The organism is Paenibacillus sp. FSL R5-0407 (assembly GCF_038009185.1).
Lineage (GTDB): Bacteria > Bacillota > Bacilli > Paenibacillales > Paenibacillaceae > Fontibacillus > Fontibacillus vini.
On the sequence record NZ_JBBPAX010000001.1, the window covers coordinates 1,817,018 to 1,874,688 of the forward strand.

The following is a 57,671-nucleotide window of genomic DNA, read 5'->3' on the forward strand; positions in this document are numbered from 1 at the left end:
CACCATCGACATTTTATTGGAACAGAGACGTTGCCAAGCATCGCGCCAAGCGGAAATACTTTCACGCTGAATGACTTCGGCTTCCTTTTCGTCTGTACCGATTTTCCGGAAATCTTCCGGTTTCAAATCTACCGGCGTCGGCATTACTTGAATTGGAGTTCGTTCCATCCTTACCCCTCCTTCCCTTTATTCACTTTAACTCTCGGATCTACCAGCATATAAGCAATATCCGTCAAGAAACGAGCAAGCATCAGCAAAATACCGTAGAAGATCGTAATCCCCATAATTACCGGGTAATCGCGAGTACTGATAGCTTCGACAAACTGCTTGCCGATCCCGCCGATCCCGAAAATTTGTTCGATAACGACCGAACCGGTTACGATGTTTGCCGTCATAGGGCCGATATAAGTGATGACCGGCATAATACCGTTACGAATCACATGGCGCCATAATATAGCCAACCAGGTCAAGCCTTTTGCCTTAGCTGTTTTGATGTAATCGGCATGCAGCACTTCCAGCATGCTAGAACGGGTCAAACGTGCGATAAACGCAATCGGTTGCGCCGTCAATGCGGCAACGGGAAGAATGTAGTACATCGGACCTTTAAAGCCCATCGTAGGCAGCCAATGAAGCTGCGAGGAGAATACATACTGAAGCAGGGATGCAACCACGAAGCTAGGAACCGCGATGCCCAGCACCGCTAACACCATCGCGACATTATCGATCAGCTTGCGATGATACAGCGCTGCCAGCATACCAAGCACCACCCCAACAATTACAGCCACAATGATAGCGACTAACCCGAGCTTCAAAGAAGCGGAAAACGTTTGTCCGATAATTCCAGAAACGTCCTGGTTAATCTTCTTCATTGAAATGCCCAGATCACCTTGCACTACGTCACCTAAATACTTGAAATACTGTTGGTAAACGGGCTTGTCCAATCCGAGTTGTTCCTTAAGACGTTCCTGTATCGCAGGCGGTACTTGCTTCTCTGAAGTAAGTGGGCTGCCCGGAATTGCTTTCATCAGAAAGAAGGTAGCAGAAATCAAAATGAACAACGAGATTAACATGTAAAATAACTTATTTGCAATGTAACGCACCATGCCCGTTTGCACCTCCTTTTGATAAAATTCGACATAAAACGATTTTAGGCCAATTTCACAGCTTTGTCTATTCAATATAATTCCCATAAATCAATTACAATTTGAATAAATTCGCCGCTCATAAAAAAAACGGGATATATATGGAATACCCACATATATATCCCGAGGAAACCATGTAATTCTTTAACGCGTTAAACTGTTAGATTAATGATCTTCCAGGTAAGCGCGTGTGTAATCAATAGCACCGCTAAAGTCAAGTACGATGCCTTTCAGCCAAGGCTTCTCTACCGAAACGTTAGTGTAGTAGTACACAGGCATCAGAACTTGATTTTCTTTGATCAAGATTTCTTCTGCTTTTTTGAAGTTTTCGTTACGTTTTGCGTTATCTTCCAAACTCTTAGCTTCGTTTACGAGCTTGTCGTATTCTTCGTTCTTGAACCCGGTATCGTTGTTACCGCTGTTGGATGTCCACATATCGATAAACGTCATCGGATCGTTGTAGTCTGCACTCCAAGCAGAACGAGCGATTTGGTAGTTCAAGCTTCTACGATTCTCAAGGAATACAGCCCATTCCTGGTTCTCGGTTTTCACGTCAACGCCCAGGTTTTTCTTCCACATATCAGCTGCAGCGAGAGCAATTTTCTTGTGCGCTTCACTGGAGTTGTAAATCAAAGTGATTTCAGGAAGTTTGGTGTAGCCTTCTTCTTGCATACCTTCTTCAAGCAATTTCTTCGCTTCTTCAACATTTTCTGTGAAGTAGTCGTCTTTATTTTCATTACGGTATTCGTCATTTACCCCTTTGATACCTGGAGGTACAAAACCGAAAGCCGGAAGCTGTCCGCCCAGCGTTACCTTGTCTACAATCGCTTGACGATCGATGGACATTGCGAATGCTTTACGGATTTTAGCATTATCGAACGGTTTAGCCGTTACGTTGAATTCATAGAAATACGTACTTGCAATACCTTTAACATGGAATTCGTCTTTCAATTCCTTTTGTACAATCGGAATTTGGTCGGTCGGAATTTCACCGTTAGGGTGTCCGGCGCGGTCCAATTCACCGTTTTTGTAACTTGTCAATTCAGTAGCGCCACTGTTAACCAGGGACATAGTGATTTTGTTCAATTTAATGCTGTCTTTATCCCAATAGTTTTCATTCTTGGTAACATCGATCGTTTGGCCCTTAGTCCAAGTCGTCAATGTAAAAGCACCGTTTACGATCATTTTGCTTGCGTCAACAGCCCACTTGTCATCGTTCTTCACGGATTGGTGAACCGGATAGAACGTGTAGAAAGAAGTCAGACCGAGGAAGTAAGGTGTTGGTCCAGTCAATTCCACTTCCAGTGTGTTGTCGTCTACAGCTTTCACGCCAACTTGGCTGAAATCCGTAATTTTTCCTTCATTATATTCTTGCGCATTTTTGAGGTAGTACAATTGATAAGCATAAGGAGGAGCCGGAGTTGTTTGCGGGCTCAGCACGCGCTCCCAAGCAAATACGAAATCATTTGCGGTTACAGGGTCGCCGTTGCTCCATTTGGCATCTTTACGAAGATGGAAAGTGTATTTGGTTCCGTCGATATCCCAAGATTCTGCTGCTGCAGGTTGGGCTTCGCCAGCTTCGTCCATGCGGGTCAAACCTTCATACATCATTTTCAGCACGGTGTTAGCTTGGCTGTCTTGTGCTTGAGCCGGGTCAAAAGTAGGCGGTTCCGCACTCAGGTTGATTCTAAGCGTTTGATCGGCGGCCAACTTTGCTTCGCCGCTGTTTGCAGCATTCTTGTCGCTGTTGGAAGTTCCGTTGTTGCCACTGTTTGCACTGTTCTTGTCATTAGAGCCGCACGCCGAGAGCAGCGTCCCTACTGCGAGAACAAGTGTCAAAAGGAGCAATAAACTCTTACTCTTCTTCATCTTGTTGAATCCCCCTTAAAATTTGTGGTATATGTTTTTAGATTATACAACCAGCGGTCAAAAAAATCCAACATAAATTTTCTGAAATTTAATCAGTGGTTAATAAAAAGGACTATTTCTTAACAAAATAGTCCTTTCTACAATATTGACTTTTTATTTTCTTAACAATTAACCTATGATGTCATTTATTTTATGTAATTCCAGATTTCTCTTTAGCAGAATCTAAGCTGCTGAAACATATGTAATGAAGCTAATGAGAAAAAGCAAAATATAGGCGATTCCGGTTCCGGCAAACGTCAGCCTCCAAACTGCCCTAAGCAGTCTTCGCATATCCACTTTGCCCTTCATCCGGTTTTGCGCTCCTCCGATCAGTCCGACGGCGATCAGCAAAACAAGCAAAATGAGATAGAATCCGAACTTTGAAGCGAAAACAATGTTAAACAAGGCGGAAACGGACAGGATCAGAAACAACGTTGTCACATCCATAGCAAGCTTTACGGCCGCTTTCTTGTCTTCTATAAAGCCCCCTAATCACCTTGGACACTTTCAGGCTAAACGATATACAATAAAAATTAGCTGGAGGTAGTTCGAATGAGAGTTCAGCACAGTAAGTTCGATGAGCTGCGAATACAGGTCGTCGAGGAAGCACTGGACCGGGGGAATGTGGCACTAACCGCTCGAAAACATGGTATCTCCCCCTACTCTTTATACAAATGGGTAAAACAATACCGAGATGAGGTGGAGATAACGATGGGTAAGAAGAAAGACCTGAATAACCTTAATCCACAGACTGCCCAGGAATGGGAACAGAAATATGAGCAGGCAGCTAAACTTCTTGGTGAGAAAGAACTTGAGATAGCGATCCTGCGAGAACTTGTAAAAAAAAAGTATCCACACATCCAATTCAAGTGGCCCGAAAATGGATCCTGAAAGGCTACAAGGTGCGTCCCGTGCTTAGGATCTGTGGTGTGCCGCATTCTACTTACTACTATTCTCTCAAGCATACGAGCCCTAAACAAGCACCTAAAGGTGGCCGTCCTGTATCGGGATATTCCTATACTTTTGAAGGGAAGAAAGTGACAGATACACGAATCAAACGCCTGATTATAAAGCTGTTGGAAGGCGAGGAACACACCTACGGATACCGAAAGCTGACCATCGCCTTACGCCGGCAACATAACCTTAAGATTAACAAAAAGAAGGTGTACAGGCTCTGCAAAGAACTTGGTATCCTAGGCAAGCCTGTAAAACCCAAACACTCCTATCCGCGCAGACTAGCGAACAACATGGAAGTAACAGGTCCAAACCAATTGTGGCAAATGGACATTAAGTATGGTTTCATCGCTGGCCTGGAGCGGTATTTTTACACTGCAAGCATTATAGATGTATACGATCGTAGCGTAGTTGGACAGTACCGTGGCAAGGAATCCAAGACAGAAGACTTGCTTACTACTCTGCACAAGGCTCTTTTAAAAAGAAGTGTGTACACGCAAGGAACGCCACTCGTAGTGCGTACCGACAATGGTCCGCAATTCAAGAGCCACAAGTTCAGAGCGTTTTTTGAAAACAACGAAATGCTGATCCATGAAAGAACACCGAATCGAACGCCAAACAAAAATGCGTATATTGAATCGTTTCACAGCATCTTGGAACGAGAGTGTTTCAGATGCCATATCTTTATGAGTTTTGAAGAAGCATTCGATGTTCTTGACCAATTCATGGACTTCTATAATAACCGCCGAATTCACATGAGTTTATACGGCTACTCCCCTGCTCAATTTATAGAAAAGTTAGAGAAAAACGAAGTAACTGCATTTAAAATTGCCGTATAACTGCGTGTAACCAGGGTTTGATCCTAAAGTGTCCAATATTCGGGGGCCCGGCCGTCTTTCTTTAAATAGTAGGTAATGAAATACACAATTATAAAAGGAATGATCGGCATCACGGAGAGAACGAAGATAGACGTGAGCAAAATACCCAAAGCTCCACCTCCTCAGAGAATTTAATTGCCTTTCGGGCTTTCAAAAATTGTTACGGGTAATTCATGCGGTTAGCGCCCTGATCAACCGCCAGAGGGTTTCATGTCCTGGAACTTGTAAATTTACCGAGCGGGCCATTTCCACAAGATGTCCATTAATGTAGTCGACTTCAGTAGGCAACCCTTCGAGAACATCCTTTAACATCGAAGAAGTATTGGTGGAAGTAGAACGGCAAACATCGGCGATAATGGCGTGCATATCGGAATCATATGGGATGCTGCAGGCTTGATAAACGCGAATGCCCTCTTCGCAAAGCTGGCGGATCAGCTCCACTCGATCCTCACCATCCAGCAATTCGCCGTTGGGGATTCGCAATAGGGCGGTCAGAGGATTTATAACAGCATTAATTAATAACTTCCTGTAAATCTCTTTATCGATGTCATTCGACAAAAATGATTCAAATCCTGCCTTTTGAAGCCGATTCACTAAACTTTCCCCTGCTTTTTTACTCGCTTCATTCTTTTCCACACCTGATTCTGCAAGGTTTGCAAACCTGGAATAACCGGGAATACCGATTCGGGTCGCGCCTTGCCCCGCACGGATTACTACGGATCCTTCCTCTCTTTTCGCCCCTTCGGTAGTGATTACCGCATAGACGGAATTTCCTCCAAAAGAGGTCTTAATCTTCTCTATATGTCCGACACCGTTTTGAAAGCAGGCGATTTTCGTATTGTTTCCCACCCTTGCCTTCATGCCGCTTAACAGACTCGCATCGATATGCCGCTGCTTCACGGTTAGCAAAATCCATTCCGGTGTATCCTGCCTTGTATTTTCACCCGCTTCTGCCATAGCGGTGGCTGTAAAAGTGTTCGGCGTTATATGCAATACCGAATCATCTTGCCCTTTGACTACAATTCCGCACTCACGAAGCGTCGCCGCTTGTTCAGTTGTTCTTGTCCAAAAAGCGACCTCCTCGCCGGATGCGGCCAGCATTCCTCCGAACAACATGCCCAGTGCGCCCGAACCGATAACCTCGATTTTCATCTTCTTCTTCCTTTCCGCCGAGCTATATTAGATGAACTAAATTGAATGATCTTGTATAGTTTCCTTCTTTCTTTATACCAGACCTTCTAATACAAAACAGCCCTGAAAATAATAAAATCCTGCCGTATCGGCAGGATTCGCTTTGTACTCTTGATTTCTTATTGCATTCTTTTCACTTCATTATTTACTATTCGATATTCACTATTCGATTCGTTCCAAATTTCCATTTGCATCCATCTTAAATCTCGTTTTCGCTTCCTCGTCTTCCTCATTTAGAAAGGCCAACCGGCGGGCGCGATCCATAATTTGGATTAATGCCTTATAATCGTCATTCACTACCCTGTAGTCGGTCTGCACTTCATTTACTTGGGCTGACAGATGCTGATTCTCCTCGCGGAGTCTGGCAAGCTGCTCTTCTTTATCCCTCAACTCTTTCTCAAGAGATTTCACGTGCCGGCTCGTATCCTGAATCGTACTTTTCCAGCCGCGTAAAAAGCGGATCACCGCATCGATAGAAATCGTCTCTTCCGTAACGCCCTCGCTTCTGTAGTTCACTTCGTCCAGCTCAACCGGGGCCAGCGATGAAATCGCCGGATTGCCCGCAAGGCTTCCCTGCTTCTTCATGTAACTCCGTTTTTGCCTTTGGGCCTTGGCAATGCCAATCGCCGCTTCATATTTTTTGCGAACGCAACTGTTCCACCGGAAACCGCAAGCTGCTGCCGTTCTTCCGATACGTTCCCCAACTTCCTCAAAGGCGGTTAATTGGGTACTGCCTTCCCGAATATGGCGCAGAGTCACTTCCGCCAAAATCAAATCATCTTCCGCACTCCACGCATCTTGTCTCACTGCTGTCATGCTATAAAAACCTCCTAACGACATCCTAATATAACCGTCTTCCGACCGGCTGTTCCGGCAGGCTCGCTGGTAAAAAGCTTCTTACTCCATTTCTATGCCTCTCATAGAGTTCATAGAATCTATTTGATACTAAAATGTATTTCCAATTTAAAGCGCCTCCATACCTGTTTCAAAAAAAACCGAATTCCCACTCATTAATCCGAAAAGACAGGCAATAATATATATCACAAACCGAGCTATAACTTGCTAAATATTATGACTTTTCGTTTACACATGTTGGGGTAACGGGTATAATGAGGTATAGAAATCGGTAGACGTGTATACATAGGAAAGGGGGATTTTCTCTTGGATCGCATGTTCCGCGTTCTTGGCTTCTTCACATTGGCCATCGGACTTATGGCTTTCGCCGGCAACCTGATTGAAATGGCTTTGCTGTTCTTCGTGCAAACCGCCTTTTTCGTACTGTTCGGTTATCTGAAATTTACGGAAAGAACGTACATTTTGCTCTTCTGGGGTTATATGATTGTCGCCTTTACAGGCTTCAGCTATTGGACAATCTTTCAGATGGGAATGCCACTGTAATCCCCTCTGTTCCAAACCGATTAAAGGCGATCCGGCCAACACCCGGACCGCCTTTTTTCATTTTTGGCGAGTTAGGAATTAAATGACATACTGATATTTGGTTTACTGGTATCATATATATGGATGGAATCCAATTGGGGGAGAGTGGATGAAATAATTAACAGAAGAATCTCTTCTTTGTTCCTCTCGATATCTCTTACCGTCACCCTCTTGCTGCCGATGCAAACTACGGCTGCCCCGATGTCGGACGAGGAGTTGAAGGTTCTGGAGAAAAGCTTGTCGATTGTGGAGATCGACCGGGAAATTGTCCGGATCGAGAAGCAGCAGAAGGAAACCGAGCAATCGATTCAGCAGCTTGAGCTGCAGCTTGCGGACAAGAACGAGCAAATCCGCGGAAGCCGGGATCAAGCCGGCAAGCGAATTGCCGCTTACTATATGGGGGAGCGGGAAACCCTGCTATCGGCACTGTTGTCCGCGGACAGCCTGAAGGACTTTTTTACGATGCTGGACTATTATCAATTGATCGTTGAGCGAGACCGATATATTATGGATGCCTACAAAAAGGAATATGCGGGTTTGGCAAAAACGAAACGCAAGCTGGATCAATTGTCGACCGACCTTGATCAAATGAAGACCGCCTTGCTCCAGCAGCGGGACCGCGTCGCCCTTTTGCAAGAAAGCTTGGACGGTTCGCTAAGCGCAAGTAGCGATCCCGAGAAAATGAAAGCAATGATCCAAGAGCTGACCACCTACTGGGAAAATGTCGGACTGTATGAAATCCGCCGCCATTTCCGGGCGCTGGCGACGGCGATGTCCGATTTTCCCGACTTTTTAAAAGACCATAAAGACAGTCTCTCTTCCGGTAAGAACGGCTATACGCTGACGGTCAAGGAAGCGGACTTGAACGATTTTCTCCGCTCCAAAAACGACCTGTTAAAGAACATGTCCTTTGTCTTTGAAGACGGGCGTATTATTGCACAAGGTCGGAGGGAAGGTCTGGATTTAGTGGTGGAGGGCCATTATACCGTTGAAAACGAACCGCAAAATTGTATCATTTTCCATGTGGACCGGCTGCTGTTTAACGGTCTGGAACTTCCGGATACAACAAGAGCAGAGCTTGAGGAAGATTTCGATCTCGGATTTTATCCCAAAAAAATAGTTCCCTTCGTCGAAGCCACCGAAGCGGACATCCGAGAGGGAACCCTGATCGTGAAACTAAAAATTATTTTATGAGAATAATGAACTTATAAGGACTCTAATTCACTTAAATAGGATTTATAACTGAGCTCCCCGTATAAAAAAGACGAGGACAATGCGCCATATTTCTCCATTAGTAAGGGAATTCCGGGCCCCACGGGCAGCGGAGTTCCTTTTCCATTTACAAATGAGGCCGGGATCCAAGTAGGAAGTCCATTACGGGACGCTTGGTAGTACAGCGTTTTTAACACTGGCAAATATCCCGTTAAGTCAAACCACTGACGCTGCTGAAGCTGGGTTGTCATTGCCGTGATCCACAGACCGGCCGCTTCTTTATTAGCCGATCGCGCCGAGACGGCGTAACTTCTTCCTCCTACCCATGCTCCACCTGCAGGTGATTCCTGATCCGGGTAGACGATTTTGAGATTTGGATGCTGGTGCCGCTTAGCATCGCTCCACCTTACCAAGGCAAAGGCCGCTTCTCCGTTGAACAGTTTATTCCACGTTTCTTCTTCCCCCGGTGCTCCTAGAGTTGTCATGAAAGGCTTCATCGTATCCAGTTGCTGAACTACCGCTTCCAACTCTTCGGTGGGCTTGAACAAGGACGTCTCATCCGTTGAACCGCGTTGTCCCGTCAGTTGCCACATGAACGACATAACAGCATAAGGGTCGTTAAAATCCAATGCGAACAAATAAGGGGATGAAGGATGTTTCTTATAAGCGTTTAGCAGCGCTCCCCAATCGCTCCCCGATGCGGGAAATTCCAGCCCGGCCTCTTTTAGCTTACCGGGATGATAAACCCATACATAAGGATCGGCATCCATCGGAACCGCCCACACATAGCCATTCCACTCATTTTGCGTTAAGGAAGCGCTTAACACTTCGCCGGTCAAAGAACCCGAATAATAACTTTCGGTCGGAAGCAAATAGCCGCCGGAAGCAAATCTCCGGATCCATGTATTGTTCAGCAGGAGAACATCCGGAGAATCCCCCAGTTCCAATTCCTGCCGAATAGCCGAATAATCCTTCCCGGCCGGAAGATTTCTCAGCTCAACTTCAATATGATATTCATCCACCACCTGCTGATTCAGCTGTTGTAGACGCAGAAAATCGGATTCATTTAATTGAACCGCAACCGAAATAGAGCCTGGGTCTTTCTCCGTTTCCAGGCTTTGCGGCGTTATCGGCTCCGTTTCTCCTTGGTCCTCGGATCTCATCAGGGTCGATGTTTCGCTTGGCGACAAATTGATCAAGGCGAGTAAAAGGATGGCAAAAAGCACCCAATGGTTTTTTCGCTTCACACCGGTTCTTCCTCTCCGCTTGTTACCCCCTATTGTAACAAATCTGCTCGGAGATTGTCCTTACAAATCATTACAAAAATGACGTCACGGCAAAAAATGCCGAAGCTTTAGCTTCGGCATTGTAACAACGGTCTCTTATATCCATGGGCTAGAGCAGGTCCGCAGCCAGTTGGGCCAGCTTGGAACGCTCCCCCTTTTCCAAAGTAATGTGGCCGCTGATTCCCTGTTCCTTAAACCTTTCCACCAGGTAGGTCAAGCCATTGCTGGCCGAGTCGAGATAAGGATGATCGATTTGCTCAGGGTCTCCCATTAAAATAATCTTACTTCCCTCACCAACCCGGGAGACGATCGTTTTCACTTCATGCCGGGTCAAATTTTGCGCTTCGTCCACAATAATGAACTGCCCTGGAATCGAGCGCCCGCGGATGTACGTCAGCGCCTCTACCTGTATGCTGCCCAGCCCCATCAAAATTTTCTCGATATCGCCGGACTTCTTCGTATCGAATAAATACTCGAGATTATCATAGATCGGCTGCATCCAGGGGCGGAGCTTTTCATCCTTCTCACCCGGCAAATAACCGATGTCCTTGCCCATCGGAACGACCGGGCGTGCGATCAGAAGCTTTTTATATTTATGGTCATCTTCCACTTTCAATAAACCGGCGGCCAGCGCCAACAATGTTTTCCCGGTCCCCGCTTTGCCTGTTATGGTTACGAGCGGAATCTCATCGTTCAACAGCAATTCCAGCGCCATCCTCTGCTGGGCATTGCGGGCGCTGATCCCCCAAACGGGATCATTGCTTAAATATAACGGCTCAAGTTTGGAAGCATCCCAATTAACACGCAGTAGCGCCGATTTTCCGGTGCCCATTTCATCTTTTAAAATAACAAACTCATGCGGATAGAGATTATAGGACAGTCCCAGCGGTTTGATTGGTAAATAACGGTATGAATAAAATTCATCGATAACGGAAGGATGCACTTTAAGGGTAGAGTATCCGGAGTATAAATCCGACGGGCCCGCTGTGCGGTCGGACAAATAATCCTGGGCGTTCAAACCCAGAACATCGGCTTTGATCCGGACAAGCACATCCTTGCTGACCAGAACGACAGAACGCGGCTCATTATTATCCTGCTGTTCCAGATGATAGTTGAGCGCCACGGCCAATATCCGGTTATCGTTCGTAATCTCGCCGAACATCTCCTGTACCTTGAGAAAACTGCGGTGGTTCAGCTCCACCTTCAGCCTCCCCCCGCTTTCCAGCAGAACTCCGTCATGCAAATGACCGATTTCACGAAGTCCATCCAGAAGCCGGGATACCCTGCGCGCATTGCGGCCAATTTCTTCCGCATTCCGCTTCTTGGAGTCGATTTCTTCCAGGACTACCGCCGGTATGACTACCTCATGCTCGTCAAAAGCAAATATTGCATTCGGATCATGCAGCAAAACATTGGTATCGAGCACAAAGATCTTTTTCACGAATATCCCCTCCACCGAACATCTTGCAGCCTCTAATTCGCATACATACTTTCTCCCGTCCGGGAAATGTTAAAAAGTATAGTTTACTACAAGATCCCTACTGAAAGGACGGTAGCAGTTCATGCGAATATGGCTGTGTTTGTTATTGACGATTTTTCTGCTTACAAGCTGCGGTACGGCAACTAAAAAGGCATCACCCTCTCCTCAGAATCAAACTAACAACGGTCCCCGTGCTCAAAGTACAAACGACGGGAACAGGAATATGACAGATGGTACAGGTACCAGAGCGTTGTCGGCGACAGAACGACAAAACCATTTGGAGGAACTGGTAAAAAGGGTACCTGGCGTAAAAGGCGCTCATTGCGTCGTCATGGGTAAAACTGCGGTGGTTGGCATCGATGTCGATTCAAAACTGGAACGGGCCCGGGTAGGAAACATCAAATATACGGTAGCCGAGGCGCTCCGCAAGGATCCCCAAGGCGCTGGCGCTATCGTGACCGCCGATATCGATCTAAACCAGCGGATCGCCGAAATCGGCGATAAAATTGCGAACGGAAATCCGATCGGCGGGTTTGCAACCGAGTTGGCCGACATTATCGGTCGAATCGTGCCGCAGATGCCGGGTGATACCACTCCGAGAGACAATGTACCTAAGGTTCAGAATAACGGGACCGGCAATGTCAACGACGGAATCCGCAGCAATGGAACCATCCATGATAGAACCGGCGGCAAGCAAGACGTCAACCGTACCAAAAACCACGGAACCAAAGAGATGCAAATGGCCCCAGGCAGATAACCGGAAATGGGATGTCCCAAAAGAAAAAGCCCAGCGAAAAATTCGCTAGGCTTTTTTCATGGCAGCAAACACTTGGTTGTCCAAGAGTTCCGCCGCACGGTGATCATACACTTTGGCATAGGACGGCGCGGAGGCAAGCTGCGCTCCATAGAACAGCGCATTGCGGACCGCGTCAATCTTCATGTCGAAGCAGCACATTTTGAATGGAACCCCATCAAGCGGGTCTTGGACAACCTCTGCTTTACCGTTAATCGCATAAATCGTCTCATCGCCAAACACGGTAACCGTAATTCTCGGATGGGCCTTGATGTTTCGGACCAATCTTGACCGGTGATCCAGCGTAAAACGCAGCGTGGAATGATCCAGGGCGTAAATCCATGAAATTGCACTGGAAGTCGGTCCCCCGGATTCTTCGTCAACCGTACTCAGCAAAACAAAAGTTTCGGACTGGAATGCAGCGTATAACGGTTCAGACAATTGGGTTACGAGTTCGGACATATGCCAGCCCTCCTGTAGTACAAATCGTCATTGGATTCTTCATCATTAAAACCGTATAACTAATTGTATTATACCATGGCCAAAAACTTGCATTCAATCGTCAATTGCCTGCTTGTTCGTCGGATTCCCCGGACGACGGCGGCGTTTTCGTCCCGGCAAGCTCATTCTTCAGCGCCTGCTTGGCCTGTTCAAGCTCGTCGTCATTCACATAAACATAAGGGCTCTTCCATTGTCCGGTTACCGGCACGAAATCGACATTTTCCTTGGAAATGTTCCAATAAGTAGAGATCATATTTTTCATCTGCTTGGATTCCAGATCGGTCTCCATATTTTTGCCGACCGATTCGATGACCTTGCCTGCGCCAAGTACCCCGTTTAAGGATTTCGCCTGATCGATCAGAGCGTGCAGTACTTCGTTCTGCCGGCGGTTACGGTCAAAGTCGTCCGATGCCTTTGTCTTGGGACTGCAATTCGACTTCCGGTAACGGACAAATCCGAGCGCATCCTCGCCGTTCAGATGCTGCGGCCCCGCCTTCAAGTTAATATCGGTTCCATCAGCGCTGTCCCGGTAGCACATGTTAGCATCTACGTTCACGTCGACGCCGCCAAGCGAGTCAACGATGTCGCGGAAACCCTGAAAATTCAGAACCGTTACATAATCGATGGTCAAGCCGAAATATTTGCCCATCATCGTTTTCATTTCCTGTTCGGCGGAGATGCCCGATTTCTTCTCGGCTGCCAGGAAATTCGGATAAAAGGCATTCAGCTTGTTCGTCTTGTAGCCGTCCATTTCAAATCGGGTATCCCGAGGTAAGGAAACGACGGTAGCCGATTTTGTATCAGGATTCATGGAGATTACCATCATCACGTCGCTCAGATGGGTTCCTGTTTTCGGCCGATAATCCGTTCCAAGCAGCAGCATGGTGAGCGGCTTTACCTTAGCCGATTTCTCGGGAGCCACATTAGCTGAAGTCCCGGTATCGTCAATTACCTTATCGACTGTCAGCCAAAGGAAACCTATATAGGCACCAACGCCGACAACCGCTAAAATCATAATGCTCAACAGAACCTTCAGAAAGGTTTTTCCGCCGGATTTTTTTCTTTTCTTCGGACTCTTGCCTTTGGAAGTTACTCTTTGGTTCTGCCCCCGAGGAGGCAAACCGCTGCGATTAGAACTCATGAAATCTAACACCTAATTTCGTCTGTATTAAGCCGCATGAATAATAACGAATAGAGACCGCGATTAGTTACAGCCTCCATGGACAGCAGAACTAGTCCTGCTTATTCACGGCGGACGGCTCGGAAGCGGACTTGTCCTTCCGGCTCCGACGTCCTTCTACAAAATAACGGATTCGCACCATCAGCATCAAAACCACGGCTACGAGAAGACATTGAATAATCGGCAGCTTATCGATCTGAAAAATAAGCAGAAGGAAAGAACCGATCGCCATAAGCAGGTACAGGATAATCTCCTTCAGAAGCGGGAGCTTCTGTTGGGTACGGAACACTTTGTTGTACACGAAAATCACAAGCACATAAATTAGAATGTAGGATATTACCGGATTTTGCGCAAACCAAGCCTGCAAGACGGGTCCCTCCTTCAATATCGTTAGTAATTATTATAGATTGGCTTCCGCATTTTTGCGATGTTTTTCGGCACGTTCGCGTTCGCTCTTGTTCAAGATCTTCTTACGCAGACGAACCGATTTCGGAGTAATTTCGCAATACTCGTCATCATTCAAATATTCAAGCGCCTGCTCCAGCGAGAAGAGCCGAGGCGTTTTCATCTTAACCGTATCGTCTTTGGTCGCCGAGCGCACGTTCGTCAATTGCTTTTCTTTGCAGATATTGACGACGATATCGTTGTCGCGAGTATGCTCTCCGACGATCATTCCCTCATAGATCTCAGCTCCTGGCTCCAAGAACAGGATACCGCGATCTTCGATGGACAAAATTCCGTACAGGGTGGAAACGCCGTTTTCGCTCGAAACAAGCACGCCCTCATGACGTCCGCCGACCTGGCCGCCAATAAGCGGTCCATAGCTATCGAACGCATGGTTCATAACGCCGTAGCCGCGAGTCAATGTCAGGAAGTGAGTGCTGTAACCGATCAGACCGCGAGCCGGAATCAGGAATTCCAGACGTACCTGTCCGTTACCATTGTTGATCATATTGACCATTTCCGCTTTACGCGAGCCAAGGCTTTCCATTACGGAGCCCATGCTCTCTTCAGGCACATCGATCAGCAACCGTTCCACCGGCTCCATCTTCATGCCGTCAATTTCTTTGACAATAACTTCCGGCTTCGACACTTGGAGCTCATAACCTTCGCGGCGCATATTCTCGATCAGGATACCGAGATGCAGCTCACCGCGTCCCGAAACGATAAACGCATCCGGGCTATCGGTTTCGTCGACGCGCAAAGAAACGTCGGTTTCCAGTTCTTTAAGCAACCGCTCGCGAAGTTTACGGGAGGTTACCCATTTTCCTTCGCGTCCGGCAAACGGACTGTTATTAACCAGGAAGGTCATTTGCAGCGTCGGTTCGTCGATTTTCAGAACAGGCAAAGCTTCCGGTTGATTCGGATCGGCAATGGTCTCTCCGATATTGATATCTTTAATCCCTGCGATCGCCACGATATCGCCGGCTCCGGCTTCTTCAATTTCAACGCGTTTCAGCCCTTGGAAGCCGAACAGCTTCTCGATGCGGGCTGATTTCTTACCGCCGTCGCGCGTCATAACCGCAACGGGTTGACCTTGGCGAATCACGCCACGATTGACACGGCCAATCGCAATTCGGCCCAGATATTCATTATAGTCCATCAAAGTGACGAGAAATTGGAGCGGTTCTTCCACGTTCTCCGTAGGAGCCGGGATATGGTCGATGATCGTTTCGTAAAGAGCCAGCATGTTCTCATCCTGTTTTTCAGGGTTCAAACTGGAGGTTCCGTTCAAAGCGGATGCATATACAACGGGGAATTCAAGCTGTTCATCGTTCGCTTCAAGCTCGATGAACAGATCGAGTACTTCATCAATTACTTCCGCAGGGCGGGCTGCAGGGCGGTCAATCTTATTAACGACGACAATCGGGGTCAACTGATGTTCAAGCGCTTTACGAAGTACGAATTTGGTCTGCGGCATGCAGCCTTCGTAAGCATCAACGACCAACAACACGCCGTCTACCATCTTCATAATCCGTTCCACTTCGCCGCCAAAGTCGGCGTGTCCCGGAGTATCCACAATGTTAATCAAATAATCTTTATAAGTGATCGCGGTATTTTTGGCCAGAATGGTAATTCCGCGTTCGCGTTCCAGATCATTGGAATCCATCGCGCGTTCCTGGACGGATTCATGTTCCCGGTAAATACCGGACTGTTGAAGCAGTTTGTCGACAAGCGTCGTTTTGCCGTGGTCTACGTGAGCAATAATCGCAATGTTGCGGATTTGATTTCTTTCATGCATGGGTTTTCTCCATATCCTTTCGTCTCTGTTTGCTTATTCTATAAAGCTAAGACAGCTGAATCACCACAAAACAAGCGTCGGAGTTCTCATATCCCGACGCTTGGACATATCCCTTATATTATACGCAAATTTTAGAGAAATTCAAGAACTTTCCATACATCACCAGCTTCGCCGGGTTTTTCCCCGCGCGGCAATCAACCAGATGCCTCCTATTATCAGCGCAATGGCAACCAAATAGATCAGCGCCAGCGAAAATAAGGTGATGCCGAACAATATGACGGACACGGCTCCCACAATAACGGCCGCAATCATAACCCCGTTTTGGCGGACGGAGGAGAAAAATTCATACTCGTACAGTCCGACAGCGATTCCGAGGATAAATCCGGGCCAGCTGTACTTGAGGGTGGTCCATCCCCAAATGTTCGCAATAATAAACAGAACACCGTAAACGGTCAGAATCCCGCCGGGCAGAAGCAGCTCGGACGGCCCTTTTCTCCAAAAATGCCACAGGTGAAATACAATGCCCGGTATCAGCAACAGTAGCGGCCAAAGCGCCTTTCCAAGAAAACTGAATACCCCGAGTTTTCCAAGCAGGATGATGATCCCGGCAGCCAGAATCAAAATTCCGGTCATTAGCTTGTTGTTATCGGACATCCCATCACACACCTTCCGGTTAGACAATGAGGGACATGCCGCGGCAAATTACGACATTCCCTTTATGATTTCAGTTTAAATGAAAACAGCATAAAAAACCACTCTCTCCCGGATCAAGAGAGTGATTTTTTCATGCCTCGGTCCGCAAATTGATTCCGGCTGGAGTTCAGCGACCGGCCTGATATTTTTTCACCCAGCCGAACATAATAACGAGCGCGGCCAGTGCAACCGGCAGCATGTTCGCAAGTGCCGGCAGCGTCGTCTCAAGCAGCCCCCCAAGCTTGGGATCATGCAGCAGCATATCTCCTGCCGTATAGCCAAGAATTCCGGCGCCGGCATAAGTCAGTATTGGCAGGCGCTGCAGCCAGTCCGCAATCAGATTACTGCCCCAGACCACAATCGGGATGCTGATCGCAATCCCGATAACGAGGATGGCGAGATCCCCGTCGGCCAGTGCCGCAATCGCAAGCACATTATCGAGACTCATAATAAAATCCGCCGCGAGAATGGTTCGGATCGCACGCCACATCGTACCCGCTTCACGAACTCGCGTAGTCTCGTCGTGAGGTAATAGAAGCTTAAAGGCAATGCCTGCAAGCAATAGTCCGCCGGCTGCCTGAATAAACGGAATTTGCAGCAGAACCACAGCAATCCATGACAAGAGACAACGAAGCAATACCGCTCCCAGTGCCCCCCACCATACGGCCCGTTTGCGCTGCTGGAGCGGCAGTTCCTTGCTTGCCATCGCAATAACAAGAGCGTTGTCGCCGCTGAGCACTAAATTTATGATCAGAATTTCTGAAAGCAGTATCAGCTGATCCACGCTTATCCCCCTTTTTGAACAACCTCTTATCATTTTTATGAGGTAAGTGGGCAAGCTATGTCTTTATCCTTTTGTAAAAATAATCTGGACAAATGAATCCATTTGGTTAATTAATACGTATATACGTCTGAAGAGGAAGTGACATAAGTGGAATTTTTCAGTGCAACATTTTTTTTCTCTCTGATCAATATCATTTTTATCGATTTGATTTTGGCTGGAGATAACGCAATTGTCATCGGAATGGCGGCTAGAAAGCTTCCCAAGACAGTTCAGAAGAAGGCGATCCTTTACGGTACGGCCGGCGCTATTCTGCTTCGCATCGCCGCCACGCTTGTGGTCGTCTGGCTGTTGGGAATTCCTTGGCTGCTTGCGGTTGGCGGACTCATGCTCATCTTTATCGCTTATAAAGTGCTTGCCGATGAAGGTGATCACGATTCCGTCGAAGCCAAAGATTCGCTTTGGCCTGCGGTACGAACTATTGTCATTGCGGATGCCGCGATGGGGCTGGATAACGTAATCGCTGTAGCCGGCGCATCGGGACAACATACAATTCTTGTAATCATCGGACTGCTGATCAGTGTGCCGATCGTCGTGTGGGGAAGCACCTTATTTATTAAGCTGCTCGGAATGTTTCCCTGGATCGCCTATGTCGGGGCGGCCGTGCTGGCCTACACCGCAGCTCATATGATTACCGAAGAACCGCATTTCATTGGCTTTTTTGAGGACAACCCTATTCTGCGGTACCTGTTTATCGCGCTCGTTATGGCCGGTGTGCTATTTGCCGGTTATAGAACGAAACAAAAGCACCGCGAGAAGGAAGAGGAAAAACGCCGGTCCCATCCGGCTACCCGTTAAACATCGGTGCCAAGATAAAACAAATCGCTCCCGGACCGGCCTGAGGCCAGCGGGAGCGATTTGTTTTATTTCTTAGGCGATGAATTCAGCTAAGCTTTGCGTCAAATTGATGCGTAGGTTTTGGGATAACTGAAGTTTTGGTGCTGCGCGTCCGATGACAAAAGTCAAGAGAAAGAGCGACGAACAATGGAGAGGGCAGCGTAAAACCGGAGCATTTAAAACCAATTGTTGTCGATAGTCCCTGCTCCCGCCATATTCCCGCTGCTGATATCATCAGGAGAAGATCTAACAACTTCCTCATGCGGCTTGATGATCACGGTTTCCGTATCCCGTACGGCAGTTTCGATTTGTTCGGCAAGACCGTTCAAGCCCGCTTCAATCTTCTCGATAATCCGCAGATTCGGATTCGTTGTCGGCGATTTCGGCACGAACAATGTGCAGCAGTCCTCATATGGCAGAATGGACAAATCAAAGGTGCCTATTTTCTTGGCCAGACTAATGATTTCATCTTTATCGCTCATGACAAGCGGCCGCAGCAGCGGCAGCTCGGTAGCCCGGCCGATCACATTCATACTCGGCAAAGTCTGGCTGGCCACCTGGCCGAGGCTGTCTCCGGTGACAAGTGCCAGCGCCCCGTTTTTTTCGGCCAGCAAGGAAGCGATTCTCAGCATCGACCTGCGCATTAGCGTAATGATCAAATTATCCTGTCCGGTACCGGCAAGCGAAGTTTGGATCTCCGTAAAAGGAACCAGATGAAGCTTAACTTGCCCGGCATAGCGGGACAACACTTTCGCCAGTTCGATCACTTTTTCCTCCGCCTTCTTGCTCGTAAACGGATAGCTGTGGAAATGAACGCATTCGATCTCGAGTCCGCGTCTCATCGCGGACCAGCCTGCCACAGGGCTATCAATACCGCCGGAGAGCAGCAGCATCGCCTTCCCGTTTGTACCTAGCGGAAATCCACCTGCGGCCGGGATAACCTCGGAATAAAGATAAGTGCCTTGCTCCCGGATCTCCACGCGCAGCTCGAGCTCGGGATGATGGACATCCACTTTCAAGCCGGGGGCAGCCTGCAGGATCGGTCCCCCTACGAGCCGGTTCATTTCCTGCGAGCCGTGGGGGAACTCCTTCCATACTCTACGGGCGTTCACTTTAAAAGGAATATGCCGGTCGACAGGTACGCTTCCCACGAATTCTTTTGCCGCGCTAATGATGTCCTCCAGTCTGGAAGGAGAGACTTTGACCGGGCTGATCGAAGTTATGCCGAATACATGTTTAAGGGATTCGCTGACCTCTCTCGCCGGTTCCCCATGGAGTTCGACATAAATCCGCCCGTATTCCCGGATTACCTTCGTTGCAGGATACGGCTTAAGCAGCGATTTCACGTGGGCCAGCGCGGCCTTTTCGAACCGGGACCTATTTTTTCCCTTGATTGTAATTTCTCCAAAACGAAGCAGCAGCATATCATATGATGTCATGGTCATCTCTCTCCCTTTAAATTCCTTACACGCCGTACACATTTATTGAGCGCCTCCAGCAGATCCGCAATATCCTTGCCCGTATGCTCCTCACCCAGACTGATTCGAATGCCCGCTGCGGCGGCCTCTGGACTTTTACCCATTGCAACCAAAATCCGGCTTGGCTCGGCCCGTTTGGAAGAGCAGGCCGACCGGGTCGATACCAGGAACCCTTCTTCCTCCAACATGTGCAAGAAAGCTTCGGACTTCATTCCGGGATAAGAGAAATGAACGATATGCGGTGCGCCATGAGTCTCCTCCAACGCAGAATTCAACTCCAGCTCCGGAAGAGTAGCTATGCCGCGAATCAGTTTATCTTTAAGCGATCTAAGGTGAACTGCCCGCTCGGTGGCCCCTTCCTTGGCCAGCCGGATCGCCTTGGACATGCCAACGGCATACGGGATGTTCTCCGTTCCCGGCCGCCGCCCTTCCTCCTGGCCTCCACCTGCAAGCAGGGGCTGTAAGGCGACTCCATCGCGCACATACAACAGGCCGATCCCTTTCGGTCCCCTTAGTTTATGCGCGGACAAGCTGTATAAATCAATTCCGCTATCCTTGATCGGCAGCTCTATTTTTCCAAACCCCTGAACTCCATCCACATGAAAAAGCACACGCGGATATTTCTCTTTCAGCAGGCTTCCTATTTCTGCTACAGGCTGAACGCTTCCTGTTTCATTATTGACATGCATCACGGACACCAGGACCGTATCCTTCCGGATAGCCTCGTCAACTTGCTCTACGGATACCCTGCCCTCTTTATTCACCGGTAAAAACGTTACTTCCCAGCCCCACTGCTCAAGCTGCCTGCAGCACTCATATACGGACGGATGTTCCGTGACTGTAGTGATCAGGTGCTTGCCCCGGTTGACATACTGAAGCGCCGCGCCCTTAATAGCCATATTGTTGCTTTCCGTGGCTCCTGAAGTAAATACAATTTCGCCGGGCATAACTCCCAGCGCTCCGGCACATACTTCCCGCGCCCTGCGCAGCAGCTTGCCGCTTTCTTCTCCAAGCCGGTGCAGAGATGACGGATTCCCATAATGCAGAGCCATCACTTCAGCGATGGTCCGGGTCACTTCGTCATATGGAGGCGTGGTGGCCGCATGATCAAAATATCTCATCTTTATTTCCTCCTGAACCAATCCAAATCAAATATAGACTTCAAAAAAAGATCAAAAGAAAAAACGCGAAAATCCGGCAGCCGGAGCGTTTTCCCATTTGATCTTTCCCTAGATGAACCCCTTAACTTAGCGGATTCAGTACAATCCATTCATTACCGTTTTGCCGTCAAACTGCATGGCATGCGTTAAATTTCATACTTGGAGCGTGCAGCCGCAATTTTGGCGATATAATTCTGCGTCTCCCGGGGAAGCAAGTGCAGCTTATCCATCAGTTCCTGATCGTTGGAAATCCCCAGCTTTTGCAGCCTGCCCGGTCCGGCATTATAAGCTGCAAGAGCTGTGTTCTCATTGCCGCCAAACCGCTTGAGCTGATAAGACAAGTAACGGGTCCCGCCGTCGATGTTCTGGCCAGGGTCAAACGGATTGCTCACGCCGAGCCCGTTGGCCGTTCCGTCCATAAGCTGCATCAATCCTTTGGCTCCCGCCGATGATACGGCCCCTGGGTTAAACGAGGATTCCGTCTCGATGACGGCTTTGATCAGACTTTCGGACACACCGTAATTGCGGCTGGCTTGGGTGATCAGTTCATCCAATTCCCCGCGTTCCTGGCCAATCGAGGCTGAAGGCCGATAAGCCGACGCCTCCACGGCTTGCCCACCGAGGACTTCGGCAGGTAAAGCCTGTGAGATCCATCCCTCATAACCGGAACCATAAGTAAGCGCAGATAACGGAAGCTTGCCCACCAGATCACTGGACTCGGTACGGCCTTCCGCCATCATCATTTCTTGAAGCAATATATCAAACAAGGAACCTTCGCCATCGACATTGGTACGTGCTGCCGCATTCCCTTGGAGGTCGATATCGTTAACGGTCTGTAACTGTATTAGCTGCGTCATGGTGCGTGGATCGATTTGCATGTTTGCTTGACTCCTCTTCACGTTAAAAAGGTGGTATACCCTATATTTTACACATGAATCGCAGGCTTGACCACCTATTTGTCGCAAAAGGTAAAAATGCCTCGCCCCAGGTAAAAAAAGACCGACACCTTTGGCGTCGGTCCTTTTTACAAACTGCTCCCGTTTAGCGGGTAAAGGGTATAAGGACGAAATAACTCAGCGTGGCAACAACTCCAAGGCCGATTGCCCAGGCACCGGAAGTTTTATTACCTTGGCTGTAGGCGTAAAATCCCATCACTGCCGCCAAAGGTCCCAAGATGATGGACCACATGAAAAGCGACGCTATCCCGAAACCGACGCCCACATAGCCGACGGTTTTCCCTGCCGTAGCCGTGACGTTTTCAGAGCGTTCTGCACGTACGGAATTGTCGGCATCGCGCCGTTCGCTTCGTCTGTCGGCGACGGTGCTCATCGGCACCACCTCTGCCGCGTACTCCTCCTGATGGGTCTTTCTAGGATAATCCACACGTTTTTTCGAGGAAACGGGATGGTCTTGTTTATCCTTTGTACGATCAGTCATCACAGCACCTCCTGAATTTGGCTTCCGGGTTACGACGATTTCGGCTTAAACGTATGACAGCAAGTTGCGGAAGACGAAGCGGCAGTGTCCTGATGCTCAGTATCAAACGATTCACCGGCAAATTCGGCGTTATAGCTCTGGTTTGCATGCTTATCGATATCGATCATGATCAGATCGGCCTGACAGAGGTTTTTTTCACCCCAATAGGTACAATTCGATACGCTGCATTTAACTATCGGTTTTTCGCCGTTTGGCATTATGATCACCTCACCGTTCATTTTCCCCGGAGGCCCGTGCCGGTATGCGGAGCGCCAGCTGTTAAATCGATACAAAAAAGATGCTGTGCAGGCATTTGCGGCATTTCTTCAGTTTGTCCATTTGACGATCCCCATATCGCAAAAAACGCTGGAAAACGTTACCCTTGACCTGCATTCACCGCGCGTCCTTTAAGAATAAAACCATCGGTTTTACCTCATTCTATGTCTATCTTTATATTGTGCAAAGGAGGACCTACATGAGATGGCAGAGATGGGCTGCGCTGGGCCTTGCGGGGGTCGCCGCTGTTGCTCTTTACAACTTGATTCCGGATTCGTCACCCCCTTCTGCTAACCGGCAAGCCGAGACCCAAACCGTTAAAAATCCGGCCGAGGAACATAAGCTGAAACAAATGATGCTGAAGCGCGACATGACCGCTACGGAACGCCTTGCCAGGCTGGACGCCAAGAGGCATCTTCGCCTGCTTGCCGATAAATTCGCCGCTGCACAGCCAGGGAAATTACCGACAGATGCCGGAGATTTACAGAAGGATCATAAACAATTTCCTTCCCTGCGTTGGTACACCGGGAAGCAGGAACGGGAATTTCGAGCGGCAAAATTCCGGCTGGAAGCAGCGGAGCAAAAACAGCTGGACACTTATTTGGGCTTCGCCCGGAATGCCCTCCGCAAAGGAAATTCTTATGAATCGCCTGGTTTTCCGCAGGGCAATCCGAAATATGTTGTAGCTGCAGAACCCGCTCAGGGCAAGAATCAACAGGGAATGATCGCAGTGCTGGATATGGGGATTTTAAGCCGGGTACAGGATCACCAACATAAAAATCTGCGCCTCATCCCTTATCCCAAAGAAGGAAAGTATAAGATCGAATCCGTCCATGCCGACACATTGCAGGATATTACCGTAAAAACCGGCCATGACAATGAAAAAGCGAGCCATTATTACGAAAACGAAATTGTCGTCACTTTCGGGAAGGCGCCTTCCGCTGCAGATATGAAGAAGATCGAGCGCGATCTGCGTTGCAAGCCGGCGCAAAACATCGGCAACACTTATATTTTCCGTTCGGAATCGATGGATATGAAGCAATTGACAACGTATTTTAAAAAGCATTGGAAACCGAACCATGTCGAACCGCACTATCTGTACATGACCAATGAAAATGTAACCGGTCTGGGCGATGAGAATCCGGAAATCCCGAATGATCTGCTGTTCTCCGAATACCAATGGAATCTGCCGATCATCGAGACTAACCGGGGCTGGAAGTTGTCCAAAGGCAGCAACGATGTTATCGTAGGCGTCGTCGATACGGGCGTGGATCTGAAGCATCCCGATCTCCAAGGCCGGCTCCTGAAAGGATACAACGTCGTCTCACCGGGCGACGATCCCGTTGACGACGTTGGTCACGGCACCCATGTCGCCGGTATCATCTCCGCCAATGTGAACAATAACGAAGGAATTGCCGGAATGATGTGGGGAGGCAAAATCCTGCCCGTTAAAGCGCTGGACAAAACCGGATCCGGCACGACCTATTCCGTGGCCCAGGGAATCATCTGGGCTACCGATCACGGTGCCAAAGTGATCAATATGAGCCTCGGAAATTATGCGGATGCCCAGTTTCTGCATGAGGCGATCAAATACGCCTTTGATCGTGACGTGGTCCTAATTGCGGCAACCGGGAACGACAACACGGAGCGTCCGGGTTATCCGGCAGCCTATCCGGAGGTGCTGTCCGTCTCCGCGACGGATTACCACCTGCAGCGGGCATCATTCTCCAACTACGGCGATTACGTAGATGTGATGGCGCCGGGCGAAAGTATTGCGAGCACCTATCCCGACAACCAGTACGCCGCTTTATCGGGCACCTCCATGGCGAGCCCCCATGTATCCGCCTTGGCCGCTTTGATACGATCCGTGAACCCTAAATTAAAAAATACGGAAGTCATGGACATCATCCGCAAGAACGTTATTGATCTGGGGGATCCCGGTCACGACAAATACTTCGGATACGGCCAAATCGATGTCTTTTCGGCGCTGGAGTCGGCGCAGGGTAACTCGGCCCCCTTGCAGTTCTGGCCGCAGTCAATGCAGCGCAAAATGAACAAAATCCTGAATGACGCTATGTAAGACTACACTTTATGACTTCGCACAAAAAAACGGTTGGATGAGGAAATCCTCTATCCAACCGTTTTTGCATTTTTCCGCTATAAAAGTCCAATTTCCCATTCATACATGATGCATGTGAGTTGCAGTTAAGAAAGTTTGCCGTAAGCCGGGTTCTGTACTCTTTGCGGTAATAACGGGAACTACCCTCCCGCTTTGAGCGACAATCATCTATCTAGGCCGCACATTACTGGGCGGCTCCAGCGACCAACCCGGACGCGCCTCGGGCTAAGGCTGCTTCTCAGGGAAGCTGCGTCCCATTAGGTCTTGCTCCAGATGGGGTTTACCAGGAACGAAGTCACCAGCGTTCCTCGGGGTCTCTTACACCTCGGTTCCATCCTTGCCTGTGCACGCTTTGCAGCGGCCATCGGCGGTCCATTTCTGTGGCACTATCCTTCAGCTCGCGCCGACTGGACGTTATCCAGCACCCTGCCCTATGGAGCCCGGACTTTCCTCCCGCGGCCGTTAAGCCGCCGGCGATTGTCTGTCAAACTTTCGAAAGCAACACTTGATAGTATACAGGCATTGCCGCTGAATCACAAGTAGAAACTAGAGGAAATTAAACGGCTCCGTATGAACTCCGGAACTAAACACCTTGGTTTCGTATTTCCCTTCCTCCAGTTTTTCCTTTAACCACGCAGCCACCCGAGGCTTCATAATCTTCTCGGCGTTATGCCCCGGATCGATCAAGGTGAGTCCGGCCATCAACGCATCTTGGGCCGTATGGTAATCGATATCTCCCGTAACGAGCACATCCGCTCCCCGGAACATCGCAGCCTTCCAGTATCTCCCGCCTGAGCCCCCGATCACCGCCGCTTTTTTAATCTGACGGTCCAAATCGCCGACCACTCGAACAAACGGTACATCCAGCTTCTCTTTCACACGCTGGACGAATTGTTTCAAAGTAACCGGCTCGTTCAGCTTGCCGACCCGTCCGAGTCCGAAGGTACGGCCCTTCAGGTCCATCGGATACAGATCGTAAGCCACCTCTTCATAAGGATGGCTTTTCAACATCGCTTGAATCACTTTGCTGCGAATGCTTTGAGGCACAATGGTTTCAATTCGGATTTCCTCCGCTTTTTCCAGTTGGCCCTGTTTCCCGATAAACGGATCAGTTCCTTCTCCAGGAACGAAGGTACCGTATCCTTCAATATTGAAGCTGCAATGGCTATAATTGCCGATAGCGCCCGCCCCTGCGTTCAGCACGGCATCCAGCACGCGTTGATGATGGTCCTTAGGCACGAATACAACAAGCTTGTACATATTGTCGGTGTGGATGTCTTCCACGGAAGAGCTGCTCTCAATACCGAGCACCTCCGCCATCCAGTCGTTCATCCCGCCTTCGGTCACATCAAGGTTCGTATGTGCCACATAAACAGCAATATCATGTTTAATCAGTTTTTCATATACTTTGCCCATCGGCGTATCGCTCTGCAAATTCCGAAGCGGACGATAAATGATGGCGTGATGAGCAATGATTAAATTGGCTCCGAGCGCGATTGCTTCGTCGATCACCTCTTCATTCACATCAAGCGCGGTCAGTACGCCCGTAATTTCCTTTTGCAGCGTTCCAAGCTGAAGACCGATCTTGTCATCCTCCATCGCCACATGCTTGGGGGCAAGCTGCTCCATATACTGAATTACAGTTTGGCCTTTTGCAAACATGCCAGCACCTCCTTAAGCCGGTTTGAAAGTTGATTCAACGACTCTTCTTTCTCACGCGAAGATTCCTGTTTAGATGTGGCCACGGACTGCCGGATTTTATCCAGCTTATCGATTTCGGAGCGCCATTTGGCAAACCACACCTCGTCCTTCGATTCCGTCAAATGCGGACCCATAAGCAAAAGCAGATCTCTGGTAAGAGAAACCGTGCTGCCGGAAATCGTACGCTCCGAATATAATTGATCGTTGAGCTTGGCTGCATCCGGTCCTGTCTCCGCCGTAAGAATCTCATATATTTTGCCGTCTTCCTCAAGGATGATCTCCTCACTTAAATACCAGCCGTTTGCAATAAGCCAGCTCCTCACGATATCCTCCCCGACATTCGGCTGAAGGACAAGCCGCTTAACTCCCGCAAGCTTGTCTTTCCCTGCCTCCAGAATCGAGGCGATCAACGCTCCGCCCATACCGGCAATCGTGATGGCATCCACTTCTCCCGGCTCGACAACGGCCAGGCCGTCTCCTTTACGGACAGACACCCGCTTGCTCTCTCCGGCTTCGGCTACCTGCCGCTTGGCCGCTTCAAGAGGGCCGTCGTTTACTTCGCCCGCTACGGCAAAGGAGGCACGCCCGTTTTGTACCGCATAAACCGGAAGCAGGGCATGATCCGATCCTATATCCGCCAGCCTGCAACCGGGCGAAAGCCGGTCCGAAATATGCTGTAATCTTGCTGAAAGTTTCATGACGCAACCACACCCCCTATTTTTGGTATTTATCCTCCCAAGGCCATTTGCAATGGTCATGGAAAAAAGCTAAAATAAAGAACAATAAAGAAAAAGAAGGAAATAGTTCCAAAAGAAAGAAGTCCAGGCACTACATCTTTTTCTGTGAAAAAAAAGACCTTGCTGCTTAACTGCAGAAGGTCGGAATTTTCGCATTCGCTTATTCGAGGAAATCCTTCAGCCGTTTGCTTCGGCTAGGATGACGCAGCTTGCGGAGCGCCTTCGCCTCAATCTGGCGAATTCTTTCCCGCGTTACGCCAAACACCTTGCCTACTTCCTCCAATGTTCTCGTTCGGCCGTCATCCAAACCGAAACGCAGGCGAAGCACGTTCTCTTCGCGTTCCGTAAGCGTATCAAGAACATCCTCCAACTGTTCCTTCAGGAGTTCGTATGCAGCTGCATCGGCAGGCGCCAACGCTTCCTGGTCTTCGATAAAATCGCCGAGATGGGAGTCGTCTTCTTCCCCGATCGGCGTTTCCAACGATACGGGCTCTTGCGCGATTTTCATGATCTCGCGCACTTTTTCGACGCTGAGCTCCATCTCTGCAGCGATCTCTTCCGGCGCCGGTTCACGCCCTAACTCCTGCAGAAGTTGACGGGATACCCGGATCAGCTTATTGATCGTTTCCACCATATGCACCGGAATCCGGATCGTTCTGGCCTGGTCCGCAATGGCGCGGGTGATTGCCTGGCGAATCCACCATGTCGCATAGGTACTGAATTTAAAGCCTTTCTTATGGTCGAATTTCTCGACCGCTTTGATCAGGCCCATATTGCCTTCCTGGATTAAATCGAGAAACAGCATACCCCGGCCTACATAACGTTTGGCGATGCTGACCACGAGACGCAAGTTGGCTTCGGCAAGCCTGCGTTTGGCTTCCTCATCCCCGTTCTCTATGCGTTTGGCCAATTCCATTTCATCATCTGCCGACAAAAGAGGTACCCGACCGATTTCTTTCAGGTACATCCGAACCGGGTCATTGATTTTAATGCCGGGAGGCAGCGTTAAGTCATCTTCAAAGCTGAACTCATCGCTCGATTCGCGCCCTTCCTCGTCATTATTGCGGTTTGTCAGCTCTTCATCGCTGTCGCCCGTAATATCGATGCCCAAATCAGCCAAATGTTCATAAAACTCGTCCATCTGTTCGGGATCCTGTTCGAAAGGGGAGAGCTTCTCCATGATTTCTTTATAGGTCAATGAAGACCTCTTCTTACCCTGCTCAATCAGACGGTCCTTGACCTGATCCAAGGTTAGTTCAGTTTCTAGTTCAGTATGCTGATCATTCGTCATTTCTGGCTCCCTCCTCCCTAGAAACATCCGAAAGTCCATTCTTATAGAGGTTGTTCAAAAAGTCGGTTACTGATCTGACTTTTTAACACGCACTTCTACTGTCTCTCTAGGGCAATAATCTCACTTGCAATTTGTGCCGCACGCAAAAAATCCCCGGCCCGTTCAGCCGATACCATCTCTTCCTTCTTGCGCTTTATTTCTGCCTGCAGCGGGACCTTCTGGATTTCCCGGATACAATCATCCAGCTCCTGGGTGCTCCATTCTGCTGGCGTATCCATCATGGCGATGGAAATAACGGTTTGCTCCAGCTTGTCGTCCTGAAGCGATGAGATGAACCGGCTGGCATCAGGCGCTTTTCCCTGCGCATAATAGGCGTATAGATAAGCAGCGATCGCTGTATGTTCACCGATGTTAAAGCTGTCCCCTAGACGATCGCCCACATACCGGGCGACTTCGTCATCCTGAAGCATAAAGGAAAGCAGCCTACGTTCCGCAACATGATAAGCGGGCAGCAGAACCGGCATGGACGCCTGCCCCTTTTTATGCCTACCATTATTCCACCTTTTGGCCGTATTATCCCCCGCCGGTATCTTTTTTTGCATAGCCTGGCGCATTTCGTTGCATTCCTGCTTCAAGCTGTCAAACGATACCTGAAGATCGGCGGACATTTCCTTCAAATAAATCTCCCGCTCCGTCGGCGACGGCAAGGGTGCAATTACTTCGAGCGCATCTTTGATGTAAGCGACCTTTCCGTCTTCCTCTAGCAGTATATGGTTTTTTTTCAGATATATAAGCTTAAATTTGACGGATGAAACAGCTCCATCTAACACCTGATGCTTGAAACGCTCGGCCCCGTGCTTCTGGATAAATTCATCCGGATCCATCCCTTCGCTAAGCAGGGCGATTTTCGCGGTAAAACCAAGACTTTCCAAAATCGGAATGCTTTTGAGAGCTGCGGCTTGTCCCGCATTATCTCCGTCATAGCAAACGATGACTTCGTCCGCAAGACCCCTCATCATCGCCGCATGGCTTTCGGTCAATGCCGTTCCCATCGTGGCAACGCCATTATGCACGCCGGCTTCCCAAGCGCTGATGACATCGCCGTATCCTTCAAACAATACGATCTGCCGTGATTTCCGGATTTCCGCCTTCGCCTGGTGAAGATTGTAGAGCGTACGGCTCTTGCTGAACAATTTGCTCTCCGGCGAGTTCAAATATTTAGGCTGTCCCTCCCCGAGCACTCTTCCGGCAAAAGCAATCACCTTGCCATTCCGGTTGTGCAACGGAAATATCACCCTGTCGCGAAAACGGTCAACATAGCCGGTACCATCCTGCTTGGAAGATAATAAGCCGCCTTTCTCCATCGTTCCCAGATCAAAGGATCGCTTCTCCAAAAATTGAACGAGCGTATCCCAACGCGCCGGCGCATAGCCGATTTGGAACGTGTCGATGGCTTTGTCGGTAAACCCTCTGGATTTAAGATAATCCATAGCCGGTTTGCCGTGTTCCGTATTTTTCAGCAGGAAATGATACAGCTTGGACGTCCATTCATGGGCTTGCAGTTGTTGCTCTAATTCCAGATTTCGCGGCGCATCTCCCTGGCCGGCCGTTCCGTAATCAAACGGGATATGGGCTTCTTCGGCCATCATTCTGACCGCCTCCGGGAAAGTCAGGCCTTCGATCTCCATTCGGAATTTAATCGCGTTTCCGCCTTTGCCGCAGCCATAACAATGAAAAATTTGACGGTCGGGCGTCACCGTGAATGAAGGGGTTTTCTCCGAATGAAACGGACAAAGCCCTTTCATATATTTGCCCTGTTTTGTCAGATGAACGTGCTTGCCGACCGTATCGACGATATCATGCTGCCGCAAGACTGCCTCGATGACTTCCTCCGGAATACTTCCTCGTCCGGTACTCATCTAAACCACCTTCATCTTTCTTAAGACACGTAAATAATAATTCGCTAAAATTGTACATTCTCCTGCATATCTTGCAAAAGTTTTAACAATACCTCAGTAAAATGTCCCCGGTCCTCATCCGTAAAAGGCCGAGGCCCCTTGAAATAGCGCCCTCCGCGCCGGGCCTTGGCATGATGATGGCGGCGTTCGAGCAAATAATCAATATTCCCCGGGTCAAATATTTCGCCCCGGGGAGACAAAGTTCTACATGATTTGGCAATCGCCAACGCCGCAAGTCCGTAATCCTGCGTGACGACGATATCGTGCTTAGCAATATGGTTGGCAATGTACAGATCGGCGCTTTGCTGACTGCGGTCAACCTGAACAATATCCACGCCTTCACTTCCGCGAAGCACATGATCGTAAGAGGAGACCATCAATACGCGGACTCCGTAGCTCCGCGCCGCTGCAACGATTTCTTCCTTGACAGGGCAGGAGTCCCCGTCAACGACAATTCGTATATCCATCAGACTCCCGCTCCCTTTCGCCGGAACTCCCGGCTGAATAAGATTAACTATACGTTACGCTCCAGCGACTGCTTCTTAGTAAGCTCGGGGCCGCTCTCTTCCCTCTGACTGCAGCCTTCAGCCTCATAAATTAACTGCAAAACTTACAGCTATTTCGGCCTTTTACCAACTGCCTCAAAATAACTGCAAAACTTACAGCTATTTCGGCCTTTTACCCTCAGTATCCCAAATTAACTGTAAAACCTACCGTTAATTTGAGCCATTATGCCAATTTCCGCCGAAAGAACAAAATTAACTGCAGGTTCTACATCAAATTTGCTTCAAACAGCCTTACCGGCTTGATTTAGCTGCAGGTATTACAGCTAATTCAAGCCAAGTCCGTATTTCGCTACTCCGTACTTTAACTTACTTTGAATCAAAGCCCGGCTTTTTGAACTACCTCTTCAAATCAGGTTCAAAAACCGGGCTTTCAGCACGGAGAAGTTGACTTCCTCTATATTATGCCCAGACTAGTTTGCTGAAATCGGCGAAGGCTTTAAGATCCCGATCGATTGCCGCCAACAAAGCAAGACGGTTCGTGCGGATTTCTTCATCCTCAGCCATGACCATAACCGCATCAAAGAAAACGGTGATGGCGTTCTTCAGTCCGCCGAGATGCTGCAATGCTTCAGCGGCATTGCGACCATCCAGCGATTTCCGGTATTCCTCGGTTACTTTGCGCCAAGTATCATAAAGACCTTGTTCGGCAGGGTCGTCCAGCAAATCGGATCTTACTTTGGCGGCCGATGCTTTGGCGGCCAAATTGCTGACCCGGCCAAAGGATTCTACCGTCGACTTGAAATCATCCTGCTCATTCACTGCAGCCATCAAAGCGGCGCCACGGGCAACCACGGAAACTACATCATCAAATCCGGCGGTCATAACGGCATCAACCACATCGTAACGAAGGCTATCGGACAGTGTCTTTCTTACGCGCAAGCCGAAGAACTCCATCAGATCCTTCATGATTTCTTCCCGGGTCCGTTTCAGTTCATGGAAATGCTGATGAGTATCCAAAGCGATGGCAAAAATATCGCTCAGTTTCACCGCCAGCCCATGCTCCAGAATAATCTGAACGATACCGGCTGCCTGACGACGAAGTCCGTACGGATCCTGCGATCCCGTCGGAATGATGCCGATGGAGAAGCATCCGGTAATAGTATCGATTTTATCGGCGATGCTCACGATAGAGCCGACGCTTGATGCAGGAGCGCTATCCCCGGAAAACCGCGGCTGATAGTGTTCGAAGATCCCCTTCGCCACCGCCTCGGATTCTCCGGCCTTGCGCGCGTAATCTTCGCCCATGACGCCCTGCAACTCAGGGAATTCATAAACCATTTGCGTAACGAGGTCGAATTTGCATATTTCCGCGGTACGGCTGACAGATTCCGCCGTTCCCGTATCAATGCCGATCAGATCGGACAGCTTTTCAGCATTCCGGCGGATCCGGCGCACTTTATCCCCGACCGTTCCCAGCTCTTCGTGGAACACAATGCTTTCCAGTTTCGAAAGCGCGTCCTTGATTGCCAGCTTCTGATCTTCCTCATAGAAAAACTTCGCGTCGGACAGACGGGCACGGAGAACCTTCTCATTCCCTCTTGCAATGACATCAAGGGAACGGTCATCCCCGTTTCGTACCGTAACGAAGAACGGCAGCAAAGCACCCTTTTCATCAAGTACCGGGAAATACCGCTGATGCTCACGCATCGAAGTAATCAGAACCTCCTGTGGAATGTTCAGGAAAGACTCTTCGAATTTGCCGAATAACACCGTCGGCGTCTCGACAAGGAACAGAACCTCTTCCAGCAGATCGTCCTTCACCGCGATATTCCAGCCTTTTTCTTCAGCCAAGGCCTTGATTTGATTCTTGATCAGCTCTTCCCGTTCGCTGACGTCGACGATCACATGTTGGGCACGCATCGCTTCAACGTATGCTGAAGGTGCGGAAATAACCGTATCTTGACCAAGAAACCGGTGGCCTCTCGTGACGTTTCCGGACTTCACACCGGCTACTTCAAGCTCGATGATTTCTTCGCCGAACAGAGCTACCATCCAGCGGATCGGACGGACGAATTTGAAATCATAGTTGCCCCAGCGCATGTTTTTCGGGAAGTTCATCGCATGCAGAATGCCGTTCAGACCATCGGCTACAATGGTTTTCGTTTCTACCCCTGCCCGGCTTTTGCTAACATAGATATATTCCGTTCCCGCAAGCTCCTTGAACGTAAATTGCTCAGGGTCAACGCCTTGACTTCGCGCAAATCCCAAAGCGGCTTTGCTCCATTCCCCGTTTTCGCCGAGAGCGATTTTGCGGGAAGGTCCTTTCACTTCCTCGTGAACATCCTCCTGCTTTTCGGCCACGTCTTTAACGAGCACGGCCAAACGACGAGGAGTTGCATAGCTCTCAACGGCTCCATGCGGAATCACGGATTCCTCGAGCCATTTTTCCAAACGATCCTTCAATTGCTCCATAGCCGCGCGGATAAAGCGGGCGGGCATTTCTTCCATTCCGATTTCAAACAACAGATCCTTAGTCACGGACAACGCCTCCTTTCTGCAGCATCGGGAATCCGAGCTTCTCACGTTCCTCCAAATAAGTGGCCGCCACCTGGCGGGCCAAATTCCGCACCCGGGTAATGTATCCTGTCCGTTCCGTCACGCTGATCGCGCCGCGGGCATCCAGCAGGTTGAAGGTGTGCGAACATTTCAGGACGTAATCGTAAGCCGGGAATACAAGATGCTGCTCCATCGCTTTGCCCGCTTCCTGTTCGTACATATTGAACAAAGTGAACAACATTTTTACGTCGGAAATTTCAAAAGTATATTTCGAATGCTCGAATTCCGCTTGATGGAAGACGTCGCCATAGGTAGTACCGTCAACCCACTCCAAATCGAACACATTTTCTTTATCCTGAATATAAGAAGCCAGACGCTCCATACCGTAGGTAATTTCCACGGCAACGGGGTTAGTTTCAATGCCGCCGACCTGCTGGAAATACGTAAATTGCGTAATCTCCATGCCGTCGAGCCAAACTTCCCAACCGAGTCCCCATGCGCCAAGTCCCGGATGCTCCCAGTTATCCTCAACAAAACGGATATCATGCTCCAACGGATTGATACCGAGACGCTTCAGGCTCTCCAAATAAATCTCTTGAATATTATCCGGAGAAGGCTTCAAAATAACCTGGAACTGGTGATGCTGATACAGCCGGTTCGGGTTTTCCCCGTAACGTCCGTCGGCCGGACGGCGGGAAGGCTCAACGTAAGCCACATTCCACGGTTCCGGTCCAATGGAACGCAAGAAGGTCATCGGATTGAGCGTACCTGCGCCTTTCTCCACGTCATATGGCTGGACCACTATACAGTTTTGTTCCGCCCAGAACTGCTGCAGTGTCAAAATCATTTGTTGAAAATTCATGAACCACAACTCCTTACGCATATTTAGGTCAGTTCAGGTTTACGCAACGGAAGACGCAAATAAGCTCCCGTCGCCTACGCCTGCTGCCAGACATAGGGACGAGAGCAAAAGTCCCGCGGTTCCACCCTACTTGATTTGCGAAGCGCCGGTCATTAACGGCCCGACACAAATCCACTTTTCACGAACAAATCCCCACACTCCCGGGGCGCCATTTCATGAGTTTTCCGGCCAGGCTTGCACTATCCCCGGCTCGCTATTCGGCCCAAGCTCATTACTTTTCCCGTTCGACGCATGAGTCTCCGATAAAAGGCATTTCAATGCCCATTTAAAGAAGAAATTCTCATCTATAATATATGATAATAGGTCGTTCGTCAAATTTCGTATTTGTCCAATTGGTCTAGAAATTGAAGGGATTTAAGCCTGAGTCCAAGCTGCATATCCATAAATGCTCTCATTACGGATTTCAGCTCTTTTTTCGTCGCATCCTTCACTTCGATATTGCCAAGCCTTCTAAGATCCATTTTCTCAAAAAGAGACAATAATTTATAGGTTCCTGGCGTCAATTGCAACGCCGCCGGATCGTGATGACGGCATGCACGACATAATTTGCCTCCAAGCCGGGGGCTGACCGCAAGAGAGTCATCGACCCGTCCGCAGGAAATACATGATTCAAACGAGGGTCCGTACCCTGCCGCCTGCAATATTTTCATCTCAAATAGATGGATAACGATCTGTGGATCTTTTCCGGCCGAAAGTCCTTCCAGGCACGCTTTCAGCTGCGTGAACCAAAAGCTTCCCACTTCCTCGTCCTGTAGCGTCTTGTCGAGCAATTCGCAAGCATAAGAAGCATAAGCAGCCAGATACAGGTCTTCACGTAAAGAAAAGTGAGATTCAATAATCTCACCTGAATTCAAAGTACCTAATCCGCTGTTTTGGCGAAAAAATGCAAATTCCCCAAAAGTAAAAAGCTGTGTAAGTGCAGCATGACGGCTTTTTACTTTTTTTGCTCCGCGTACCAGTACCCCGATTTTCCCATGGGACTCCGTGCAGAGCGTAATGATTTTGTTTCCCTCGCCGTAGTCCATGCTGCGGATGACGATTCCCTCCACCCTGTATAGCATGTCTCTTCCCCCAAGCCTGACCTCATTCTAATAAAAATACCAGCGCCGAATTATTCGGCCTGTTCTTCCGGAACAAAAATCTCCTCCGCTGCCGCGGCTTCCTCCTCGGAATTGCCGCCAGCTTCTTTGTATAACAAATAAGCGTCGACATCTCCAGTCATTGAAAAATACTTCCACGAAAAATCTCGCATTCGTATTCACCCTTTCTTCGGAAAGACGCCTGCATCTTCAAAGAATAGGATGCGCGGGTGAACACGAACTATGCGTTGCAATAACTCCCAGCATAAAGAGTTAAATAAATTATTTAAGCATCTCTGTGGAATCCGAGATCTTTTAATACGCGGTCCTGGTTACGCCAATCTTTCTTCACTTTAACCCAAAGCTCGAGGAAAATCTTGGAGCCCAGCAAATTCTCGATGTCATGTCTCGCCAATTTACCGACTTCCTTAAGCAGCGAGCCCTGCTTCCCGATAATGATCCCTTTTTGGGAATCCCGCTCCACAAATATGACAGCCGAGATATATACGACACCGTTATCCTCGACGCGCATATCTTCGATAGTTACGGCGATGGAATGAGGCACCTCTTCCCGGGTTAAGTGCAAAATTTTCTCCCGGATGAGCTCCGCGCAGACGAATTGCTCCGGATGATCGGTCACCTGGTCTTCCGGATAGTATTGCGGGCCTTCCGGCAGGTACTTGCCAATCTGTTCCAGCAATGTATTCACATTATTACCCAGCTTAGCCGAGATAGGAACGATTTCCGCAAAATCGTACAGCTTCCGGTACTCCTCGATAATCGGCAGCAATTCTTCCGGCTGTATACGATCGATTTTGTTCAGAACGAGAATGACGGGAGTGCGCAGGTCTTTCAGCCGCTCGATAATAAAACGGTCGCCTCCGCCCAATCCCTCGGCCGTATCGACGAGGAACAGAACCGCTTCCACTTCTCCGAGCGTATTTAGTGCAGTCGTATTCATATAATCTCCGAGCTTCGACTGGCGCTTATGGATACCTGGCGTATCCAGGAAAACAACCTGCATTTCCTCGGATGTATATACCCCATGAATTTTATTCCGCGTCGTTTGCGGTTTGTCGGACATGATTGCGATTTTTTGACCGATGATTTGATTCATCAAGGTCGATTTGCCGACATTCGGCCGGCCTACGATGGCCACAAAGCCGGATTTAAATTTATTTTTAGCCATGATGTTATTCCTTTCCGTACAGGAAACCTTTGTTATTTTTCGTTCAAATCGGAGGAGCTGAAATAGTAAGGAAGCAGTTCGCCAACCGTAGTCTCGCGGATATCCCCTTTGAGGTTGCCGAGAATGACCGGCATATCCGGTCCGCACAACTCAAGCATTACCTGCCGGCAGACGCCGCATGGCGAGATCGGACCTTCCGTATCGCCGACTACCGCTATAGCCTTGAAGGTACGAGGCTGCAGGCCGTCCGCGATCGCCCTGAAAATAGCCGTCCGCTCGCCGCAGTTGGTCGGTCCATAGGCCGCATTTTCAATATTGCAGCCACGGTGGACACGGCCTTCCTGATCCAGCAGGGCCGCTCCCACTCCAAAACCCGAATAAGCTATATAGGCGGCCGTCCGGGCTTTAATCGCTTCCTGAAGCAAAGCGTTATAATCGATATTCATACTCTATCATCTCCCATTCTTTTGATCACTAGCCCCCGCCGAGCCAGGTCATAACCGGGTTATAAAACAGCAAAATCCCGATTAGAACGGCAAAAGCCGCGGCGACCAGGACAGCTCCGGCTGCGGCATCCTTGGCAATTTTGGCCAGTCTGTGCCATTCCGGAGTCGCCAGATCGACTGCAGCTTCAATAGCGGTATTCAACAATTCAGCCGTTATGACCACGGAGATCACCAGGAGCAGCAGCGCCAGGTCCCTCACCGGAAGCCGGAAGAAGAGCGCGGCCAGGATCACAAGGATCGCCGCCGCTACGTGGACCCGGAGGTTTCGCTCCGTTCTCAATGAAGTTATTACCCCGCTCCAGGCACTTCGAAAGGTGGCGCTCCATTTACGCCGGGAGACCATTAGCGAACAAGCCCGACCTGGGCCAGAACGGCTTCCTGTTTCCCCATCATCACTTTTTCGCTCGCCACGTCCTGATGATCATAACCAAGCAGATGCAAAAAGCCGTGTACGAACAAAAATCCGATCTCACGGGTTAATGAATGACCGTAATCTTCCGCTTGCGCCTGAGCCCGTTCAACGGAAATAATAATATCTCCGAGCACATCGGTCATATCATCCAGTTCTTCTCCCTCTTCAAGCTCATAAACGATATCCATTTCCTCGTCCAGAGACTCGTTCATCGCAAAAGAAAGCACGTCTGTCGGACGATCGATCCCGCGATAATCCCGATTCAATTCATGAATGGCCTCATCACTGACAAATGTAAGGGCTACTTCCCCTTCCGTCACGCCTTCAACCTCACCCGCTTTTTGCAACAGCTTGTCCAGCAGCTCAATCAAATCCTCGCCGATCTCCATAATCTCCTGTTCATTGTTCCAAGCCAGACTTAGTCCCATTCACATCAAGCCCCCTATCCTTCTCGTCATTTGCTTTTGTCTTCTTGATTTGTTCCGGATACTCAATCCGGGAATGGAAAATTCCCATCACCGTTTCTTTTAATGTTTGGGCAATCAGATCAAGCTCCCGCATCGTTAAATCGCACTCATTGAACTGGTGATCGTCCAGCCGGCTTTTGATAATCTTTTCGATCATCGTTTCCACCTGCTCTACCGTCGGTTTGCGCAATGAACGAACGGCCGCCTCGACGCTATCGGCTATCCCAACCACCGCAGCTTCCTTCGACTGGGCCTTAGGACCGTGATATCGGAAATCTTTCTCCGTAAAATCCGGCTCCACGCCTTGTTCTTCGGCGAGAGCAAGCGCTTTGTGGTAGAAATAATGCAGGAACGTCGTTCCGTGATGCTGCTCCGCAATATCCCGGATCGGCTTCGGCAGCTTGTATTCCTTCTGCATTTCAACTCCGTCTCTGGCATGGGCGATAATAATCGATTTGCTCAGTTTCGGGTCGATGAAATCATGCGGATTTTCCATATTGTTTTGATTTTCAATAAAATAGCTCGGCCGTTTCGTTTTCCCGATATCGTGATAATACGATCCGACGCGGCACAGCAGCCCGTCCGCACCGATCGCTTCCGCAGCCGCCTCCGATAAATTGCCGACCATCACACTATGGTGATAAGTACCCGGCGTTTCCGTAAGCAGCTTCCGGAGAAGCGGGTGGTTCGGGTTGGACAATTCCACCAGCTTCAACGCCGACAGAATTCCGAATGTCACCTCAAAGAACGGCATCAGGCCAATGACCAAAATTGTAGTCAGCAAGCCCCCCGCAATCGCGAAGCCAATCGCATACAATGTGCTTGACTCCGTCCATCCGTTATTGTTGATCACGATCAACGTAAAGACGGCAACAGAGCCGAACAGGCAAGTCATGATACCGGCCTTCAAGAGCGTTGACCGCTGGCTCGCACGGTGAATGGCAAATATCGATGCGAATGAAATAACGAAGGCAAAAAAGCCAAACTGAAAATCGAATATTTGTCCCTGATGGACATTTAGAATCACACTGGCCAATATACTAAACAAGATCGAGCAAATATAAGCCAATGACAGATCGATCAAAAGAGTAATCAGCATGGCACCGGTCGCAATTGGCGCCAGATACCCGATATATGGCCGCTGTTCGTTTTGCACGATCCCCGTAATATGCATCGAAATGATAGTGATTAGAATAATTAGCAGCAGCATGACAAATTGAGAGTTGTTGTATTTAAACCTGCTGACTCCCTCAGATTGGCGCATAAACATAATAAGCCCGATCGTCATCAGCGACGACAGCAAAACGAGACCGAATTGCGGCCAATAATTCACCTCATCCTTAAGCAGTCCGTTCTTTTCGAGAAGCGTATACATTTCCTGGGTAATTTTCTCGCCCTTAGCTACGAGAACGTCCCCTTGCTTAATATAAACGGTAGGTGTATTTTCCCGCGCTTCAACTTTTGCGGTTTTTGTGGCTTCCTCGTCATAAAACTTGTTGGCGGTGATGGATAGACGTGCCAGCTCCTGCACGACTTCGCGCGAGATTCGCTTGCTCAGCGAGCTCGTGCTGACCATTTCCGCTACCTTGGCCCGAGCCGTCTGGGCATCGACGATCTGGTCCGTCATCAGACGCGCGACGATGTCGGCGGCTACCGGCTTCATCTCATTGATATCCTCAGCAGTCAATTTCGGAATCTTAATAAATGTTTCTTCCGAAATATGATACTGCTGTTCGTCAACCTTTTGCGTGACTTCCTGAAAAAGCGTCGAAGAATAAGACCCCGAGTTGCGGTTATTCATGATGAAATTCTGGACATGGTCCTTAACGCGCTGGGGCAGCTCTTCTTTGTAAATATTAATTTTATCCTCTGTCGCCACCTGGTCATCCTGGTTCAGCCGGAAGATCCGGTCGATCAGTTGGCCGACCAGCGCTTCGTTGCGAAGCGGAAGAATGGTATAGACTTGTCCTACCTTCTCTGCGGCCTCTTCCTGCGCCTTCAAAGTAGCCTTCGTATTCGGTATTTCCATCGGAGCCAGTATTTCTTTATCGCTGGGCATTCCTACGGCAATGTCATATGTTTCGGGCAACAGTTTGGGAGACAGACTCACATAAAGCATGGCAATTAACACAACATACAGAACGTAACGAACCGATGTGCTGTGTTTCCATCCCGCGGTTCTGGCGTGAAGCTTATTTTTCTCTTGTCGATCGTTTGAGTTTGAGGTCATAGAGACAGCCCTCCTGAAAAATTTAAAGCCCGCCGAACCCTGTTTTACGCATTACTCCGGTAAGCCGCAACGCGAATGTAATGCTTGATGAATCCCGCTAGGGAGGGTTCGGGGGCTGGATGATTAACCCTGATTTTCAGCAGCACGGTCATAAGCAACGATTATTTTCTGCACAAGTGAATGACGAACGACATCCGACTCCGTAAAATAGACGAATCCGATCTCTTCGATATTCTCCAATATCTTCCTGGCTTCGTTCAAACCCGACTTTTTCCCTTTCGGCAAATCGATCTGGGTGACATCGCCGGTGATGACCATTTTCGAACCGAAGCCTAAACGGGTCAAGAACATTTTCATCTGCTCGGGGGTCGTATTCTGGGCCTCGTCCAAAATAATGAAGGAGTCGTCCAGCGTCCGGCCGCGCATATAGGCTAGCGGAGCAATCTCGATCAGGCCTCGTTCCAGCGCTTTCGCCGTTTGGTCGGGCCCCATGACATCGTAAAGAGCGTCATACAATGGACGCAGATACGGATCTACTTTTTCCTGCAGATCGCCCGGTAGAAAGCCAAGGTTTTCGCCTGCTTCCACGGCGGGGCGTGTTAAAATGATCCGTTTGACAGCGCCTTCCTTCAAAGCGGTAATGGCCATGACTACGGCCAAATAGGTTTTACCGGTCCCGGCCGGCCCGATACCGAAGACGATGTCTCTCTTCCGGATCGTAGTGACGTAATGCTTCTGTCCGATGGTTTTGACTCTTAAGGGCTTCCCGCGGAAAGTGACGGCAATTTCGCCCTTATATAAATCAAGAAGCTGATCCGCGCGAAGCTCCTTCGCGAGATCGATGGCATATTGCACATCTCTTTCGGTAAGGATATACCCGTTGCGGATCAGCTCCAGCAGCACTTCAAACAACTGCTGAATCCGCTCAACCTCGTGCTCTTCACCTCTTACGGATATCTCCGACTCTCTGAGCACGATACTTGCTTTCAGATGCTTTTCAACCAGTTTCAGAAATACATCTTGAGGGCCGAATAGGGACAATCCTTCCGCAGCGTTTTGTAGTGTGATCTTTATATTGAATAGTTGTTCTGACAAGTAGCTCATTCTCCTTGGTCATGTACTATCGGAAGTTCTTCCGCTATATTTTGTTCCACTTCAAAAAGCACTTTCATATAAACTTTACCATTGTCTGTCTTCTCATGCAAAATTTTTTGATCCAAAATGATGCTTGTCGCCCCGTTTTTAGCCAAAATGTCTCTTTTCGCGCGTTCGATTCCGTCTTTAAGCGCCTGTTCCCGAGACAGCTTGATTTCGAGTTCCGTCGTTTCGAGCATCTTCTCGCTCATCCAGCCGATCGGGAGCTTAAAGCTTCTCCAGTTCAAAGGATCGAACTCCGTGAGGACCTGAGATCGATCGAAGTCCACTTTTCCGTATCCTGTGAGTTGAATCGCCGTCTTTCCGAAAAAAAGATAACCCCGCTCCTTCTTTTCACCGGTATATACCTTTTGTTTGCGGACGAGCGGGACTTCGATCTTATACTCGTGCCATACGTTTCCCTTCACCTCGCCCTTGGAAACTACCATCTTTCCTCCCTGTATCCCCGATACTAGAACTTGGCCCTTTTTGACACGGTCATTTTTCTTTACTTCAGGCTGGCCCTTTTCCGCATAAATATATGTAATAATCGCATCCGCCTTGCTGACCAGGTGCCGCGGGCTCGCAAGCCCTTGCTCCTTAGGCTCTGTCGCCTCCACAACCTGAATCGAAATCTTGGTTCCCGTGCGGGAAACACCGACCCATGACGTCCCAGGCAGCTTGCGGTTTAACTCCGCCGACAGCTTGTCCTGTCCGGGCAACGAGAAAATCCATTGAAACGGATAAAGACCTTCCTCGCGCGCCGCCTTTAGTACATCTTCATCCGGTATTTTCACATTACCCTTAACTTCGATATCCCACACCAGTTGGGAGAGACTGAAAATGACGGCCACGAACAGGGCAAAGCCGACCGCAAACCATTTTCTCCGCCATAGCCTTATCAAGATAAAAGGCAGGCCGGAGCGCCGCTTCACCTTTAGGCGGCAGCCCGTCCTTTTCAAAAGCGGACGCAAAGAAAAAAAGTCCGCAACCTGCAGGTTCATTTCCATTTTTCCGTCCGACAAAGGCACTAAATCCCAGATTTGAATGCCGCCCCTGGAGAGCTCATTAATGAACCGTTCGATATTTCCGCCGCGAATCACGACGGTCACGGTTCCTTGCAATTTGGAAAACATCGGTGATTTCACTAGGATCCCTCCGTTTCGCGATATTTAATACCGGAGATCCGCCCCTCTACCACAACTTCCTCCGGCATAATCTCCTTTATGACAAGCCCGCTCCCTTCAACCTCCAGCATGCCTTGGCTAAGCTCCAAATGTAGCGATTCCGGGGAAAAATGCACTACTCCCCGATGGTTCTCTATGTAAAGCTGCTTACCTCCGATCAAGGTGAGCCTGGGTAAATCGAGTACGAGATCACTCGGCAAGTCGAGCGCATCGACCGTCCATTTCCGGAATTTGCGGACAAACCGGCTCATATGAGGCAATCCTCCTTCCTCTACCTTACAAAGTATGCGGAAGGACTCCCATTTATGAGAAACAGAAAAAACACCCTCTACGAAATGTAGAGGGTGTTGCTTTCGTTTCACCTATTGCAAAAGCTGTTGAACTGCCTGATTGACCAGCTTGCCGTCTGCCCGGCCTTTGACCTTAGGCATAAGCGCGCTCATCACTTTCCCGATTTCAGCTTTGGAAGTAGCACCGGTTTCCTGGATGGTCTGCTGTACAATGACTTTAATTTCTTCTTCACTCAGCTGTTCGGGAAGGTATTTGGCAATAATCTCGGCTTCCGCTTTGACGTTGGCGGCAAGATCGTCACGACCCGCTTTTTCAAATTCTTGGAGGGCATCTTTGCGCTGTTTGATTTCACGACTTAGGATATCAAGCACTTCATTATCGTCCAAAGGTCTTTTCAAATCTATCTCAAGATTCTTTATAGTAGCACGAACCATTCGAATGGTGGAGAGTTTGAACTTGTCTTGACTCTTCATCGCTTGCTTCATATCTTCGTTCAATCGCTCGCTAAGATTCATGGTAGCATAATCCTCCTAAAACTTTCTCTTACGAGCAGCCTCAGACTTTTTCTTGCGCTTTACGCTTGGCTTTTCATAATGCTTGCGTTTCTTCACCTCAGCCAATACGCCATCTTTAGCGATAGAGCGTTTAAAGCGACGAAGTGCAGCATCAATTGTCTCGTTTTTGCGAACTTTAGTTTCAGACACCAGTTTTCCCTCCCTCCGACCAGACCGTCCAAGAGCATAACACGGTTCATCATTCTTCATTATAGGGGAAAAATAAATAGGGTGTCAACCTGAACACCCATTTTTAATATATGGAAGAATATCCGTCCCGGATCAGGCGTGCGAATCTGAATTCTGCACAAGGGCTCCGAGCCGCGTTCCGCCAAGTAAATGATAATGAATATGGTACACCGCTTGTCCGCTATCCGGACCGCAGTTGTTGATCAGCCTGTAGCCGCTGTCGGCCACACCCAGCGTTTTAGCCACTTCCTGAGCAATGCGGTGCATTTCTCCGATCAGAGCAAAATCCTCCAGTCCCGCATCATTCATCGTGGGGATATGCTTCTTCGGAATAATCAGCACATGGGTCGGAGCCGCAGGCTGAATGTCATGAAACACAAGAAACTGCTCGTCTTCATACACTTTGTTCGATGGGATCGAGCCTTCCGCAATTTTGCAAAACAAACAATTTTCCACCTGAAACCCTCCTAGATTGGCGTTAGCGTGTATCGAGTAAACTAATTTTGAATAACCTCTACCAGCTATCATACCTAAAATAGGCAAAAAAAAGAAGCACCCTGCTCACTCAGCGAGTTCGCTCGTCGCACGGACGTATTGGACCGAAACATGAAATGAAATCTCTGTCTCCAATACGTCCGGCGGGGTGCTACACAAAATTGATGTCGGCTAACTGTAGTATAACAGCAGGGTGATACTGTATCTGTGATTTTGGTCACGAAGTTTAGTTATATAAGCTGAAATTAAAATACAGGTCTACATCAGCTCCATTACTACTCTGGAGCCTTCGCCTCCGTGTTCAGCCGGAACGACGACCAGCTTGCGGGCAAGACGTGCACGAAGTTCCGCTACATGCGTAATGATCCCCACGGACAGATGATCATGATGGAGATGCTCCAGTGAAGTGATCACTGTATCCAGCAGTTCCGGATCAAGCGTTCCGAAGCCTTCGTCCAGGAAAAAGAATTGCAGCGGGTATTGTCCGCGCAGCTGGATTTGGGCCGACAATGCAAGCGCAAGAGCCAGGGAGGTCAAGAAGGTTTCGCCTCCGGACAAAGTGGAGACCGGTCGTTTGATCCCTCCATTGGCATCGTCGCAAACGACGAAGCCGCCGCCGGAGTCCGTTTCCAAGGCATACCGCTGCTTCGTCAGCGAGCGCAAACGCTGGGAAGCGGCGCGGCTGACGTTCATCAATTGTTCCTCAGCGACATATTCGACAAAAGCATTGCCACGCAGAGAGGATTGCAGTTTGGCGAGCATATCCGAGTGATGCTCCTGCTTCAATCTTTGAGCCTCCAGCTCCTTCCAGCGAAGATGCCTTTCCCCCAGATCCTCCAGGTCGCGTTCGGCTCGGGCCTTACCTTGCAGGGCGGCTTCATCCATAGTCTTCGCGAGCCCCAGCGTACGGACAGAATTCTCCCAGTCTTCCTCAGTAGCGACTCTCCCGTCCAGCTTGGCATCCAGCTCCTTAAGATTAATTTCGTGCTCGGTCTCCTGATCGCGGTGATTCTTAATCCTTGCGGCATGGATCTCCGCCTGCTCAGGGTCGATGTAAGCCTCGGACGCTTCCGTCTCATTTTGAAACGGAGAAGCGGCGAGCTCGCTTTGCCAGCGGTCCAGGCATTCGGCTTCCTGATCAGCGGCCGCCTGGGCCGCCTGGCGGGCCAAGGCGTGGGCCTGCTCCGCCTCCCGATTCAGGGCATCACTCTCCAGCTGCTGCTTGCGGCTTTCCTGAGCCGCCTGACGCAGCGCTTGCAGACGGCGCTCCGTCTCAGGCAGCAGCTTCTCCACGGAGTCCTCGCCGATCCATGACGACAAGCGTACGCGTTTTTCTTGGAGCAGCGTAACCTTCCCTTGTTCCTGTACCTCCAGTTGAAGCAGCTTCTTGTCCAGCTCAATCAGCTGCTGGCTTAACAGAGATATTTTCGCTGATTTCTCTTCGATAAACGGAATGCTTACCTCGAGCCGCTGCTTGATCTCATCGCTCTTCTTGTCTTTTTCTTCGATTTGTCTCTGCAGCATCTCCGCGGCTTCTAAGCTAAGGTCGGGATAATCTTCTGTCCATTCCGCCATTTTTTCTTTAAGCTCGTCGGAAAGGGAACGGCTCCGCCGGACGGCCTGCTCCAGCAGACCTGAGGCAGCCGCCGCTTCCGCCTGTGCGGCTGCCCGTTTCGGCTGCAATTCGGAGAGGCCTGTTCTCGCCGCCTTGATATTCCGTTGCAGTCCTTCCAATTCCAAACGCAGCCGGGCAGACTGGCTATCCAGCTCTTCCGCATGCTTGCGAAGAAGGACGAGCGTTTGAGCGACTGCGGACTTCTCTAGACCGACGCCAGCGGCAAACCCTGCCTGCTGCTGTCCGGCAGCCGCCTCAGCCGCCATGCTCAACCCTGGGGCCCTGCCGGAAACTTCCGGCTGCTCCGTACCGAGACTCTCTAGCAGGCTGCGGCAGATGTCCAGACTCCGCGAGACAGTAAATTTCAATTCTCTGATCGAGGTTAAAAGAACGCCGAATTCCTCAAGCTCGCTTTCGTTTCCATGAATCTGCTCATCGCCCGGTGGCATTCCCGGATGATGCGCGGAACCGCATACCGGGCACGGCTGGCCTTCCTCAAGCTGCTCCGCCAAACGAATCGACCAGATTTGGCGCTCCCTGTTCTTAAGCCGGGCTCTCAGTTCCGCTTCCGAAGAAGCCATAGCGTGCTCAGTGGCGGCAATCTGCCCCTCCAGCGTATGCAGCCGGGACAATTGTTCCAATGCTTCTGCAGCATATTCCCGGCATAAAGATTCCGCCGATTGCTCGCTGGCCGCCAGCTCTTTCCATGAAATCGCGGCTTGCTCCGCCTTCCCTTGAAGCGTGGTTTCCTCCAGCGCAGCCTTGGCGGCTTCTTCCTGCAGTCTCGCGATATCCTGCTTGCGGCGAGCCGCCTGCTGCGCCTGCTGACGCTCGGAAGCTTTGACTTCGCATTCCCGGAGCAGCTGCTCCAGCTCCTGCTGGCGCTGCCGGGCTTTGGCGAGGAGCTGCTCTTCCTTCTGCAGCTCCTCCGCTACGGTGCGGCGCTGGCTGCCTTCCTGCTCGCGGGAGGCTTGCAGCTCCCGCAGCCCCGTCGCCAGCGCATCGCACTCCAGCTGGAGCTGCCTTGCCTGCTCCAGCTGGTCCAGGCGCAGCAGCAGCGAGGGCTCCTCGCTGCTGAGCGCGCCGGCGGCCGCCTCCGCTTGCTCGGCGGCCCGTGAGGCCGCGGCCGCAGCCACTGCGGCCGCTTCGCCGGCGCGGCCGGCGGCGGCGCTGCGATCCGCCGCCAGCTGCCGCGCCGCTTTCCAGGCCGTGAGCGCCGGCCTGATGCTGCCTGCGGCAGCCGACTTGGCGAGCCGCGCTTCCAGGGCGCGGATCTCGCCGTCCTGCGTGCGCAGCTCCGCCAGCAGAGCCGCACGGCGGCTGCGCTCCTGGCTCAGCTCGCGCACCTTGGCGAGCTGATCGCTCCGCTGCTGCGCTTCGCCAAGCTCCCGGCGCCGCGTCTCCGCCAGCAGCACGGCTGCTTTAAGCGCAGCCTCGGCTTCGCGGAGCGCTTCCTCCGAAGCGTTGCCGAGACCCTGTTGCTCGGCAGCCAGCTCCTTCAGCTTCTGCTCCGCTTCCTTTACCTTCCGGGTCAGCTTTTGGCCGAGCAGGTCCCCATACTTCTCCAGATGGAACAGCCGCTGGAGCATCTGTCTCCGGTCAACGCCCTTTAACGACAAAAACTCGGCGAATTTCCCCTGCGGCAGCACGACGGCCCGGGTGAAATCATCCATTTTCAGCCCGATCTTGTCCTCCACCTGCCGCGTTACTTCCGCAAGCTTATCGGCGAGTACTTTTTCCCCTTCCGGAGCAATTTCGATAAAACGGCTGATCGTATTGCTCACGGAAAGCTCATTTTGCCGCTTGAAGCGGCGCTCCACCCGGTATCGTTCAGGGCCTTGAGCAGACATAAGTTCAAAAGTAAATGAAACAAACAGGGCATCCTCCGAGTGATTCATGATCCCCTGGGTTCCGCCCGAAGCACGGCCTACTTTCCCATACATCGCCAAGGTTATGGCGTCCAGCAATGTGGATTTTCCGCTGCCGGTCGGTCCGAAAATGCCGAACAAGCCGGTGTCGCACAAGCCGGTAAAATCGATCTCCTGCATTTCCCGATAGCTTTGCAGGCCCGACAATTTAAGACTTATCGGTTTCATTTATTCCGCCTCCCCGTCTCGCCGCTCTTCATCTTCGGAGACCAGCGACATAAACAAATCGACCAGTTCTTCCTCCGGCTCCGCTCCGCCGCTCTGCCGCTGATAAAATTTTCGGAACAGTTCATGTACAGGCATCTGAGCGCGGGAAGACACCAGCTCCTCGGCTTCGCGTCCGGGGTAAACCGGACGGATGTGCACGATACCCTCATGCGCTTTCCGCAGCTTCTGAATATCGCCCATTGACATCGCTTCGCCGAGATGAAGCTCCAAATCGATAAATGCGCTACGGTCCCTTCCTTCATCCAGGTACCGCCAAACTTCCTCCAACCCGCCGCGGCAGCTCCATCGGACAAGCGGCTTGCCGCTCGTCAGAAACAGCTCCTCCGTTTGGGGAATTCCGCCCGGCACCACGTCGACCTGCATCACCGATTTGGCTTGTCCCGCTTCCGAGAAGCTGTAGGCCAGCGGCGACCCGCTGTAACGGACCATTCCGCCCGCTTTAACCGCTTGCGGGCGATGCAAGTGCCCCAGCGCCGTATATTGAGCTCCAATATCCAGGGCGGAAGGATCTACGGTATAAGCGCCGCCGACTTGAATCGGCCGCTCCGAATCGCATTCCAAGCCGCCCAGCACATAAATATGACTCATTGCCAAATTAACGGTATCCGGTTGAAAGGCTCCAGAGAGCTGCCGCATTAATTTGCCGACTTTAGCGCTGTAGGCGATCCGCAATTCCGTTTCGTCTCCATCACCGGCAAGCAACTCCGCCAGCCTTGCTTCCGAAGGGTAGGGAAGAGCGGCGATCACCGCGGTTTCACCTGTACGCGGCACGTGCAATCGCACGCATTCGGACGTCGGCAGTCCAACCAGGGATATACCGCGGCGGGAAACGAGCGGAGCCACGGCAGAGACCCGCTCCGGCTGATCATGATTGCCCGAGATTACAACAAGCTGCCGCCCGTTCTCCGTAAGCCGCGCGGCCGCCTCATAGAACATGGTCTCCGCCGCAGCCGGCGGGTTGACGCTGTCGTAGACATCGCCGGCCATCAGGATGGCATCCGCCTGCTGCTCCTCCGCCATCAGGACAAGCTCCTCCAGAAACTTCTCTTGCTCCTGCAACCGGCTCCTTCCTTCCAGTGTCCGCCCCAGGTGCCAATCCCCCGTATGCAATATCCGCATTGCTCTTCCCCCATTTCTAAAACTCCGTTAGTTGTCCTGTTGCTCAAACCTTGACGGCTTCGCCGCTATCAAAGAAATACAACCATTTCTCATCCACGGGAACGCCGGTAATTTGCTTCACAGCGGAAGCATAAAGCTCCAGCTGGAACCTGTATGCCTCAGCCAACGCGGTGACGCCGCCCCGGTGGGCCAGCACCTTGTCGCTTTTGTAATCCAGCAAAACCTGTTTGCCGTCCACATAGAACAGGCAGTCCACGATCCCCTGAATCAATACGGTCTCCTGATCCAGAATCTGCGCGATCCGAATACCAGTCCCTGATTCTTCTGTAAGCTGCCCGTTCATCGGCGGTGCAAGACGCGGATAGGCGTCGGCCGCGGATAAACCGTAACTGAACGGCATCTCCCGCCGGACCCAATCCGCTTTTGACAGCATCTGCCCTAGAGGACTACTTAAAAATTCCGTAATTCTAGGCACATCCATCTCCGCAGTTTGTTCCTGGGTCATGATCTGTCGTTCCACCAGCAGAGCCAACGTCTCGATGACCGTACTCTCGCCGGGCTCCTTATCCAAAGGCAAATGCTGCATCACGGTATGGTAAGCGGTCCCCCGTTCGGTAGGAGTCATCCTCGCCTGTTCCATGAACCGCGGCCGGCGGAGATGAAGCTTGAAATCCACCTGTTCTGGCGATTGCTCCATCTCCTTGCGAAGGTCGGCTTCCGCAAAAACATCAAGCGGCGGCATCTCCTGTTCGGCTAACATCTTTTTCATTTCGGTAACCGAGGTCTTGGCCGAAATTTGCGTGGACAGCTCATAGGGGTAAGACCAGCCGAGCTTAACTCCAATCTGCCGGCCTGCTTCGCTGTCCTCCGGTTCTTTTACGCTCACGGGTCCTCCAGACAATAAAGCTTGGATCTGAGCGGGATTCACTCCTTGATCCGAACTTAATCCCGTGATCGGATTCTCCGCTTCTTTGGACACCGCCGCCCCAAGCATAGCAGACAACGCGATCTCTTGGGCAGGCAGGAAGCCGATAACCCAATCCGAGCTGCTGTCAGCGAAAAGCGCAGGGGAGGTTTCGGGTAATCCTGCAAAACGCCGCAGCTCTGCCGCGGCCGGATGCCGAATGAGCGACGGCCCGATCCAGTCCAGATAAGACCTCCCCCGGGCAAGCAGGTAATCGGGCAGTTTTTCTTCCCGGATTTCCAGCGCACCGCTCCAATTCTCAACCGCTGCAGTTAGATCCTTGACCGAGGAGATCAGAATCAGCTTGTCCTTCGGACGGGTCAGAGCCACATAAAGCACGCGCATTTCCTCCGCGAGCAGCTCCATTTGCGCCCGCCGGCGGATTGCCAAATTCGGCAGCGTCGGATAACTTACGCGCAGTTCACCATCCACGAATTTCGGACCGAAGCCCATTTCCTTATGCATGAGGAAATTCGCATTCAAATCCTGCCGATTAAACATTTTGGATAGCCCGGCGACAAATACGACGGGGAATTCCAGCCCTTTACTCTTATGGATGGTCATGATCTGAACCGCATCCTCTTGTCCTCCGGCTGAAGCCGCGGCGCCCAGATCCCCGCCATTCTCACGCAGCCGGTTCACGTACCGCAAAAAACGGAACAGCCCCCTGGAAGAGGTCGTCAGTTCATATTGTCTCGCACGATCATGCAGCGCTCTTAGATTTCCTTGGCGCAAGGCGCCTCCAGGCAGGCCGCCAACCCAATCTAAATAACCGGTATCCCGGTAAATCCCCCAGATTAGCCTGCTAAGCTCGCCTTCCCTAGCCAAATTGCGCCAGGACTCAAGCTGATTCAAAAAAGCCTGCAGTTTTGCGGTAAGTAAAGGCGAAACTTCAGCGGAATCCTCTTCGGACAACTCCACTTGACCCTTCACGGGTATTCCGGATTGTTCACCGTCCCCGCCCGCGGCGGCTACCAATGCTTCAAAGTAACTGCCTGATCCTGCAGCGAGCCGGATTTCCGCCAGTTCTTCTTCGGACAGTCCGTAAATCGGCGACCGCAATACGGCGGCTAGCGGGATATCCTGCAAAGGGTTATCTATAATTTGCAGCAGCGACAGCATCGTCTCCACTTCCGAAGCTTGAAAATATCCCTGGCTGAGCTCTCCGTAAGCCGGAATTCCCTCAATGCGAAGCTCTTCGATCATAACGGGCGCCCAAGACAAAGTAGAACGGAGTAATATAACCATGTCCCGGTATTCCACCGGCCGTAAATCTTTCAATTGCTTATCGTAGATTCGCAGGGGCGGCCTTCCGCTCTCACCCGTCAGTTCGCGTATTCGAGCGGCAATCGCCCGTGCTTCCAGCCGGACGGCCTCCAGTTCGGCCGCGACCTCTTCCTCTGTTCCCGCTTCCGTGGAATTCCCTTCTGCCAGCGCCTCTCCGGTGCCGGAAGCGTGAGCATCCGTGCTCCGATCAACGAGCAGCAGTTCAGGACGGTAGTCGTTGTCCCCGGCCGAAGCCGGAAAGCCTTCGCCATACACCAATTCCGCCCTGGCATCGTAGGCAATCTCCGCTACGCCCTCGTTCATGATCTGGCGAAACAGCAAATTGACCGCATCTACAACCTCACGGCGGCTCCGGAAATTACGGGCCAAATCGATCCGTAATCCCCCGTCATCAAAACTGTTCCCATAGTTCCGGTATTTCTCCAAAAACAATCCGGGCTCCGCCAGCCGGAAACGGTAAATGCTCTGCTTCACGTCACCGACCATAAACCGGTTCCCGGGCCCTTCACGGGAAATCAGACGAACGATATCTTCCTGTACGGTATTCGTGTCCTGATACTCATCGAGCAGCACTTCATCATACTGGGCCTGATATTCCCGCGCCGCATCCGAAGGCATTGTCACTTCCGGAGTCGAAGCCGAATCGCGCAATATCTGCAGGCAGTAATGCTCCAAATCGGAAAAATCGAGCCATCCCTTGGCCGTCTTTTCCCGTCTGTAGCGTTCGCCAAACTCGATAACCAGCTCGGCGAGCGCGCCCATCAATGGAGCAGCCGAATGAAGCTCTCCCAGGAACGCTTCCGCCGTCCGGCCGAATAACTGACCCCGCAAATCGGTGACCATCTTCTTTGCTTCTTCGCGTAAGCCCTTTACCCGCTCCTGTATTTGCGGATCGGTCTGGTCTTTCTTGCACGGCTTTAATTTGCCGAACGAGGCGAGTTGGAACTTCCCGTACAGTCCGGACCAGGGCCCCTCCAATACAGCGGACCGCAATCCCGCAACCATCCCGAGATCCTCTTCCAGCGTCAAGGCATAAGGCTCGGGACCGCCGGGGGAAAGCGACAGCGTTTTGGCTTGGCGGAGCAGCTCCGCAGCCCCGTCCAGCGTAATCGACGTATCGGTTAAAATACTCGCCACCCAAGGGCTTGCCTCCAATGCCGCGGGATCGGGAGCATGAAAGGAAGACGCCGCCTGCCGCAGCCAATGCTCCGGCCAGGAATGGCTTCGCGAGAAGTCGTACAGCTTCTGCACAAGCGCAAACACGGCATCATCGCTTCTCTCGCCGCTGAACCAGTCAACCAGCGATAAGAAGGTGCCGCCCTCCTGCTCGGTGGCGTATTTTTCTTCAAACAGATCCTCCAGCACCTCCTGACGGAGCAGTGCCGTCTCGCTTTCGGAAGCGATACGAAACCCGGGATCAAGCGGGATCAGTGTGTAATAACGCTGGATAACTTCCATGCAAAAAGAGTGCAGCGTCGTAATCGACGCGCGGCCAAGCATGGCAAGCTGCCGTGTAAGATGCTCGCTGCCCGGATCCCTTTCCAGTTCTTTCTCCAGCGCTTCGCGAATCCGCTGTCTCATTTCCGAGGCGGCCGCTTTCGTAAAGGTAGCGACAAGCAGGCGATCGACACTCAGCGGTGCATCGGAAGCGGACAGCTTGCGGATAATCCGTTCAACCAGCACGGCGGTTTTGCCGGAACCTGCCGCCGCCGCAACCAGGATGTCGCCGCCTGACAGCGAAATCGCCTTCCACTGATCATCGCTCCAATAGCTGCCGGGCGGTTTGGGTATCGTCAACATGTCTCATCCTTCTTTCCATCCGGCCCCTCCAGCAGTTCCCACAGCTGGTCCTTACCGGGCTTGTTCAAAATTTGATAATCGCTTCCGTCCATCGACTCTTCGAACCGGCATACCGGCTTGAACGCGCAATGCGTGCAGGCCGTCTCGGTTCCGAGGCGGTACGGCGCTATTTTAACATCACCGTCTGTAATTCTGGTGCCGATATCCACGATCGTTCGGCGTACCGAACCGAGCAGTGTCTGCCACTGGTCCGGCGTCGCGACGGAAGCGCTGCTGTAAAAGCCTCCATCCGCTTTCACCGCCACCGGCAGAATTTCGGAATGTCCTTTTTCCAGTTCCCCGTCCATCTGAGCGATTACGTCTCTGTCCGCCAGCAGCAGGCCTTTCATTTTGAACCGCTTCAGCAGCTCGGTCCGGGCCTCTTCCGCACTAAGTCCGTTGCTGCTCTGGAGCAAAGGGTTTTGCACATGAAAATAAAGCGTTCCAGCCGGCAGAGCGGGTTGCCCAAGCCATTCTTCCGCCGAGCGCAGCAATACATCCAGATAAGTAAGCATTTGAAGCGAAAGTCCGTAATACACCTCATGCAGCTTCAAATCGGTCTGGCTGGATTTATAATCAATGACCCGCAGCAGAACGCCGTCTTCTCCTTCAGCCATATCAACCCGGTCGATGCGGCCGACGATTTCCATCACGCAGCCGTTCGGGAGCTCGAATGTCAACGGCGGAAGAGGCCGCCCCGGTCCGAAATCCAGTTCCAAACCGACCGGCTCGAAGCTGCCCCGCCGGGATTGCTCTCCCAAAATGACGGAGGCGCGGCCGACGATATTCTTCAGCTTGCGCGAGATGTATCCGTACCTCTTCGTACTAAGCAATATTTCACCTTGAAGTTTGGGAGCCAGTTTATCCACCGCCGCATCCGCTTCCCTTACGCACTCTTCCGGTGTCAGACTGCCCCAGCTTCGGTTCTGTTCCTTAAAGGTAATCGCCATCTGGCTCAACGCCGCATGGAACAGCTGACCGATATCCGGCGCCTTAAGCCGATACAGCTGCCGTTCCTTCAGCTTGAGGCCATGTGAGGCGAAGTGAGAGAACGGGCAAGCTGAAAACTTCTCCATTCGCGATACGCTCGTACGGAGCCGCTTGCCGTACAATTTGCGGCTGGTAGCCGGGGAAAGTCCGCTGACCCTATTCCGGTAATCCAACGACCCCAGCAGACGGTCCACATATTCCTCCCATTCGGGCCGCTCCTTATACCACTGGAGCACGCTCCACCAAATCGGCGAAATAGGCTGTCCGGACTTCCATGCCCTTAGCTGGTTCATCAGCCGCGGCAGCGTCGGAACCGGGCGGCTGATAAATTCAAGCTGCTGCTCCCGGGGCGCGGAAGCCGGCGGAGCATCGTCGATTTGTTGTTCTTGCAGCATTCCCGCCGGAAAAATCTGCTTCATATGCCGAATCACTTCGGAGGGTAGCAGATTTTTGCCTTCCTCGTCCGCGGTCGGATAACTCAGCCACAGCGAACAGCCCGCCGCGGAAAGCGCTCCATAGATCAGGAAGCGCTCATCAAGCAGCCTGCGCGTCATGCCGGGAGCCAATTCAAGTCCGATTTCCTCCAGTCGCAGACGCTCCTGATCGCTCAGGATCCCCTCCTCCTGAAGATTCGCCGGCATGATTCCCTCGTTAATGCCCAGCAGGAAGGCGTGCTTGACATGGCGCGTCCGGCTTCGGTCCGTACTGCCGACCAACACCTGATCGATGGCCGGCGGAACGAGACCCAGCTGCAAATCCTTGAGACCCGTCTCCAAAATTCCGGCAAACAATTCGAAAGCCAGGTTTTCTTCGCCCATCATCTCCACGATCTGATCAAGCAGGTCGAGAACCGCGCTCCACAACTGCCGATGTTCCATCGCCTGCTGAGGATGTCCGCCCTGAAGAGCCCGATGAGCCAACAGATCCAATCGCTGCGGCGCCTCGGTCTCCTCAAGCAAGAGGTAAACGGCTGCACACATGTCCCGTATTGTTTTTGCGCGCTTTAAGCGCTTCTCAAAGGCAGACAACGGCACCGTCACCGCTGCGCGGCAACGTTCAAGGAACTGGAGCCGTTCGCTCTCGGCGCGGTTCCGGCTAGCTTCGTCCGCTTCCAGCGACAGGCTTGGCGTCCCTTTCCATGGACGTCCGTCCGTCCAACGGTATCCCTGGATACCGCTGGCCAACACATAATTCTCTAATATGTCCATATCCGCCCGCGTCAGGCTTCCATCCATAGGAAGGAGGAACTCACTCTTCACGCAGCGGAACACATCTTCGTATTTCCAAAATTTCAACGCCACGTCCAGCGCTCCGCGGATCAGTTCAACCAGCGGATGATGCAGAACGCTAGCCTTCTGGTCCATGAAAAAAGGAATTCCGTAATCTTCAAACACCGGGCGGATAATGTGCTCATAATCGCCGAGATTTCGCACAAACAACGCCATATCCCGCCAGCGCGCACCCTTATCCCGCGCCAATCTCAACATTTCCCGGGCCGCTCCCTCTACCTCGGTCCGGCGGCTTCCCGCCGAGCGAAGGGACAGGGATTCCTCAAGGTCATCCGGTGCGGCACTTCCCGGCCATGGCGTCCTCCGGTCATAGGCCGACTCCAGATAAGACAGCGTCTCACTGCTACGGAATCTCGGAAACGGGCGAGTCTTGAGAAGTTGGGCTGGCTGCACATCCACGCCAAGCGATTCGGCCAGTGCCCGCAGCTTCATGTACGTTGTCGCTGTTTGATGAAACAGATTCAACTCATGCGGAGGGGCGCCGTCATCATAAGGCTTATCCAGCGTCAAGGCGACCGTGACCGATGAGGCAACCTGCATTAATACACCCAGCGCCTTATATTCCTGCGGAGTAAATGAGTGAAAACCGTCGATCCACAGATCGGCGCCGCGCAAGTAAGAAGAGTCCAGCGCGCCTTCGGCCAGTTTGACGACATGATCCTCAGCATCGATGTATAAGCTCGATAGCTCCGCGTCGAACTCGCGGTACAGGATGCTCAGGTCATGCAGCTTGTCCTTGAGCAGCGGAGATTCCCCAGCGGCTGCTTCCAGCAAGCGGAGATGTTCATCGAGCCGGGTAAAATCGGCATTATGCTTCTTCAACTCCGTGTACAGGGAATTGATCCGGTCGATCAGTCCCAACTGATCGCTGCCGTTACCGTACAACTTCAGATCCGCTTTGCGGCGTCTGAGAATTTTGTACAGCAGCATCTTCTTCCCTTCCTCACCGATAGGAACAAGGGCTGCACCGCCCGTCTCCTGCATGACGCGAAGCGCCAATCGACGGAAGCCGAGTACCTGCATGCGCACGGTTCCCCGCAGACCCGGGGCTCTGACTAGCGCCTGCTCGATCTGAAATGTTCCCTGCTCGGGAGCCAACAGCACCATCGGAGGACCCGACGGGTCCTCGCGAAGCTTCGATGTAATCTGTTCCAGAACCAGGCTGCTTTTGCCGCTGCCAGAGCGGCCTATGATGAATTGTAATGACATGAAATTGCCTCCCGCCTGCGAAGGCATCCATCCCTCGCCAATATGCGCTATTAATACTCCGTTTTTTCTACAGTTTACTATCCAGTATATCATATCAGACAAAAATAGGAATGTACGTTCCCCGCCCTGCAACAAAACAATCCCTTCCGGAACATCCAGAAAGGATTGCAATTAAAGTCCATTATTTAAAGAAGTTTAAAAAACTCTCAAGTGTAATCTCATTATCACACGAGTAAACAGATTAATCTAGTTGTTGTTACTTCTTACTTAAAATAGTAAAAATATGTTTTCCGGCAAATCCTACTAGAAATTTTTGCTGCGGACTTCGAACACGGCAAATTTCAGATAGTGTCCCTCATCCACGCCGAGGATTTGCGGATGGTCTTTACCCGCCGCCCGCCATTCGACGAGACGGAGGATTTTCCCAGCATCGACTGCGGCTTCCTGAATCGTCTCCAGGAAAAGGTCGGGGCGCATATGGTACGAACAGCTTGCCGTTACCAGATAACCGCCCTCGTTGACCAGCTTCATCCCATGCAGGTTAATGTCCTTGTATCCCCGGCAGGCACCCTTGACCGCTCCCCGGGTTTTGGCGAAGGCCGGCGGATCAAGGATCACGACGTCCCACGTCCGTCCGCCTCCGGCCGTCATAGGGACGGAAGTGTCGGTTTTGGCTTCACTGCCCGCCACGGCCCGGTTGCTGCGTTCGGCCAGC

General features: G+C 50.9%; 51 protein-coding genes, 1 other RNA gene and 1 pseudogene (2 of these 53 running past the window's edge). 7 read left to right on the top strand and 46 right to left on the bottom strand.

Annotated features, from left to right (window positions below):
* The 4 genes and pseudogenes from NYE70_RS08855 to NYE70_RS08870 form a co-directional block, all read right to left on the bottom strand.
* Positions 1–168, bottom strand: the start of a protein-coding gene (locus NYE70_RS08855) for an ABC transporter permease (protein WP_290407707.1). 795 nt of this gene lie to the left of the window's left edge; only the first 168 of its 963 coding nucleotides appear in the window; it begins with the start codon at positions 166–168; its stop codon lies off the left edge, out of view.
* A gap of 2 nt (positions 169–170) precedes the next feature.
* Positions 171–1,103: an ABC transporter permease gene (locus tag NYE70_RS08860; protein ID WP_290407708.1), complete on the bottom strand. Its 933-nt coding sequence runs from the start codon at positions 1,101–1,103 to the stop codon at positions 171–173.
* Positions 1,104–1,307: 204 nt separating this feature from the next.
* Entirely contained in the window at positions 1,308–3,011 is a 1,704-nt protein-coding gene (locus NYE70_RS08865) for a peptide ABC transporter substrate-binding protein (protein ID WP_341045702.1), read from the bottom strand.
* A 222-nt stretch (positions 3,012–3,233) separates the two neighbouring features.
* Positions 3,234–3,524: pseudogene (locus tag NYE70_RS08870) on the bottom strand (DUF3397 domain-containing protein); the annotation flags it as partial.
* Between the two features lie 78 nt (positions 3,525–3,602).
* Here NYE70_RS08870 and NYE70_RS08875 point away from each other — a divergent pair.
* Together NYE70_RS08875 and NYE70_RS08880 are read left to right on the top strand one after the other, a co-directional pair.
* Positions 3,603–3,941, top strand: a complete 339-nt coding sequence (locus tag NYE70_RS08875; RefSeq protein ID WP_213653792.1) for a helix-turn-helix domain-containing protein — start codon at positions 3,603–3,605, stop codon at positions 3,939–3,941.
* A gap of 11 nt (positions 3,942–3,952) precedes the next feature.
* On the top strand, positions 3,953–4,843 hold the full coding sequence (locus tag NYE70_RS08880) for an IS3 family transposase (protein WP_341044902.1): 891 nt from the start codon (positions 3,953–3,955) through the stop codon (positions 4,841–4,843).
* 23 nt (positions 4,844–4,866) lie between these two features.
* Here the strand turns inward: NYE70_RS08880 and NYE70_RS08885 are convergent, their stop codons facing one another.
* The 3 genes from NYE70_RS08885 to NYE70_RS08895 all read right to left on the bottom strand — a co-directional run bounded on the left by NYE70_RS08885 (position 4,867) and on the right by NYE70_RS08895 (position 6,889).
* Complete coding sequence (locus tag NYE70_RS08885) at positions 4,867–4,992, bottom strand: hypothetical protein (RefSeq protein WP_341045703.1); 126 nt, start codon at positions 4,990–4,992, stop codon at positions 4,867–4,869.
* A 61-nt stretch (positions 4,993–5,053) separates the two neighbouring features.
* Positions 5,054–6,034: a ketopantoate reductase family protein gene (locus NYE70_RS08890; RefSeq protein ID WP_341045704.1), complete on the bottom strand. Its 981-nt coding sequence runs from the start codon at positions 6,032–6,034 to the stop codon at positions 5,054–5,056.
* Positions 6,035–6,235: 201 nt separating this feature from the next.
* Positions 6,236–6,889 carry an RsfA family transcriptional regulator gene (locus tag NYE70_RS08895; protein WP_213653837.1) on the bottom strand — a complete coding sequence of 218 codons (654 nt, stop codon included), beginning with the start codon at positions 6,887–6,889 and terminating at the stop codon, positions 6,236–6,238.
* Between the two features lie 345 nt (positions 6,890–7,234).
* Between NYE70_RS08895 and NYE70_RS08900 the strand changes: the two genes are divergently transcribed.
* Positions 7,235–7,471 (top strand): DUF2626 family protein, encoded by a 237-nt coding sequence (locus tag NYE70_RS08900; protein ID WP_211019813.1) that lies wholly within the window; start codon positions 7,235–7,237, stop codon positions 7,469–7,471.
* Between the two features lie 123 nt (positions 7,472–7,594).
* The gene (locus NYE70_RS08905; protein WP_341045705.1) at positions 7,595–8,704 is read left to right on the top strand and encodes a coiled-coil domain-containing protein; all 1,110 of its coding nucleotides are present in this window, start codon (positions 7,595–7,597) and stop codon (positions 8,702–8,704) included.
* A gap of 11 nt (positions 8,705–8,715) precedes the next feature.
* Here the strand turns inward: NYE70_RS08905 and NYE70_RS08910 are convergent, their stop codons facing one another.
* Both NYE70_RS08910 and NYE70_RS08915 read right to left on the bottom strand, forming a co-directional pair.
* Positions 8,716–9,969: an ABC transporter substrate-binding protein gene (locus tag NYE70_RS08910; RefSeq protein ID WP_341045706.1), complete on the bottom strand. Its 1,254-nt coding sequence runs from the start codon at positions 9,967–9,969 to the stop codon at positions 8,716–8,718.
* Between the two features lie 148 nt (positions 9,970–10,117).
* Positions 10,118–11,449, bottom strand: a complete 1,332-nt coding sequence (locus NYE70_RS08915) for a PhoH family protein (RefSeq protein ID WP_341045707.1) — start codon at positions 11,447–11,449, stop codon at positions 10,118–10,120.
* 121 nt (positions 11,450–11,570) lie between these two features.
* On the opposite strand from NYE70_RS08915, the gene NYE70_RS08920 reads away from it, so the two are divergent.
* Positions 11,571–12,245, top strand: a complete 675-nt coding sequence (locus NYE70_RS08920; RefSeq protein WP_341045708.1) for a YhcN/YlaJ family sporulation lipoprotein — start codon at positions 11,571–11,573, stop codon at positions 12,243–12,245.
* A 45-nt stretch (positions 12,246–12,290) separates the two neighbouring features.
* On the opposite strand, the gene NYE70_RS08925 is transcribed toward NYE70_RS08920, so the two are convergent.
* The 6 genes from NYE70_RS08925 to NYE70_RS08950 all read right to left on the bottom strand — a co-directional run bounded on the left by NYE70_RS08925 (position 12,291) and on the right by NYE70_RS08950 (position 17,681).
* Positions 12,291–12,743, bottom strand: coding sequence for a pyridoxamine 5'-phosphate oxidase family protein (locus NYE70_RS08925; RefSeq protein ID WP_341045709.1), 453 nt, complete (start codon positions 12,741–12,743; stop codon positions 12,291–12,293).
* A gap of 100 nt (positions 12,744–12,843) precedes the next feature.
* A complete protein-coding gene (locus NYE70_RS08930) occupies positions 12,844–13,923 on the bottom strand; it encodes an LCP family protein (protein ID WP_341045710.1) in 1,080 nt (359 codons plus the stop codon).
* Between the two features lie 91 nt (positions 13,924–14,014).
* Positions 14,015–14,329, bottom strand: coding sequence for a YlaH-like family protein (locus tag NYE70_RS08935; protein ID WP_211019819.1), 315 nt, complete (start codon positions 14,327–14,329; stop codon positions 14,015–14,017).
* A 33-nt stretch (positions 14,330–14,362) separates the two neighbouring features.
* Positions 14,363–16,204 (bottom strand): translational GTPase TypA, encoded by a 1,842-nt coding sequence (gene typA, locus NYE70_RS08940; RefSeq protein ID WP_341045712.1) that lies wholly within the window; start codon positions 16,202–16,204, stop codon positions 14,363–14,365.
* Positions 16,205–16,363: 159 nt separating this feature from the next.
* On the bottom strand, positions 16,364–16,858 hold the full coding sequence (locus NYE70_RS08945) for a hypothetical protein (protein ID WP_211019821.1): 495 nt from the start codon (positions 16,856–16,858) through the stop codon (positions 16,364–16,366).
* A 166-nt stretch (positions 16,859–17,024) separates the two neighbouring features.
* Complete coding sequence (locus tag NYE70_RS08950; protein WP_211019822.1) at positions 17,025–17,681, bottom strand: TerC family protein; 657 nt, start codon at positions 17,679–17,681, stop codon at positions 17,025–17,027.
* A 147-nt stretch (positions 17,682–17,828) separates the two neighbouring features.
* On the opposite strand from NYE70_RS08950, the gene NYE70_RS08955 reads away from it, so the two are divergent.
* Positions 17,829–18,536 (top strand): TerC family protein, encoded by a 708-nt coding sequence (locus NYE70_RS08955; RefSeq protein WP_341045713.1) that lies wholly within the window; start codon positions 17,829–17,831, stop codon positions 18,534–18,536.
* A gap of 215 nt (positions 18,537–18,751) precedes the next feature.
* Here the strand turns inward: NYE70_RS08955 and thiI are convergent, their stop codons facing one another.
* From thiI to NYE70_RS08980, 5 genes are all read right to left on the bottom strand, one after another.
* Positions 18,752–20,014: a tRNA uracil 4-sulfurtransferase ThiI gene (gene thiI / locus NYE70_RS08960; protein ID WP_341045714.1), complete on the bottom strand. Its 1,263-nt coding sequence runs from the start codon at positions 20,012–20,014 to the stop codon at positions 18,752–18,754.
* Positions 20,015–20,016: 2 nt separating this feature from the next.
* Positions 20,017–21,174 (bottom strand): cysteine desulfurase family protein, encoded by a 1,158-nt coding sequence (locus tag NYE70_RS08965; RefSeq protein ID WP_341045715.1) that lies wholly within the window; start codon positions 21,172–21,174, stop codon positions 20,017–20,019.
* A gap of 185 nt (positions 21,175–21,359) precedes the next feature.
* Entirely contained in the window at positions 21,360–22,091 is a 732-nt protein-coding gene (locus NYE70_RS08970) for a lytic transglycosylase domain-containing protein (RefSeq protein ID WP_211019826.1), read from the bottom strand.
* Positions 22,092–22,254: 163 nt separating this feature from the next.
* Positions 22,255–22,650 carry a hypothetical protein gene (locus tag NYE70_RS08975; protein WP_341045716.1) on the bottom strand — a complete coding sequence of 132 codons (396 nt, stop codon included), beginning with the start codon at positions 22,648–22,650 and terminating at the stop codon, positions 22,255–22,257.
* Positions 22,651–22,679: 29 nt separating this feature from the next.
* The gene (locus tag NYE70_RS08980) at positions 22,680–22,907 is read right to left on the bottom strand and encodes a DUF1540 domain-containing protein (RefSeq protein ID WP_211019828.1); all 228 of its coding nucleotides are present in this window, start codon (positions 22,905–22,907) and stop codon (positions 22,680–22,682) included.
* A gap of 257 nt (positions 22,908–23,164) precedes the next feature.
* Here NYE70_RS08980 and NYE70_RS08985 point away from each other — a divergent pair, with 257 nt between their 5' ends.
* Entirely contained in the window at positions 23,165–25,045 is a 1,881-nt protein-coding gene (locus NYE70_RS08985; protein ID WP_341045717.1) for a S8 family peptidase, read from the top strand.
* 126 nt (positions 25,046–25,171) lie between these two features.
* Here NYE70_RS08985 and rnpB read toward each other — a convergent pair.
* The 26 genes from rnpB to NYE70_RS09115 form a co-directional block, all read right to left on the bottom strand.
* Positions 25,172–25,577, bottom strand: an RNA gene (rnpB, locus tag NYE70_RS08990) — RNase P RNA component class A.
* Between the two features lie 53 nt (positions 25,578–25,630).
* Positions 25,631–26,746, bottom strand: coding sequence for a Nif3-like dinuclear metal center hexameric protein (locus NYE70_RS08995; RefSeq protein ID WP_290407720.1), 1,116 nt, complete (start codon positions 26,744–26,746; stop codon positions 25,631–25,633).
* A complete protein-coding gene (locus tag NYE70_RS09000) occupies positions 26,722–27,483 on the bottom strand; it encodes a tRNA (adenine(22)-N(1))-methyltransferase (RefSeq protein ID WP_341045718.1) in 762 nt (253 codons plus the stop codon). The genes NYE70_RS08995 and NYE70_RS09000 overlap by 25 nt, the downstream gene beginning before the upstream one ends.
* Positions 27,484–27,682: 199 nt before the next feature.
* Entirely contained in the window at positions 27,683–28,813 is a 1,131-nt protein-coding gene (gene rpoD, locus NYE70_RS09005) for an RNA polymerase sigma factor RpoD (protein WP_211019832.1), read from the bottom strand.
* A 95-nt stretch (positions 28,814–28,908) separates the two neighbouring features.
* The gene (dnaG, locus tag NYE70_RS09010; RefSeq protein ID WP_211019833.1) at positions 28,909–30,732 is read right to left on the bottom strand and encodes a DNA primase; all 1,824 of its coding nucleotides are present in this window, start codon (positions 30,730–30,732) and stop codon (positions 28,909–28,911) included.
* A 44-nt stretch (positions 30,733–30,776) separates the two neighbouring features.
* Positions 30,777–31,238, bottom strand: a complete 462-nt coding sequence (locus NYE70_RS09015) for a YaiI/YqxD family protein (protein WP_211019834.1) — start codon at positions 31,236–31,238, stop codon at positions 30,777–30,779.
* 498 nt (positions 31,239–31,736) lie between these two features.
* Positions 31,737–33,815, bottom strand: a complete 2,079-nt coding sequence (gene glyS / locus NYE70_RS09020; RefSeq protein WP_290407721.1) for a glycine--tRNA ligase subunit beta — start codon at positions 33,813–33,815, stop codon at positions 31,737–31,739.
* Positions 33,808–34,695 carry a glycine--tRNA ligase subunit alpha gene (glyQ, locus tag NYE70_RS09025; protein WP_211019836.1) on the bottom strand — a complete coding sequence of 296 codons (888 nt, stop codon included), beginning with the start codon at positions 34,693–34,695 and terminating at the stop codon, positions 33,808–33,810. Before glyQ ends, glyS begins: the two co-directional genes overlap by 8 nt.
* 371 nt (positions 34,696–35,066) lie before the next feature.
* A complete protein-coding gene (recO, locus tag NYE70_RS09030; protein WP_213653823.1) occupies positions 35,067–35,816 on the bottom strand; it encodes a DNA repair protein RecO in 750 nt (249 codons plus the stop codon).
* Positions 35,817–35,866: 50 nt separating this feature from the next.
* Positions 35,867–36,007 (bottom strand): YqzL family protein, encoded by a 141-nt coding sequence (locus NYE70_RS09035; RefSeq protein WP_211019838.1) that lies wholly within the window; start codon positions 36,005–36,007, stop codon positions 35,867–35,869.
* Positions 36,008–36,120: 113 nt separating this feature from the next.
* Positions 36,121–37,023, bottom strand: a complete 903-nt coding sequence (gene era / locus NYE70_RS09040; RefSeq protein ID WP_211019839.1) for a GTPase Era — start codon at positions 37,021–37,023, stop codon at positions 36,121–36,123.
* A gap of 32 nt (positions 37,024–37,055) precedes the next feature.
* The gene (locus NYE70_RS09045) at positions 37,056–37,469 is read right to left on the bottom strand and encodes a cytidine deaminase (protein ID WP_445323760.1); all 414 of its coding nucleotides are present in this window, start codon (positions 37,467–37,469) and stop codon (positions 37,056–37,058) included.
* 28 nt (positions 37,470–37,497) lie between these two features.
* Entirely contained in the window at positions 37,498–37,872 is a 375-nt protein-coding gene (locus NYE70_RS09050; protein WP_211019840.1) for a diacylglycerol kinase family protein, read from the bottom strand.
* Entirely contained in the window at positions 37,872–38,369 is a 498-nt protein-coding gene (gene ybeY / locus NYE70_RS09055; RefSeq protein ID WP_211019841.1) for an rRNA maturation RNase YbeY, read from the bottom strand. The genes NYE70_RS09050 and ybeY overlap by 1 nt, the downstream gene beginning before the upstream one ends.
* The gene (locus tag NYE70_RS09060; RefSeq protein ID WP_290407722.1) at positions 38,341–40,638 is read right to left on the bottom strand and encodes an HD family phosphohydrolase; all 2,298 of its coding nucleotides are present in this window, start codon (positions 40,636–40,638) and stop codon (positions 38,341–38,343) included. Before NYE70_RS09060 ends, ybeY begins: the two co-directional genes overlap by 29 nt.
* 123 nt (positions 40,639–40,761) lie before the next feature.
* Positions 40,762–41,733, bottom strand: a complete 972-nt coding sequence (locus NYE70_RS09065) for a PhoH family protein (protein ID WP_211019843.1) — start codon at positions 41,731–41,733, stop codon at positions 40,762–40,764.
* A 5-nt stretch (positions 41,734–41,738) separates the two neighbouring features.
* Positions 41,739–42,920: a sporulation protein YqfD gene (gene yqfD / locus NYE70_RS09070; RefSeq protein ID WP_290407723.1), complete on the bottom strand. Its 1,182-nt coding sequence runs from the start codon at positions 42,918–42,920 to the stop codon at positions 41,739–41,741.
* Positions 42,920–43,210 carry a sporulation protein YqfC gene (yqfC, locus tag NYE70_RS09075; protein WP_211019845.1) on the bottom strand — a complete coding sequence of 97 codons (291 nt, stop codon included), beginning with the start codon at positions 43,208–43,210 and terminating at the stop codon, positions 42,920–42,922. Before yqfC ends, yqfD begins: the two co-directional genes overlap by 1 nt.
* Positions 43,211–43,321: 111 nt before the next feature.
* A complete protein-coding gene (locus tag NYE70_RS09080; protein ID WP_211019846.1) occupies positions 43,322–43,765 on the bottom strand; it encodes a GatB/YqeY domain-containing protein in 444 nt (147 codons plus the stop codon).
* A 15-nt stretch (positions 43,766–43,780) separates the two neighbouring features.
* Positions 43,781–43,954 (bottom strand): 30S ribosomal protein S21, encoded by a 174-nt coding sequence (gene rpsU, locus NYE70_RS09085; protein WP_005547957.1) that lies wholly within the window; start codon positions 43,952–43,954, stop codon positions 43,781–43,783.
* Positions 43,955–44,086: 132 nt separating this feature from the next.
* Complete coding sequence (locus tag NYE70_RS09090; protein ID WP_341045721.1) at positions 44,087–44,449, bottom strand: histidine triad nucleotide-binding protein; 363 nt, start codon at positions 44,447–44,449, stop codon at positions 44,087–44,089.
* 297 nt (positions 44,450–44,746) lie between these two features.
* Positions 44,747–48,199 carry an AAA family ATPase gene (locus NYE70_RS09095; RefSeq protein ID WP_341045722.1) on the bottom strand — a complete coding sequence of 1,151 codons (3,453 nt, stop codon included), beginning with the start codon at positions 48,197–48,199 and terminating at the stop codon, positions 44,747–44,749.
* Positions 48,200–49,378, bottom strand: coding sequence for an exonuclease SbcCD subunit D (locus NYE70_RS09100; RefSeq protein WP_211019849.1), 1,179 nt, complete (start codon positions 49,376–49,378; stop codon positions 48,200–48,202).
* 43 nt (positions 49,379–49,421) lie between these two features.
* Positions 49,422–53,429 carry a helicase-exonuclease AddAB subunit AddA gene (gene addA / locus NYE70_RS09105; RefSeq protein WP_290407725.1) on the bottom strand — a complete coding sequence of 1,336 codons (4,008 nt, stop codon included), beginning with the start codon at positions 53,427–53,429 and terminating at the stop codon, positions 49,422–49,424.
* Positions 53,423–56,956 (bottom strand): helicase-exonuclease AddAB subunit AddB, encoded by a 3,534-nt coding sequence (gene addB / locus NYE70_RS09110; RefSeq protein ID WP_341045724.1) that lies wholly within the window; start codon positions 56,954–56,956, stop codon positions 53,423–53,425. Before addB ends, addA begins: the two co-directional genes overlap by 7 nt.
* Positions 56,957–57,259: 303 nt before the next feature.
* On the bottom strand, positions 57,260–57,671 hold the final stretch of the coding sequence (locus NYE70_RS09115) for a class I SAM-dependent rRNA methyltransferase (RefSeq protein ID WP_341045726.1). It continues 965 nt past the right edge of the window; the window shows 412 of its 1,377 coding nt (coding positions 966–1,377); its start codon lies off the right edge, out of view; it ends in the stop codon at positions 57,260–57,262.

Excerpts from the sequence above, each read along its gene's own strand:
- NYE70_RS08860 (WP_290407708.1), bottom strand. The coding sequence starts at position 1,103 with ATGGTGCGTTACATTGCAAATAAGTTATTTTACATGTTAATCTCGTTG.
- NYE70_RS08865 (WP_341045702.1), bottom strand. The coding sequence starts at position 3,011 with ATGAAGAAGAGTAAGAGTTTATTGCTCCTTTTGACACTTGTTCTCGCA.
- NYE70_RS08875 (WP_213653792.1), top strand. The coding sequence starts at position 3,603 with ATGAGAGTTCAGCACAGTAAGTTCGATGAGCTGCGAATACAGGTCGTC.
- NYE70_RS08890 (WP_341045704.1), bottom strand. The coding sequence starts at position 6,034 with ATGAAAATCGAGGTTATCGGTTCGGGCGCACTGGGCATGTTGTTCGGA.
- NYE70_RS08895 (WP_213653837.1), bottom strand. The coding sequence starts at position 6,889 with ATGACAGCAGTGAGACAAGATGCGTGGAGTGCGGAAGATGATTTGATT.
- NYE70_RS08905 (WP_341045705.1), top strand. The coding sequence starts at position 7,595 with ATGGAATCCAATTGGGGGAGAGTGGATGAAATAATTAACAGAAGAATC.
- NYE70_RS08920 (WP_341045708.1), top strand. The coding sequence starts at position 11,571 with ATGCGAATATGGCTGTGTTTGTTATTGACGATTTTTCTGCTTACAAGC.
- NYE70_RS08925 (WP_341045709.1), bottom strand. The coding sequence starts at position 12,743 with ATGTCCGAACTCGTAACCCAATTGTCTGAACCGTTATACGCTGCATTC.
- NYE70_RS08930 (WP_341045710.1), bottom strand. The coding sequence starts at position 13,923 with ATGAGTTCTAATCGCAGCGGTTTGCCTCCTCGGGGGCAGAACCAAAGA.
- typA (WP_341045712.1), bottom strand. The coding sequence starts at position 16,204 with ATGCATGAAAGAAATCAAATCCGCAACATTGCGATTATTGCTCACGTA.
- NYE70_RS08945 (WP_211019821.1), bottom strand. The coding sequence starts at position 16,858 with ATGTCCGATAACAACAAGCTAATGACCGGAATTTTGATTCTGGCTGCC.
- thiI (WP_341045714.1), bottom strand. The coding sequence starts at position 20,014 with ATGACATCATATGATATGCTGCTGCTTCGTTTTGGAGAAATTACAATC.
- NYE70_RS08965 (WP_341045715.1), bottom strand. The coding sequence starts at position 21,174 with ATGAGATATTTTGATCATGCGGCCACCACGCCTCCATATGACGAAGTG.
- NYE70_RS08970 (WP_211019826.1), bottom strand. The coding sequence starts at position 22,091 with ATGCAAATCGATCCACGCACCATGACGCAGCTAATACAGTTACAGACC.
- NYE70_RS08975 (WP_341045716.1), bottom strand. The coding sequence starts at position 22,650 with ATGACTGATCGTACAAAGGATAAACAAGACCATCCCGTTTCCTCGAAA.
- NYE70_RS08980 (WP_211019828.1), bottom strand. The coding sequence starts at position 22,907 with ATGCCAAACGGCGAAAAACCGATAGTTAAATGCAGCGTATCGAATTGT.
- NYE70_RS08985 (WP_341045717.1), top strand. The coding sequence starts at position 23,165 with ATGAGATGGCAGAGATGGGCTGCGCTGGGCCTTGCGGGGGTCGCCGCT.
- NYE70_RS08995 (WP_290407720.1), bottom strand. The coding sequence starts at position 26,746 with ATGTTTGCAAAAGGCCAAACTGTAATTCAGTATATGGAGCAGCTTGCC.
- NYE70_RS09000 (WP_341045718.1), bottom strand. The coding sequence starts at position 27,483 with ATGAAACTTTCAGCAAGATTACAGCATATTTCGGACCGGCTTTCGCCC.
- rpoD (WP_211019832.1), bottom strand. The coding sequence starts at position 28,813 with ATGACGAATGATCAGCATACTGAACTAGAAACTGAACTAACCTTGGAT.
- dnaG (WP_211019833.1), bottom strand. The coding sequence starts at position 30,732 with ATGAGTACCGGACGAGGAAGTATTCCGGAGGAAGTCATCGAGGCAGTC.
- NYE70_RS09015 (WP_211019834.1), bottom strand. The coding sequence starts at position 31,238 with ATGGATATACGAATTGTCGTTGACGGGGACTCCTGCCCTGTCAAGGAA.
- glyQ (WP_211019836.1), bottom strand. The coding sequence starts at position 34,695 with ATGAATTTTCAACAAATGATTTTGACACTGCAGCAGTTCTGGGCGGAA.
- recO (WP_213653823.1), bottom strand. The coding sequence starts at position 35,816 with ATGCTATACAGGGTGGAGGGAATCGTCATCCGCAGCATGGACTACGGC.
- NYE70_RS09035 (WP_211019838.1), bottom strand. The coding sequence starts at position 36,007 with ATGCGAGATTTTTCGTGGAAGTATTTTTCAATGACTGGAGATGTCGAC.
- era (WP_211019839.1), bottom strand. The coding sequence starts at position 37,023 with ATGGCTAAAAATAAATTTAAATCCGGCTTTGTGGCCATCGTAGGCCGG.
- NYE70_RS09045 (WP_445323760.1), bottom strand. The coding sequence starts at position 37,469 with ATGAATATCGATTATAACGCTTTGCTTCAGGAAGCGATTAAAGCCCGG.
- NYE70_RS09050 (WP_211019840.1), bottom strand. The coding sequence starts at position 37,872 with ATGGTCTCCCGGCGTAAATGGAGCGCCACCTTTCGAAGTGCCTGGAGC.
- ybeY (WP_211019841.1), bottom strand. The coding sequence starts at position 38,369 with ATGGGACTAAGTCTGGCTTGGAACAATGAACAGGAGATTATGGAGATC.
- NYE70_RS09060 (WP_290407722.1), bottom strand. The coding sequence starts at position 40,638 with ATGACCTCAAACTCAAACGATCGACAAGAGAAAAATAAGCTTCACGCC.
- yqfC (WP_211019845.1), bottom strand. The coding sequence starts at position 43,210 with ATGAGCCGGTTTGTCCGCAAATTCCGGAAATGGACGGTCGATGCGCTC.
- NYE70_RS09080 (WP_211019846.1), bottom strand. The coding sequence starts at position 43,765 with ATGAATCTTAGCGAGCGATTGAACGAAGATATGAAGCAAGCGATGAAG.
- NYE70_RS09095 (WP_341045722.1), bottom strand. The coding sequence starts at position 48,199 with ATGAAACCGATAAGTCTTAAATTGTCGGGCCTGCAAAGCTATCGGGAA.
- NYE70_RS09100 (WP_211019849.1), bottom strand. The coding sequence starts at position 49,378 with ATGCGGATATTGCATACGGGGGATTGGCACCTGGGGCGGACACTGGAA.
- addA (WP_290407725.1), bottom strand. The coding sequence starts at position 53,429 with ATGTTGACGATACCCAAACCGCCCGGCAGCTATTGGAGCGATGATCAG.
- addB (WP_341045724.1), bottom strand. The coding sequence starts at position 56,956 with ATGTCATTACAATTCATCATAGGCCGCTCTGGCAGCGGCAAAAGCAGC.